The organism is Geothrix sp. (assembly GCF_049292215.1).
Classification (GTDB): domain Bacteria; phylum Acidobacteriota; class Holophagae; order Holophagales; family Holophagaceae; genus Geothrix.
On sequence record NZ_JBATQW010000077.1, the window covers coordinates 1 to 54,847 of the forward strand.

Sequence of the window (54,847 nt, forward strand, 5' to 3'; positions counted from 1 at the left end):
GGCGCCGGAGCCTCCTTGGCCTTCTCCGTGGGAGCCCGGTTGTGCGCGGCTGGCGGAGCCGACTGCGCTGCAGTTGGTGCCGCGACATCCTTGGCGGCAGGGGACTTGTCTGTCTCCTGGCGGAGCGAGGGCGGCGCCTGGCCAGGACTGCGCAGATAGGCGATGCCCGCGAGGGAGGCCACCAGCAGGCTGGCCGCCGCGCCCAGCACGCCCGTTCGGCGCCAGAAGGGCACGATCTTGGGCGCGGCCGCAGGGGCGAGGGCCTCCAGCAGTTGGGCCTTGGCCACGGGATCCGCCAGCAGCTCCCGCAGGGCCTCCTCGTCCATCAGGGCGTCGAAGACCTCCTGCTGCTCCAGGGCCGCGGCGAAGAGCGCCGCCCGCTCAGCCTCGGTAAGCGTGCCGGTGGCATGACCGCCCAGGAGCCTCTCGGCGTCGCGCTGCTTCATGGCGCCCCCCCTCTGGCGGCTTCCCAGCTCCCGCCCAGCAGGTCCAGCAGCTGCTTCCGGCAGCGGTGGTCCCAGGTGTAGACGGTGTTCAGAGTCGTGGCGCCCATGAGCCCCTGGATCTCGGCGAAGCTGCGCCCCTGTAGCTTGAGGCGGAACAGCTCGCGGCAGCGCTCACCCATGCGGGCGATGCCCCCCAGGAGCTTCGCCAGCAGCTCCTTGCGCTCCAGGACTGTGGCCGGGTCGGGTGCGTCCGATGCCGGCGGGAACTGGTCCACGTCCACCGCATCGAACTCGCCCCGGCGGGCGGCCTTGCGGCGGTGGGCCGCCAGCTTGAAGCGCAGGATCTGGAAGGCCAGGGGCAGCAGGTCCTCGCTCCGGTCCAGGTGGCCGTACTTTTCATGGAGCAGCATCAGCACCTCCTGCGCCAGGTCCTCCGCATGGGCGCCTGCGTACCGGGATGCCGCGAAGGCCACCATCCTTTCACGGAGCCGGGCCAGGATCGCGGCGCGACCGGACGGGGCCGCCGCCTCCCCGAGGGGGATGGGCAGGGCAGAGGGCATCGGGAGGTCGGCGTCCATGGAACCAGGAGGTGAATTCCATCCTGACAGCGAAGCCGGCCCGCACCCACGGGGTAGACTGGGGCATGTCCGAACGCCTGATCCTGCTCACGAACGACGATGGCCTCTGGTCCCCCGGCATCGCGGCCCTGGCCCGGGCCGCCGCGCGGTTCGGCAAGGTGGTCACCGTGGCCCCCGACCGCAACCGCTCGGCCATCTCCTCGGCGCTGAGCCTGCACAACATCCTGCGCCTGAACGAGGTGGGCCCTGACCGCTTCGCCTGCGACGGCACCCCGGTGGACTGCGTGCTGCTGGGGGTCTGCGAGGTGCTGAAGCAGAAGCCCGACTGGGTGCTGTCCGGCATCAACCACGGCTTCAACCTCGGCGAGGACGTTTTCTACTCCGGCACGGTGGGCGCCGCCTTTGAAGGCCGCCTGCAGGGCGCGCGGGCCGCCGCCTTCTCGAACCATCCCGGGGGCTCGCTGGAGCTGGTGGAACCCTGGATCGTCCGCTTCCTGGAGCGCTGGGAGACCATGGACCTGCCCGCCAACCGCATCTGGAACGTGAACTTCCCCAAGGGTGAGCCCAAGGGCTTCCACCTCACGGGCCAGGACAGCCGCGCCTACCACGACCTGGTGGAGCGCCGCACGGACCCCCGCAGCACCCCCTACTACTGGATCGGCGGCGACGCGGGCCCCACCTACGCCAAGGCCCCCGGCAGCGACGCCGAGGCGGTCTTCCACGGCTTCGCCAGCGTGACGCCCCTGCGGCTCGATCTGGGTTGCCCCGAGACCCTGGCGCGGCAGGCCGACTTCGACACGGCCTTCAACCGGTAGCGCCGTGGCCGTCGCCTTCCGCGTCCACGGGGGGGTCCAGGGGGTGGGCTACCGGCGCTTCGCCCAGCGCGAAGCCCAGGCCCTCGGCTTGGCGGGCTGGGTTCGGAACGACGCCGATGGTTCGGTCTGCGGCGAGGCCGAGGGCCCTGAGCCTGCGCTGGCGGCCTACCGTGCCCGGCTGGCTCAGGGGCCCGCCTTCGGGCAGGTCTCCCGACTGGACTGGGGGGCCCTGGATATGCGATCCTCCCTACCCTTTCCTTTCGAGATCCGCAGGTAGCCATGCCCACCACTTCGCCCCTCAGCTCCTTCGTCCGCGACGTCCCGGACTTCCCGAAAGCGGGGATCCTCTTCCGCGACATCACGCCCCTGCTGGCCAGCGCCGAGGCCTTTGGCGAGGCCGTGGCCGCCATGGCGCAGCCGGTCCTGGCCCTCCAGCCCACCCATGTGCTGGGCCTGGAGTCCCGCGGCTTCATCTTCGGCAGCGCCCTGGCCCAGAAGCTGGGGGTCGGCTTCGTGCCGGCCCGCAAGCCCGGCAAGCTGCCCATGGCCACCTACTCCGAGGCCTACGGCCTGGAGTACGGCTCGGACGCCCTGGAGATCCACACAGACGCCTTCAAGGCCGGGGACCGGGTACTCATCGTGGACGACGTCATGGCCACCGGCGGCACCGCCGCCGCCGCCCAGCGCCTCATTCAGCGCACCGGGGCCCAACCCCTGGCCCTCACCGTCTTCATCGAGCTGACCTCGCTGCCGGGCCGCGAGAAGGTCGAGGGCCTGCCGGTCTTCAGCGTCCTGCGCTACTAGGATTCCAGCCCATCTCCACCAGGCTGGCCCGGATGCCATCCTCGGGGTTCCAGTACCTCGGCGTCCAGCCCAGCTCCAGGGACCTGCGGCTCGTGACCAGGCGCGATTCCCGAAGGAAGCTCAGAATTCCTGGGCTCAGGACCGACTGCGCCTCGGCCCAGGAGACGCGGCGCGGCGCAGGCAGGCCCGCCAGATTCGCGACGCGCATGGTGAAGGCCGCCATGCTCTCGGGGGCCCCATCGGTCACGTTGAACACCCCGGAGACAGGCCGGCCCAGCGCCGCCGCGCAGGCCGCCGCCAGGTCATCCACATGGATGCGATTGCCAGGCCCCGAGTCCTCGTCTCGCAGCACGGGCTCCCCCCGTCGCAGCCGGTCCAGGGGCAGGCGGTGGGGGCCGTAGATGGCCGGCACGCGCAGGATCACCGACCGGACGCCCCGCTCCCCACACCAGCCGACGACCCGCCGTTCCGCATCCCAGCGCTGCTTCGAGCGATCCTCCTGCGGAGCCACCGGGCTGGCCTCGTCCACGGTGGCTCCGCGCGTATCCCCGTACACGCCCGTGGTGCTGACATACACGAACGCCTGCGGGCGGGCCGAACCCAGCGCCACGAGGAACCGGGCGAGCCGGAGGTCCTCCGTTCCCACCCCCGCGGGGGGGGCCAGATAGACCACGGAGGCGAGGTCCTTCGGCAGATCCAGGAGAGGGGGCGGCGCCTTCCGGTCGAGGTCCATCGCCGCTGCGGGGATGCCCTCGCCGAGGAGGGCCGCCGCGGAGGTCGCCCCCCGCACCAGTGCCAGCAAGGGGCCTGTGCCCAGCAGGCGCCTCGCCAACCGGGTCCCGGTGTAGCCGCAGCCCGCGATGAGGCACGCACCCTTCCCTTCGACGGGGTTCTCCATCCGGTCAGCATACGCGCCGCCGTGAGATGGTGGTGCGGGGCCCTGGCCCCGGTTCGGAGCCCACGTGTCCCCCCTCTTCAAGCTCGTGGTGCTGGCCTGGCTGGTGCTCGGCCCGCTGGGGCTCTGGCTGCGGAGGCGCCGCCGGGCCTGATCAACCCTTGCCGGCTGTCGGCAGGGTGAGGCTGAACCTGCTGCCGGGTGTCTGGGGCTGGTAGCGGGCATCGCCGCCGTGATCCTGGGCGATGCGGCGGACGATGGCCAGGCCGAGGCCCGTGCCCTTTCGCTTGGTGGAGAAGTAGGGCTCGAAGAGCCGCTCACGGTCGGTCTCCGGCACCCCGGCGCCGTCATCGGCCACGTCGAAGCGCAGGGAGCTGCCCTCCACCCCCAGGGAGAGGTGGACCACGCCCTTGCCCTCCACCGCGGCCACGGCGTTGTCCACGAAGTTGATGAGGGCCCGTTTCACCATGTCGCCGTCCCACAGGGCGGAGACCGGCTCCTCGGGCAGCGCCAGCTCCCAGCGGATGTCGGGGTGGTTGGGTCCGTAGAGGGCGGCCACCTGCCGCAACAGCTCGGCGGGATCGCAGGGGGAGAACTGGGGCACGGGCAGACGGGCGAAGCGGGTGAAGCTGTCCACCAGGCGCGAGAGGCTGGCCACCTCGGCCAGGATGGTCTCGGCGCCCTCCTGCACGGAGGCGGAGTCAAGCCGGCCTTCCCGGTTCTTCCGGAGGAGCCGCTGGGCGGTCAGCTGGATGGGCGTCAGGGGGTTCTTCACTTCGTGGGCCATGCGACGGGCCACCTCCTGCCAGGCCGCGCGCTTCTCGGCCTGGGCCAGCAGCGAGAGGTCCTCCAGCACCGCGAGCACGCCCCCGCCCTGCAGGGGCTCAAGGATGGCCCGCACGGGGCGACCCTCGCCCTCCCCACCCATGCGGAATTCCTCCTGCACGCCGCGCTTGGAGGCGCGCACCACCGCCAGCAGCTCGGGCAGGCGGCCCAGGCGTGGCAAGGACTCCACTGTCTCCCAGCGGGCCTCGGTGGGATCGAAGGACTCCAGGCCCAGCCAGGCGCGGGCGGCCGCATTGAAGGTGCGCAGCTCGCCGTCGGCGCGCCAGCTCATGACGCCCACGGGAAGGGCGGCCAACAGCTGGTCCAGGTAGGCCCGCTGCTGCTCCAGGCGACTGGCCTGGGCCTCGATGGCCGCGCGGTTGGTCTTGAGGTCGCGGGTCATGGCGTTGAAGGTGCGGGCCAGGAAGGCCAGCTCGTCCTCGCCCAGCTCCGGCAGCTGCACGTCGAGGTCGCCGCTGCCCACGCGCTGGGCGGCCTTGGCCAGGGCACGGATGGGCTCGCTGAGGGACTTCGCCAGGGCCAGGCCCGACCACACGGCGAAGAAGAGCGTCAGCAGCGTCAGGAAGAGGAAGGTGCTCTGGGGTAGGGTCTGGAGGGTATCCCGGTTGGCCCGGATCTGCTGGCTCTCCTTGAACCGCTGCTCCAGGGCCAGCACCCGGTCGAGGGTCTCCCGGGGCATGAAGATGCCCACCACCCAGGGCCCGTCTCCCCGCGACACTAGGCGCAGCATCCACAGGCCCTCGTGGGACTCCTGGGCGCTGTCCCCCGTCCCTGACTCCTGGAGGCCCGGCGGAGGCAGGCCCGGAGCGAGGTCCAGGGCCTTGATGCCCCCTTCGCCCCGGCTATTGAGCGCGGCCACCAGATCCAGGCCCGAGACAGCGCGAATGGCCTGGGGCTCCGCTGAGGCGGACACCAGCAACCGGCCCGCGCCGAACTCCAGCCGGGCCCGGGCCGCAGCCCGCAGGTCCTCGGCCATCTTCTGGCCGTCACGGATGGCCACTTCCGTCTCGGGGCTGAACCAGCGCTCCACGTTCTTGTTGATGAAGTTCCGGCCCACCACGAAGAGGATCAGGCTGGGCACGATGCCCACGATGAACAGCGTCAGCACCATGCGGGTGCGCAGCCGCGAGCCCAGGATGCCGCTCTTGCGCTCGAAGTAGAGCTTGGCGAGGCTGCGGGCCACGATGAACAGCAGCGTGCCGATGGCCAGCGCGTTGAGCACCCCCACGGCCACCAGGGCCCAGCGGGAGGGGGCGTCCAGCCCGCCCTCCGCCACCCGGTTCCCCACCGCCTTGTAGGCCAGGAAGATCATGAGGATCACGGCAACCAAACCCACCGCCACGTAGAGGCGCGTCAGCTCGGGGTGGCGTTTGGGAGCAGGGGAAGGCATTGCCCTCAGGCTATCCTGGTTGATTGCAGAAGGGCAGGCGGAAGCGGATGACGGCAGAGGACGTGGAGGCAGTGCAACGGGGCTTCCTTGCGGGCTTCGTCCCCGATCCGTCCATGCCCGACCAGGCCTGGGATGTGGTGGCGGCCGAGGGCGCGGCCTATCCCCGCCTAGCCGCGGAGCTCTGGACCTCGAAGCAGCGCCAGGCCGCGAACCTGCATGAGATCTCGTACCGGGCCTGCTACAAGCCCCAGTTGCCCCGGCACTTCATCGAGCGCCTGACCCAGCCCGGCGACCGGGTCTACGATCCTTTCAGCGGCCGCGGCACCACGGCCCTGGAGGCCGCCCTGCTGGGCCGGCGCGTGGCCGCCAATGACGTGAACCCCCTCTCGCGCATGCTGGCCGAGCCCCGGCTCACGCCGCCCGAACCCGCGGCCGTGGCCCAGCGGCTGGAGTTGATCCCCCGTGTGGGCACGACGGATGGCCTCGACCTCGACATGTTCTTCCACCCGGATACCGAGGCCGAGATCCGTGGCCTTCGAGACTGGTGCCTCGCCCGCGCGGCCAGTGGCGAACTGGACGAGCTGGACACCTGGATCCGCATGGTGGCCACCAACCGCCTCACGGGCCACAGCCCCGGCTTCTTCTCGGTGTACACCCTACCCCCCAACCAAGCCCTCACGGCGGAGAAGCAGCGGCAGATCAATGCCCAGCGTGGGCAGGTGCCCACCTACCGCGACACCCACGCCCTGATCCTCAAGAAGACGAAGCAGCTGCTGTCGGGCCTTGAGCCCGGCCAGCGGCAGAACCTCGCCATGGCGGCCCAGGACGCCCGCTTCCTCACGGCCGATGCCCGGGAGACCGGCACATTGATGGACGGGTGCATTGCCCTCACCGTCACCTCGCCGCCCTTCCTCGACGTGGTGGACTACAGCGGCGACAACTGGCTGCGCTGCTGGTTCGCCGGCCTGGATGCCGAGGCCATCGGCCGGGGCATCAGCACCCCCCGCACCCTGGAGGGCTGGTCGGACACCATGGCCGCGGTGTTCGCCGAGTTGCACCGACTCATCAGACGCGGCGGCTACGTGGCCTTCGAGGTGGGCGAGATCCGCCGCGGCAAGCTGCGCCTCGACGAGGTAGTGCTGCCCCTGGGCCTGCGCGCCGGCTTCAGGGCCCACGGCGTCCTCGTGAACCGCCAGACCTTCACCAAGACCGCCCACATCTGGGGCGTGGGCAACAACGACAAGGGCACCAACAGCAACCGCGTGGTGCTGTTACAACGCTGATCCAGAGTTTCGGGAGGCGCGCGCCTGCAGGTGGCGCAGCACTCAGGCCAGGGCTCCCTTCGGCGCGATACAACGGGCGGCTCCGCGCACCCGGCCAATCTCCTGCACACGCAGGTGGGCCGGCTGGTGGAGCTCACTGCGCTGGGCCAGGGCGTCGAAGCGCACGGAGGCCAGGTAGCCCTCCAGCACCTGGGTGGCCTCCACCCACACGGACTGCACAGGGCAGGCAGAAGCCAGGGGGCAGACTCGGCGGTCGCTCACGCAGTGGTTGAGGGCCACGCCGCCCTCCATGGCCTGGACCACCTCACCCAGGGAGATGTCCGCGGCGGGCCGGGCCAGCCTCACGCCGCCGCCCGAGCCCCGGGTGGTGGCCAGGACGCCTGCCTTCACCAGGTCGCCCACGATGCGCCGCACGAAGTCCAGGGGCAGCATGCGGTGCTTGGCGATGTCGGCGATGGGCACCTTGGCGCCGGGGGCCAGGCAGGCCAGGTGCAGCACCACGCGGGCCGCATAATCCGTCTGTCGCGAGATGCCGAGCATGGGTCACCGCCGGGGAGGCTCCAAATATGAGCGATCAGGTCCCATTGGTCAAGATGCCAAGGTCAACTATGGGCCCACCGGAACAGCAGGGCGTCCTCCCCATCCGGGTAGTAGCCGGCCCGGAGGCCGCAGCGCTCCCAGCCGCAGGCGCGGTAGAGGCGGATGGCCGGCAGGTTCGAGGCGCGCACCTCCAGGTGGAGGTCCTCCATGGCCTCCGCTGCCAGAGCGTCCTGGCAAGCCGTGAGCAGCCGCTGGCCCAGCCCCTCGCCCCGGTGGGCCGGATCCACGGCGATGCGGAGCAGCTCCGCCTCGCCTGCGGCGGGAATGCAGGCCCACCGGGCGAAGGCCACCTCGGGGAGGAGCCACAGCACCTCATGGGCGGCGGGAGCATTCCAGACCGCACCGAAGGCCGTGCGGTCCAGGCGGGTCACCCAGGAAGGCAGAGCCTCGCCGGCACTCAGCCGCTGGAGGCGGGGGCCGGTCATCGCGCCACCCCCCGGCGCAAGGCCTCCGACAGATGGGCGGCGGCGTGGGGGAAGTTCACCTCTGCGTCGGTCTCCCGCAGGTAGAAGGGCACCAGCGGCGCTTCCGGCGGTCCCTGGGCCACGCGGCGGGCCAGGGCCACCAGACCCGCCAGGGTGGCTTCGCCTTCATCCGCCAGGACGATCCGGCCCGTGGGCAGCAGGGCCTCGACCCTGGGCGCGAAGGCCTCGGGAGCCCACCAGGCCTCGGCGCCGATGCGCCCGGGCAGGGTGGTCAGCAGGTGCTTGGCCGCCGCTTCCGTGGGTCCGTCCTCCCAGCGCTGGTGGAAGGCCTCGCCGCGCTGCCCGTCCAGCAGGATCCAGCAGGGCCCGGCCACACCCGCCTGGCGCAGGGCCTCGGCCCGCAGGGCGAAGGCGGAGAAGCCCCAGGTGGGCAGGCCCGTGAGACCGAAGCCCTCGGCCGTGGCCACGCCGATGCGCAGGCTCGTGAAGCCGCCAGGGCCCAGACAGGCGGCCACGCCGCTCAGATCCATGGGCGCGGCGCCAGCCTCGGCCATCAGCTCTTCCAGGGTGGGGAGCAGCCGCTCACTATGGCCTCGTCCCACGCCCGAGGTCACGCGCCGCGTGAATACGCGGTCCCCCTGGATGAGCGCCAGGTGGAGGATCTCCGTGGTGGTGTCGAGGCCGAGCAGCATGGGGCCAGTGTAGCGGCCACCGGTCAGGCCTCGACGCCCCGGCTCTGCAGGAAGGCCCCCAGTGCCCTATCCGTGACCTGGATATGCTCCATCAGCCAGGTCCGCAGGAAGGCCAGCATGGCCTCCACGCCTGCCACGCGGCCCACGCGGAAGCCCGCGATGAAGTCGCTCACCTGCAGCACCAGATCCGCGTGCGCCGCGAAGTGAGCGGAGGCCCCCGGGTAGTTGTGTCGCAGCATCAGCGCCTCCTCCATGCTGAAGTGCGTCACCGTGTAGTCCCGCAGGAAGTTGAGGAGCTTGGCGACTTCGGCCTTGTCCTGGCCCTGGTCTGCAACCTCGTGCAACCGGTTCATGGCATCCAGAAGCGTGCGGTGCTCCTCGTCGATCTTGCCGTGGCCCACGGCATACTCGGGCTGCCAATCCAGATACGCCATGCACCAGCTCCTGCCGGATCGTACACCTTCTGGCACCGACACGTCCCTGCCTCGGAATGCACCGCCTGGGAGTGAAGGACTCCGGACCATGGAAAAGGCGGCCCCGGGGGCCGCCTTTTCGCCAAGCCTCAGGGACCTAGCAGGCCTTGAGGACCTTGCCCGCCTGGATGCAGGAAGTGCAGACCCGCATGCGCTTGGGGGCGCCGCCCACCAGGGCGCGGACGCGCTGGATGTTCGGGTTCCACCGGCGCTTGGTGATGTTGTTGGAGTGCGACACGTTGTTGCCGAACTGGGGCTTCTTGCCGCAAATTTCGCACTGACGGGACATGGGAACCTCACGAACCAAAGGTGAAAACAGCCAGAAGAACCAGTGTAGCCAAGCCCACGCATTGCGCAAGGGGAAAGGCCTTGCGCTGCGCCATTTGTCCCATCCAGGATAGCTGGATTCCATCTGACTCCCCCCCCTAGGAACCGCCGTGGACTTCCGCCTCTAGGCCCTCGAATTCACCATTCTGGATTGGACCGAGCGCCAGAAGGCCGAGTATTGGGCCGCCCTACAGGCCGGAGCAGCCCGGCACTGTCCCCGGAGCAGGCCCAGGCCCTGGCCGTCCTGGGGGCCGACCTGCCCCGCCGACACCAGGAAGCCACGGAGCGCGGTGCTCGTATGCTGTTGCCGGGTGACGAGGGGGTGGATGCCCTGCTGGCGCCCCTGCCCTACCCGGTGGCCCTCTGGGTGCGGGGGACCCTGCCACCGGTGGCCCCGCTCCTCTCCATCGTGGGCAGCCGCCAGGCCAGCACCCGCGGCCGGGCCCGCACCCGGGCATGGGCGAAGGCCCTCACGGAGGCGGGCGTGGCCGTGCTCTCAGGCCTGGCCCGGGGCATCGACGGGGCGGCCCATGCCGGGGCGCTGGAATCCGGCCCCACCTGGGGCGTCATGGGTTCGGGCCTCGACCACCCCTATCCACCGGAGCACCCGCCCCTCATGGACAGCATGGTCGCGGCCGGAGGTGGCGTGATCACCCCCTTCCCGCCCGAGGCCCCGCCCCGGAAGTGGCACTTCCCCCGGCGGAACTAGCTGCTGGCCGCCTGGACCGAAGGCGTCCTGGTGGTCGAGGCCCGGCTGAAGTCCCGCTCCCTGGTCGCCGCCCGCCTCGCCCTGGGCCTGGGCAAGGAGTTCTGGGTCTGCCCCGGCTCCCCCGAAGATCCATCTGCCGAAGGGCCCAATTCATTGCTAAGATAAGTTACTACAATATTTTGTATCTCCACCGCCGGACTGCTGGAGGACCTCGGCCCCATTCGGGTCACTTGACAAAGGGACGCCCTTAGGTTCCATCCTTAGGGGCCGTTCAGGGCTGACAGCGTTTTCTGGCAGGCCTGTGACGGCGCCTCATGCCGCTCCTATCGTTGAGACGGAATTGTGGTTCTGAGTCAGGCGGCGGTGGCCCCAAGGGAGATGTCTGTGACCAAGCTCGTGATCGTCGAAAGCCCATCGAAGGCGAAGACCATCACCAAGTATCTCGGCAAGGGATACAAGGTCATGGCTTCCGTGGGCCACATCCGGGACCTGCCGAAGAAGCTGGGCGTGGACATCGCGAACGGGTTCCAGGAGGAGTACGAGATCAGCCCGGCCAAGGAGAAGGTGGTCAAGGAACTCCGCGCCGCCGCCAAGACCGCTGACGAGTTGATCCTCGCGACGGACCCTGACCGCGAGGGGGAGGCCATCAGCTGGCACCTGCTGGAGGCCATCAAGCCGCCCAAGAGCCTGCCCGTGAGCCGCGTCCTCTTCAATGAGATCACCCCGGCGGGCATCGCCAAGGCCATGGCCGCGCCCACGGTCATTAATAAGAAGCTGGTGGACGCCCAGCGGGCCCGCCGCGTGCTGGACCGGCTGGTGGGCTACAAGGTCAGCCAGGTGCTCTGGGACAAGGTGCGCCGCGGCCTCTCCGCCGGCCGCGTGCAGAGCGTGGCCGTGCGCATCATCGTGGACCGCGAACTGGAGATCCAGGCCTTCAATCCCGTCGAGTACTGGGTGCTGAAGGGCAGGTTCGCCGCCAAGCTGCCGCCCTCCTTCTGGATGAAGCTCGTGAAGCTGGGGGGTCAGCCCCTGCAGCTGGGGAACAAGGAGACCAAGCGCAGGGTGGGCGACGCCGTCCAGGCCAAGGATCTGAAGGCGAAGCTGGAGAAGGCCGACTACAAGGTCACGGGCCTCGAAACCAAGGAGAAGAAGCGGAACCCTGCGGCCCCCTTCACCACCGCCAAGCTCCAGCAGGAAGCGGCCCAGAAGCTGAAGATGAGCGTGAGCCGCACCATGCAGAACGCCCAGCGCCTGTACGAAGGCGCGGACTTCGGCGAAGGCCCCGTGGGCCTCATCACCTACATGCGCACCGACTCGCCCCGCATGGCCCCCGAGGCCGTGGAGGCCACCCGCGAGTTCATCGCGGCGAAGTACGGCAAGGAGTTCCTGCCCGCCAAGGCCCGCGTGTACGCAGGCAAGGCCGGGGCGCAGGACGCCCACGAGGCCATCCGCCCCACGGACATCACACGCACACCTGAATCATTGCGTGGACATCTCGAACCAGACCAGTTCCGGCTCTACGCCCTGATCTGGCGCCGCACCATGGCCTCCCAGATGGAGGCCGCCCGCTTCGACGAGACCGTGGTGCAGACCGAGGCCGAGGTGGGCAAGGACACGGCCATGTTCGAGGCCAAGGGCGAGATCGAGCGCTTCGCGGGCTGGCTGGCCGTGTACCGCGCCGACAAGACTGAAGTGGAAGCCGAGGCCATCGCCGACGCCACCAAGGGGCCTGAAGAAGAAGACGAAGACGACGCCCTACTGCCCGCCATGAAGCTGGGGGAGGCGCTCAAGCTTGAGCAGCTCGACGCGGACCAGCAGTTCACCAAGCCCCCCGCCCGCTTCAACGAAGCCACCCTGGTGAAGGAGCTGGAAGAGGACGGCATCGGCCGGCCCTCGACCTACGCCAGCATTATCGCCACCATCCAGGACCGCGACTACGTCAAGAAGGTCGAGGGCCGCTTCAAGCCCACGGACCTGGGCATGACCGTCACCGAGCTGCTGCTGCAGGGGTTCCATGACCTCATGGATCCCAAATACACGTCGGGCATGGAGGGCAACCTCGACCGCATCGAGGAGGGCAAGCTCACCTTCAAGAAGGCCATGACGGACTTCTACGGACCCTTCGAGGCGTCGCTTGCCGCCGCCGGGCAGGACATGCAGAACCTCAAGGCGGGCGTGCCCACGGGCGAGGCCTGTCCCAAGTGCGGCACCCGCAAGAAGGGCGCCGGTAAGTTGCTCAAGCGCATCGGCCGCAACGGGCTCTTCGTGGGCTGCACCAACTACGGTGCCGAGGTCGAGAAGGACAAGTGCGACTACACGGCGGACCTGGAGAAGATGGAGGAGCCGGAGGACGCGCCGGAATGCCCGCTCTGCGGCACCACACCCATGAACCTGCGCAAGGGCCAGTGGGGCCCCTTCTGGGCCTGCCCCACCTACCCCAAGTGCAAGGGCATCGTGAAGGCCGATCCCAAGGGCATTCCCGTGCCGCCGGACGAGCCCACGGGCGAGAAGTGCCCCAACTGCGGCAAGGGCTTCGTGAAGCGGCACGGCCGCTACGGCGAGTTCGTCTGCTGCACCGACTATCCCGCCTGCAAGACCGTGAAGAAGGAGGTGCTGGGCCTGCCCTGCCCCAAGTGCGGCGGCGGCATCAGCCCCCGCAAGACGCGCTTCGGCAAGGTCTTCTACGGCTGCACCAACTACCCCAAGTGCGACTACACCGCCTGGGACAAGCCCGTACCCGTCACCTGCCCCGCGTGCAAGAACCCCACCATGGGCGAGAAGACCAAGAAACCCCGCGGGAAGGATCCTATTCAGGTACTCGTCTGCCCGAACTGCAAGCATGAAGAGCCGCTGGGCTGACGAATCAACACCCGCTGATGGACACCCATCAAGCCAAAGCATGAGCGAAGCAGCGGTTCCTGGGATACTCGCCCCATGCCCCCGCCCGAGGAACGCCCCCTGCTCGTCCTGCTGCCCGGCATGGACGGCACGGGCCGCATGTTCGAGCCCTTCGTGCATGCCGCGGGGGACCTGGAGACGCGGGTGGTTCGCTATCCACCTGAGCTGACCACCTACCCCGACTGCATCGCCTTCGCCCGCACGCAGCTGCCCACGGGCCGGCCCTTCCTGCTTTTGGGAGAGTCCTTCTCCGGCCCCGTGGCCATCGCCCTGGCGGCGGAGCAGCCGGAGGGCCTGCAGGGCGTAGTGCTCTGCAGCAGCTTCGCCCGGAACCCCCGCCCCGAGTGGCTCTGGCTGCGCCCCCTGCTGCGCCTGCTGCCGCCCCTGCAGCTGCCCCTGCCCCTTCTGCGCCGTCTGCTGCTGGGCAAGCGCGCCTCCGGGGCCCTGGTCCAGCTCACCACGGCCATGCTGCCCCACTTCCCCACGGCCACCATGAAGGGCCGCACCCTGGCCGTGGCTGCGGTGGACCACACCGCCTTGCTGGCTCAGATCCAGGTGCCGATTCTCAGCCTCCGGGCTGCGCAGGACCGCCTGGTGCCCTGGGCCGCCACGGCTTGGATCCGCGCCCACCGCACCCAGCTCGACATCACCACCCTGCAGGGCCCGCACTGGCTCCTGCAGACCCGACCCAGGGCCTGCCTGCAGGCCATCCAGGCCTTTGTGGACCTGCTGCCCTCCCAAACAGCAATCACCGGGGAACACCGGTAAAAGCTGAGCTATGCTCGGCCCGTGTCCACCTCTGCCTCCTCCCCCCGCCCCCGGGTCGCCCTCGCGGGCACCAGCGGCTTCATCGGGGCGGCGCTCTGCGAGGCGCTGGGCGACCGCTTCGACCTGCGCATCCTCACCCGCTCGCTGACCCGCACGCCGCCGCGCCCGCAGGACGAGGTGCGCAGCTGCGACCATTTCTCCCGTTTGGAGCTGGCCCGGGCCCTGGAGGGCGTGGACTACGCGGTGTACCTGGTGCACAACCGCGACCCCTCGGCGCGGCTGGACCAGGCCCAGTCCCGGGACATGGACCTGCTGGTGGCCGACAACTTCGCCTGGGCCGCGGCCCGCAATGGAGTGCGGCAGCTCCTCTGCCGGGCCCCCCTGATGGCCGCCTCGGAGCGGCCCACTGGCCGGGACGCCCTGGAGCGGGAAGAAGTGCTGGCTTCCCACGGCGTACCGCTCACTGTGCTGCGCACGGGCCTGGTGGTTGGGCCCGGCGGCGAGTTGGCCCGGCTGCTGGTGCACATGGTGCAAAGCCTGCCGCGGATCCCCCTGCCCCACCTGGCCACCAATGAGGTCCGTCCCCTGACCCTGGAGGCCCTGCTGAGGGCCTTCCAGCACTGCGTGGGCCGTCCGGACACCTTCGGCGGGAGCTTCGACATCTTCGGCCCCGAACCCACCAGCCTGAGGCGGATGCTGGAGGACACCGCCGAGCTGCTGGGCCATCCCATCCACTTCACCCCCTGGCAGGACCTGCCCCAGGGGGCCTTCGCAACCCTCCTGAAGCGCCTCAACCCCGAGCTCCATCCGGTCTTCCTCACCTACCTGCTGGACATGTTCTCGGCCGAGTCCCACGGCGAGGCGAACGCCGTGCAGCAGGCCGTGACCCGGGAGTGGACACCCCTGAAGCAGTGTCTTGAGCGTTCGCTGCAGCAATCCCTCCAGGCCGTCGAGGGGGAGGCCGCCGGCTCCCAGCGAACTCAGGACGACGAGACCATCCGCCAGCTGGGCCGGGTGCGCTCCATCCAGCGCCTGCGCCTGCCCCAGGGACGGAACGCGGAGTGGGTGGCAGAGCGCTACTTCCCCTGGCTGGGGGCGCTGATGAGCCTCTTCGTAACCACGGAGCGCGACCCTGACGGCTCCTGGACGGTGCGGATGCGGCTGACGCGGCTCCGCCTCCTGCGCCTGGACTTCAAGCCCACCCACAGCACTCCGGACCGCCGCATGTACTTCATCACCGGCGGCGCCCTAGCCCACATGCTGGGGGGACGCACAGCCCGCCTGGAGTTCCGCGACCTGCCGGGCGGCCGGTTCACCCTGTTCGCCATCCACGACTTCAACCCGGCCCTGCCCTGGTTCTTCTACCGGTACACCCAGGCCGTCATCCACGGCCTGGTCATGAAGGGCTTTCAGGGCCACATGGAACAGGCCGCCGAGGGCGGACCGATGCTCTAGGCCCGGCCCGCCCCCGACCTGTTGCCTACTTTGCGCCCTTGGGGGGTTTGACCGTCCAGAAGCCGGGGTCGCTGGCCACGACGAAGGGCGCGGGGAAGCTCAGCTTGGGGCTGAAGGCGAAGAGCTGGTTCTCCACCACGTTCACCGTGTCCGTGAAGACCTTCGCCATGGCCTTCTGGCCATCCTCGCCCAGGGCCTCCTGGAAGGCCTTCTCGGACGCTGCCATGCCGTCCATCTCCGCCAGGGACTTGAGCGGACGCAGCACCAGGTAGGTGGGCGAACCCGTGCCCGCGGCGATCTCGTAGAAGGCGAAGGAGGACGGGTAGGCGCTCTTGCTGTAGGCGGCGAGGGCCATCTTCACCCCCTCCTCGAAGGCCTTGCCCTGCCCCTGCTTCACGCGGAAGGTGCGGATGCGGAAGTAGCGCATCTTCCCGATCTCCACTCCCGGCCCGTAGCTCAGGTCCTTGCGCCAGGTGCCGAGCATGGTGCGGGTGCCGCTGAGGTGCTCACCATCCTGCTGCGAGATCTTGTCGATCTCGGCCTTGAGGGCCTCGTTCTTCTCGAACTCGTTCTGCTTGGACTCCCAGTCGGCATAGCTGGCGTAGCCCATGATGAACCAGGCCTCGGAGGGCCCCGTGAGGGCGCTCATTCCGATGTAGTGGTCTTTGGATTTGCCCTTGGTCAGGGCCCGCGTCCACGCGGACTCCGTGGCCGCGTGGCCCGCGCCGTGGCCGGGCTTGACCTCCTCGCGAACGAACAGCATCAGCGGGGGCGGCGGCATAGGGCCGCTTTGGGCGAGCAGGGCTGGCGCCAGGACGAACGCGAGCTTGGGGAGCAGGGACTTGAGGGTTGCATGGAACATGGCGGCCCACCTCCGGAGGGCGGTCCTGATGCTAGCCCTCCGGATTCAACCTGGATAGGAAATATCTTGTTGGAACATCATGTTCTGATCGGATTAATACTATTTTAGAGTTCAATTGCCAAGCCCTGCGGGGACTGCGCTCAACGCTGGTCGCCCGAGGCCTTGAAGCTCCGGTAGAGCAGCAGGTCGTAGAGGATCTTGAGGCCCCCCGCGATGAAGAAGGGCAGCCCGGCGAGGGCGGGGACGGCGAGCAGGGGGCCGGCCAGGACCGGCGAGATGGCCGCGCCGGTGGTGCGGGCGATGCCGGTGACGCCGGCGGCCGCGGAGCGCTCGTCGGGCGCCACCACGGCCATGGTGTAAGCTTGGCGCGTGGGCACGTCCATCTGCGAGATGCTGAAGCGCAACAGCAGCATGGCGACGGCCAGGGGCAGGCTGGGCATGAGCGGCACCAGGATCAGCAGCACGTTCGAGGGGATGTGGGTGTAGACCATGGTGCGGATGAGGCCGATGCGCCCCGCCAGCCGGACCGCGTAGAGGCTGGAGAGGCCCGCCAGCACGTTGGCCACGAAGAAGATGGAGCCCAGCGCGCCAGGGGCCACGCCGAACTTCTGGTGGAACCAGTAGGCCACGAGGCTCTGGATGACGAAGCCCCCGGCGAAGGCGTCCAGGGAGAACAGGGCCGACAGCTTCAACACCACGCCCTTCGAGGCGTGCAGTCCCCAGCGCCCGGCCGCGGCGGCCACCGGCGGCGCCTCCACGGCCCCGCTCAGCTTGGCGAAGAGTCCCGCCAGCAGCAGGCCCACTGCGGCGTAGGCGAAGACCAGCACTCGGTAGCTGGACACGGGGGCGAGACCGGACCCCTGCAGGGCCTGGGCCGTCCAGCCCCCGGCCAGGGCGCCCAGGGCGGTGGCGAAGGACCCCGTGAGGTTGTACCAGGCGAAGGCGCCGGTGCGGCGGTCCTCAGGCAGCACCTGAGACAGGGCCGCCTGCTCGATGGCCAGGAAGGGGCCCACCTCGTTCCCCGACGGGCTGATGACGCCGAAGGTGGCGGCCAGCACCAGCACCGTGAAGTCGCCGCTGAGGGCGAAGGGCACCCCCGCCAGCACCATGAGCGCCGCGCCCAGGGCGAGCATGCGCTTGCGACCCACCCGGTCCGCGTGGAGGGTGATCCAGAGGGAGATGAGCGTGTCGCCCACCAGGGTGAGGGTCAGCAGCAGGCCGATGCGCCCCTCGCTGAAGCCGAGGCCGGCCAGGTACAGCACCAGCACCACGGAGAGGAAGCCATACGAGAACATCCGCGCCGCCCGCGTCACGAAGAGCAGCCGGCCGTCGGGGCCGAGGGACGGGCGGGTTGCGGCGGCAGCGGTCATGGTGGCCCCATGGTATCCGCCGGGCCCACCCGGGGGCGGGTTCGGGGATACTCACTCCATGCCCCTCCTCTCCCGCCCCCTCTACCGCTGGCCCGCCCTCATCGGCCTCTGGGGCCTGGCGGTGGCGGTGGCTTGGATCACGACGGTGCAGGTCTTTCTCCTAGCCATGAACCCCTTCTGCCACCTGCAGCGCCCGGGGCTTTCTCGGCTAGAGGTGGTGAGCGTGGACCGCAACGCGGACAGCCAGATCACGGACTTCGTGACGGCGAAGCGAGGCGAGGAGACGCGGGTACTCACCCTCAGCAAGGCCGAGGCCGCGGAGCTGCGGGAGCACGATGAAGTGTGGATCCTGGATGCCTGGTATGCGGACAGCCTGCGCCCGACCCAGTTCCTCCTGACGCCCCAGCGCATCCTCCTGGAGTATCCCATCCTGCTGCTGCTGCCGGTGGCGCTGGGTCTCTGGCGTGTGCGCAAGGCCCGCCAGGCGGCCGAAGCGGAGCCGCCTCCCCCGGTGCGCCGCACCTTCACCGACGATTTCCACCTTCGCGCCCAGCGCTTCAGCAAGCCAGCGGCCGGAGACGACCCGGGAGCGAAGGCCCCTCCTAGCGACGAGCCTGGCCCGACCCCGCCTGACTCCGGGGCGTGAGCCAGCCGGCCATGTTTTCCGCGAACCTGCCAGCCCGCGAGATGGTCCCGGCTTCTGCGGCAAGGGCCCGGATGGCGGCCTCCTCCAACCCGATCGGCGGGGGAAGTCCGGCTGCATCCCAGTAGCCAGGACGGCTGGCGATCAGATCCGACGTCAACCCTTCGACCAGCTCCCGCGCCACCGCGTAGTCGGCCCGGGTCACCAGCCGGATCCAGTGGGAGGAGAGCCTTGGCGTGATGAAGGGGATCTTAAGCAGGACAGGTCTCCGGCCCATGACCGCAGCGAGGCGCAGGAGGATCTCCCGGCCGGAGAGGGCCTCTGGGCCCGGGATGTCCCACCAGGTGGATTCGGTCAGTTCGAGGTGGGCGCCCGCCTGGAGGGCGGCCAACACATCCGCCAAGGCCACGGGTTCGCTTTTGTGCGAGAGCCACGCTGGCAACACCATCGCCGGCAGGCGGGCGGCCAGATCCCGCACGATGGTCCAGGAGGCGCTGCCGGCACCGATGATCATCCCGGCGCGAAGCTCCAGCGTGGGCACCGCCCCGGCCCGGAGTACCGCCCCCGTGTTCAAGCGGGAAAGCAGGTGCTCCGAGGGTGGCCCCTGGGGCGCCACGCCCCCCAGGTAGATGATCCGGCCTACGCCCGCCAACTCCGCGGCCCGGGCGAAGTTTCCGGCCCAGCGCAGCTCCTCTTCGGCCCAGCCGGGTCGGTGGGACCCCATGCCGTGGACCAGGTAGTAGGCGATGTCACAGTCCTCCAGCGCCGCCGCAAGGGACTCGGGGGCGCCGAGGTCCCCTCCCACCCAGCACCGATCCGGCCAGAGACGATAGGCCTCCTCTGGCTTTCGCGTCAGGCAGCGGACCTCAAGACCCGCTTCTAGCAGTAGGCCATGAAGGTTTCTGCCAATGAAACCGGTGGCGCCGGTCAGGAGAACACGCTGGGGCATGCCCGATTTTACCCCGCTGGAATCGCGATCTCCTGGAAATCGCCACCTCCGCGGCTTGGCGCGCCTGTCGGTTCGTCGGCGCACGGTCCATCGTTTCGCCTCCCCGTCAACCGGGGGCACACTGGCTGGCAGCACAGACCCGGCGAGGCCCCCATGGACATCAAGCTCTCCCCCGACACCGAAAAGCGCCTGAGCGGCCCCATCCAGCGCTTCGTGGCGGAGGAATATGGCGAGAGCATCGGCGAGCTGGGCGCAGGCACCTTCCTGCGCTTCTGCCTGAAGGAGATCGGCCCCGCCATCTACAACCAGGCCATCAGCGATGCCCAGGGCTGCCTGCAGGAGCGGGTGACGGACCTGGAGAACATCTGCTTCGCGGAGGAGACCAGCTACTGGGGAACCGGGTCCAAGAAAGGGATCCAGCGCAAGCCCGAGCATCGGCGGTAGCATCCCGTACCACCTTACCTAGCGCACAGGCCCGCCATGCCCCATTGCATCCTTGAAGCCTCGGACAACCTCCTCGACCAGCCTGACTGGGCCAGCCTGCTGCGGGGGATCAACGGCACCCTGGCCGCCACGGGGTTGTTCACCACGGCGGACATCAAGAGCCGACTCCTCCGCCACCAGGTCTTCGCCATCGGGGATGGTAGTGCGGATCAGGCCTTCGTCACCCTGACTGTGCAGATCCTCGGCGGCCGGCCGGATGACGTGAAGGCCCAGCTCAGCGAGGCCCTGCTGCCCCTGCTGACCGACGCCTTTCCCCACACCCTCGCGAAGATGAAGTGCAGCCTCACGGTCCAGATCACGGACATCCACCGCCCCAGCTATCGCCGGCACATCACCACCTAAGGAGCCGTCATGGCCGAACCCATCACCGCCCGCCAGCTCACCATCCTCCAGGTGGTGGCCAAGCACCCGGACGTGGTGCGGGACCACCTGGTGAAGGCCGGTGCCACGGATGCCGATCTGGCCTACCTGGAGCGCCACGACCTCATCCGTGAGCGGGCCATCGGCCGCTACCGCGTGACCCACATGGGCCAGGAAGTGCTAAAGCGGAGCCTCTGAGCCCGCCCCACCTGACCCCGGAAGGAGGCCCCATGTCCCTGCTCACCCGCGCTGAAGCCACCCGCTACGAGGAGACCAGCCGCCACGCGGACGTGATGGCCTTCATCGCCGGCCTCCAGGCAAAGGGCGACAAGCGCCTGCATGTCACCGGCTTCGGCATGAGCCCCGAGGGCCGCGAGCTGCCCCTCCTCGTGCTTTCCGCCCACGGCGTGAAGACTCCCGAGGAAGCCCGGGCCCTGGACCGGCCCGTGGTGCTGGTCATCAGTGGCATCCACGCCGGCGAGGTGGAGGGCAAGGAGGGCTGCCTGATGCTCGTGCGCGACCTGCTGGAGGGCAGGCCTGGCCTGGATGCCGACGCCCTCCTCGCGGATCTCACGCTGGTGGTGGTGCCCCTCTTCAACCCGGATGGCAACGATGCCATTGACCCCGGCAACCGCAAGCTGCACCTGCCCAAGCTCGAAGGCCAACTGGGCCCCGACAGCGGCGTGGGCACCCGCGTGAACGCCGCCAAGATCAACCTGAACCGCGACTACCTGCGCATGCAGGGCGAGGAGATGCGCCTATTGCAGACCCGCGTCTGCCAGCCCTGGGCGCCGGACCTCACCATCGACAACCACGCCACGAACGGCTCGGTGCACCGCTTCTCTATGACCTACGACATCCCCCACACGGTGGAGAGCGGCCGGGGCGAGCCCATCGAGTTCATGCGCCAGCGCCTGCTGCCGCCGGTCACAGCCGCCCTGAAGGCCAACCATGGCCTGGACGCCGGCTGGTACGGCAACTTCGTGGAGGACGAGCGGGCGCTGGATTCGGGCGCGGACGCCCAGCCCGGCGCCACCGTGCGCGAGGGCTGGATGACCTACCCGCACCACCCGCGCTTCGGCAGCAATTACCGGGGCCTGACCAGCCGCATGGACCTGCTGCTGGAGTGCTACTCATACATCAGCTTCGCCGAGCGCGTGCGCACGGCCTACGCCTTCATGCTGGAGACGCTCAAATACGTGGCGGCCCACCGGGATGAGGTGGTGCAGACCGTGGCGGCGAGTCGCACGCCCCGGGAGCGCATCGCCATCCGCTATGGCCTGGAGCGCTTCGCCACACCCATCGAGATCCTCACCCGCACGCCGCGCACCCTGGAGGGCGCGCCCACCCGCGTGACCCTGCCCCACCTGGGCCGCTTCGTGGGCAGGACCGTGGTGGAGCGCCCGGAGGCCTACCTGGTGCCCGCGCCCATGGCCGCCCACCTGCGCCTGCATGGCCTCAGCCTCCAGGAGGCCGTGGGCACATTTGAGGTAGAGGTCCCCGTCACCGAGGGCCTGGGCTCCGAGGGGGGCCGCGCCATCCTGGAGGCCGCTGCCGTGGGCGAGATGTCCGTCTCCTGGCGTCGGGGTCCCCGGGCCGTACCGCCGGGCTGGGCCCTGGTGCCCACCGAGCAGCCCCTGGGCGCCATCGCCGTCTACCTCTGCGAGCCCGAGAGCGACGACGGTGCCGTGGAGAACGGCCTGCTGCCCGTGCCTGCCCTGGGCGAGGAGTTGGCCCTCTGGCGGGTGCCGGCCCTGGGCTGAGCCACGGTTCACCGACCGGACCCCATCGTTCACCGGTACGCCCCCGCCTGGAACCAAAGCGCCCCGTAGCCTGGGACAGCCCCGGAGGTTCCATGTCTCTACTTCCCGTATCCCACCCAGGCTTCTTCGAGGCGCTGGCCCAGCGTCGGACCTACACCACCCTGCTCTACCTGCTGCTGTCCATGGCCACAGGCATCCTGGCCTTCACCTACACGGTGACGGGCCTCTCTCTGAGCCTGGGCTTGGCCATCCTCATCATCGGCATCCCCGTGGCACTGACCTTCCTGGCGGGTGCGCGCCTGCTCTCCGTGGCCGAGGTGCACCTGCTTAAAGTGCTGGTTGGCGGCGCGGATTCCGCTGGCCCGGCCCTGTTGCCGGGCGGCGAAGGCTTCCTGGGCCGGCTGAAGGGACTCCTGAAGGATCGCCGCACCTGGACCAGCCTCCTCTACCTGCTGCTCCTGATGCCCCTGGGCATCGCCTACTTCACCACCCTGGTCAGCCTGCTCTCCGTGGGTCTGGGCCTTCTGGCGGTGCCCGCCGCGCGCCTCTTCCAGGCCACCGGGACCCTCAGCCTCGACCTGGGCGGCACGGGCTGGGCCCTGGCCCACCCGAACCTGATGGCCCTGGGCTGCGGCCTGGCGGGCCTGGCCCTCCTCCCCCTAACCTTCCACCTGGCGCTGCTGCTGGGCCGCTTCCAGGTCTGGCTGGCCAAGCACCTGCTGGTGAACGCCTAATCCTCTACCAACCCATTCGAACAGGAGCCTCCGATGACCACCGACACCACTCAGGACCGCACCCGCACCGAGGAGTTCAAGCTCGAAGGCGGCAAAGTACTCGACAAGATCAAGGACCTCATCCACCAGGGGAACATCCGCCGCATCATCCTGAAGAACGAGGCCGGGAAGACGCTCATCGAGATCCCGCTCACCCTGGGCCTGGTGGGGGCCGCCCTCCTGCCCGTCTTCGCCGCCGTGGGCGCCCTGGCCGCCGTGGCCACCCGCATGGTGATCGTGGTCGAGAAGACCGAATCCGAGTGAGTGTTTGACATTCATTAAATGACCCATCTATCTCCTTGACACCTCCAGGCCAGAGTGGAAGCATGACTCGCCAATCACTGGCACTCCTGGAGGCTGTTATGAAAAAAGCCACGCTTGCACTCGTGTTCCTGATGGGGGCCCCCCTGTTAGCCCAGAAATGGGAAGTGGGGTTGTTCGTCGGCCAGCAGTCCTACAAGAGCATCTCCGAGTCAGGCATGACTTTCGAGCCGGAGAAGAAGACGGTCGCGAGCGTGCGCTTCGGCTACAGCGTTGTCGACGTCGGCCCTGCCCTGTTCCAACTCACCGCCGGTTACCAGCCCCAGGCCAATACCAGTGGGCAGGTGAATGGGACCAGCATCCCGGACTTCTCCTATAACCAGAAGCACTGGTCCGTCGGCGCCATGTTCAACTTCAAGGCAGTGGTGGCAGTGGGCGCCGGCATCGAATACCGCTCTGAAACACTGGGAGTAAGCGGCAGCAGCAGCACCAACGTCTCCACCACCTATGGCCGCCCCTGGGCACGCCTGAACGCCGGGTATGCCATCCCCTCACCCCTTGTGAAACCCTTCTTCGGCCTAGAGGTGGCTTTGCCGCTGGTGAGTAAGAGCTACGATCCGACTGGCACTTCAGAGGACATGCTCAAATCGATCGCCCCCAAGATGCAGATCGGCCTCTACGCCGGCATCCGCTTCTAAACCAGTTGCAGCACGGGTGGGTGCGACGTTCCGTCGCACCCACCCGTGATCCCCGTCGCTTGCGGATCCGGCAGGCTTCGATGGACCATGGGCCATGCTCGAAAGCTGGCTCAACCACCCCCACGCCGCGCCCTGGCTGGTGGTGATGTGGATCGCGGGGTTGCTGGGTTCCCTGGGGCACTGCGCGGGGATGTGCGGGCCCATCGTGGCCGCCTTCGGGCTCTCCCAGGCCAAGCACGGCGGCCGCACCTGGACGCGGCACCTGCGCTTCCAACTGGGCCGCATCACCACCTACGCCATCCTCGGCGGCCTCATCGGCTTCCTGGGCGGCTTCGCCCGCCTGCAGACCGTGCAGGACATGCACGCCTGCTGCAAACCCGAGGGTGCAGCGCTCATCGTGGCCCAGGCCTGGCCCTGGCAGCTTTGGGTGAAGCTGGCCGTGGGCGTGCTCATGCTGCTCATGGGCCTGGTGATGGCTCTGGGCGGTCGCGCGGACGCGCTCATGGAGTTCCGGCTGCCCGCACCGCTGCAGAAGCTCCTGGGCAAGGGCCTCGCCCTGGGCAGCCTGCCCTACGCGCTGGGCCTGCTGTGGGGCCTGATCCCCTGCGGCCTCGTCTACATGATGCTGCTGCGGGCCCTGGACGGCGGCGACTGGAAGATGGGCGCCGCGGGCATGGCCGCCTTCGGCCTGGGCAACGCGCCCCTGCTGCTGGGGTTGGGCCTCGCCAGCACACGCCTCAGCCAGGCCTGGAAGGCCGCGCTGCTGCGCGTGGGTGGTGTCCTGGTGGCCACCATGGGTGGCTACATCCTCTGGCAGGCCGTGATGCTGCTGCGAATCCAGGGTCAGGGCTAGGCCCGGTCCCGCCCCAGCCGCATGGAATTGCCGATGACCGAGAGGCTGGACAGCACCATGGCGGCGGCGGCGAGGATGGGATTGAGCACGCCGGTCATGGCCAGGGAGATGCCCGCGGTGTTGTAGAAGAAGGCCCAGAAGAGGTTCTGCTTCAGCACCCGCAGGGTGAGCGTAGCCAGGTGGAAGACGCCGGTGAGGCGGGTGAGCGAGTCACGCATGAGCACCACGGGCGCCGCGTGCATGGCCAGGTCCGCGCCTGAACCCATGGCGATGCCCAGGTCCGCCGCGGCCAGGGCCGGGGCGTCATTGATGCCGTCCCCCACCATGGCCACCACCTTGCCCTGGGCCTGGAAGCGCCGCACCGCCTCGGCTTTCTCCGCGGGCGACACCTCGCCCAGGAACTCGTCCACGCCCACGGCCAGGGCGATGCGTTCCGTGGTGGCCCGGGCATCGCCCGAGAGCAGCACCGTGCGCACGCCGCGGGCCCGGAGCTCGGCAATGACTGCGGCCGCCTCGGCCCGGGGCCGGTCCCCGAAGGCCAGGGCACCGGTGAGGAAGCCATCCACCGCGGCGAAGGCCACGGTCAGGCCCTCGGCCTCCCAGGCGCTGGCCTTGGCTTCGAGTTCGACCGAGAGGGCGAGCCCCTGCTCGGCCAGCAGCCTGCGGTTGCCCACCGCCACCCGCTTACCCGCCACCGTGCCTAGCAGGCCCCGGCCTGCTTTGATCTCGATGCCGGAGGCATCGAGCCGTTCGAGGCCCTGGGCCGCGGCGTACCGCTTCACTGCATGGGCCAGGGGATGCTCGGAATAGGACTCCAGGGCCGCCACCAGGTCGAGGTGGTCCAGCTCGGCGTGGCGCACCCGGAAGTCCCCCTCGGTCACGGTGCCGGTCTTGTCGAGGATGAGCAGGTCCACCTTGCGGAAGGTCTCCAGCACCCGCACATCGCGAATGATGATGCCCTGGCGCGAAGCCGCGCCGATGGCGGCGGTGGTGGCCAGGGGCGTGGCGATGCCCAGGGCGCAGGGGCAGGCGATGACCAGCACGGCGATGCCCCGCAGCATGGCCTCGGTGCCGGTCAATCCGCGCCCCAGGCAGACGACGACCGTCAGCGCCGCCAGGACGAGCACGGCCGGGATGAACAGCCGCGAGACGCGATCCACCAGGCGCTCGAGGGGGCTCTTGCTGGCCAGCGCGGATTGCACGGATTTCACGATCTGGGCCAGGGTGGAGTCCTCGCCGCAGCGGGTGACGCGGAGCTCCAGCACCCCGGCCGTGTTCAGGCTGCCACAGATGACGGCATCGCCCGGAGCCTTGGCACGGGGATCGGACTCGCCGGTCACCACCGACTCGTCCACGGCGGACTGGCCTTCCACCACGACACCGTCTGCCGGGATGCGCTCGCCCGGCTTCACCAGGATCAGGGTGCCGGGCTCTAGGGCCTCGATGGCCACGAAGCGCTCCTGGCCATCGATGCGCAGCCGGGCCTTCTTCGGCAAGAGGCGGTGGAGCATGGCGATGGCGCGGGCGCTGCGGTCCTTGGCGTTGCGCTCCAGGGCCTTGCCCGTGAGCACCAGGGTGACGATGGCGCAGGCGGTGTCGAAGTAGTAGTGCTGGCCCCCGAGGAAGGCCTGGGCCGCGCTGTAGGTGAAGGCGGCCAGGACGCCCGTGGAGATGAGCGCCTCCATGCGGAGATGTCCCGCCTTGAGACCGAACCAGGCGATGCGGTGGATGGGCCAGGCCGAGTAGACCACCACCGGCAGGGTCAGGAGCATGAGGATGAACGGCACCGCGCGCTGCGCCCAGCCGGCGATGCCTTCGAAATAGCTGGCATAGATCACCAGGCTGAACAGCATCACGTTCATCCAGAGGCCGCCGGCAATGCCAAGGCGCAGCAGCATGTCCTGCCAGTCGCGGCGGTCCCCATCCTGCTCGGTGCCGAATTCGGCCGCCCGGTAGCCGAGGGCCTTCACGCGGTCGGCCACAGTGCCAGGGGGTACCAGCTGGGGACAGTAGCTGACCTTGAGGAGATCCGAGGTGAACAGGACCTCGGCTGAGGCGATGCCGCGCTCCCGCCGGAGGCCGTGTTCCACCACCCAGCCGCAGGCAGCGCACCACATGCCGGACATCTGGTAGAGGGCCTCCTTGACCTCGGCACCCTCGGGAAGGGCGAAATCCGGCTCGGAATCCACCTGGTTCAGCAATCCCAGGCGGAGACTCTCCTGGAACAGCTCCGTCGCGCGGAGGTCGACTCCCGCCTCGATGGCCCCGCTCTCCGAGAGGATGGCGTAGACATTCAGGCACCCAGTGCAGCAGAACCGCTTCTCCTGCTCCCCGTAGATCTGGACCTGGGGATGCTTCGTGGCGGAAGCGCCGCAGAGGTCGCAGGTGGAACTGACGATCATGAACGGGACGTCGGCTGGGGCCGCCCCTGGTCGTCGAGCATGACGGGGTTGGCCCTCCTGGAGATCTGGAATACCACCACCATGATGCTGATGAAGAGCAGGCCGATAAGGCCGAACACCGCGAGGTAGAAGCCGCCGCCCCGTTTGTGGTCAGTCATGGATCACTTCCTCTTGAGCGGCGTGATGAAGGTCAGTTCCTCGGCGTCGGCCTTCCGGGCAGCATCGGCCTGGGCGAGGATGCGGATGTGGTGGACATCCTGCCCATCCTGCACGAAAGGCGCGCGAAGTTCCACCGTCCGCTCGAAGGTCTCCCCCGGCTGCAGCAGCACTGGATTGGCCGGCAGGGCGAGTTCCGCGCCGGCGAGTCCCTCCACCCAGAGGCGGACCTGGGTGGCCTTGCCGGTCCGGTTGGCGAGCTTGAGGCGGATCAGGTTCGCGATGCGGCCGTCGTCGAGCACCTTGAACATGGTGGAGCGATCCGGGTTGATCTCCACCAGCACAGGCCGGCGCAGGGACAGGGCCATGGCAAGGCCGCCCAGGTAGAAGGTCATGATGAGGAGGATCACCACCCGCTTGGCATCCCGGAAGCCCCAGCGCTTGTACCAGGGCTCCAGAGCCGCCACCGCCTTGGGGGTCTCGCCCCAGGCGTAGTGGATCAGTCCGGGCTTGCCGACCTTGCGGAGGATGTCCTCGCAGGCGTCGATGCAGTCGCCACAGTGGACGCACTCGATCTGGTAGGGCGACTCGCGGATGTCGATGCCCATCTCGCAGACCCGCACACACTTCTTGCATTCGATGCAGTCCTTGGCCTCGCCCACGCCATCTTGGTAGCTCACCAGCAGCGTGTGCTTGTCCTGGAGCATCCCCTGGATGTAGCCATAGGGGCAGACCGTGGTGCAGAACTTCTGCCGCACCAAGGTGAAGTCCAGGAAGGTGATCACGGTGACCGTGGCGCCGGTGATACCGCCCACCGTCACGAGGTCGAAGTGGAAGAGGCGGCCCAGCAGGTCCCTCGGTTCCACGAAATAGGAGGTGAACACGAAGGACAGGAAGACCGATGCCACCAGGAGGATTGAATAGAAGAGAGCCTTGGCGGCCAGGCCCTTCGTCTGCGGGCTGAGGGTCTTCACCTTCTGGAAGATGCGCTTGGACCAGGCTTCCACCCCCTGGCTCCACTCGCTGAAGATCATCTGGGGGCAGGCATAGCTGCAGTAGATGCGACCGTGGATGATGGCCGAGGCGGCGATCACGAACATCAGCAGCATCATCGCAAAGAAGATGATGGCGAACTCGCTGATCCACAACTCGAAGCCCGCGAAGTAGAACCGCTGCCGGGGGATGTCGAAGCGCATCAGGTTCGTGAAAGGCGCCGCCACGAAGGCCAGGAAGAAGGCCAGGTGGAACCGCTTCCGGATGGGCCGGTACACGGTTTCCTGGGGCGGCAAAGGCGGTAGCCGCTCGATTTTCGGCTTGGGGGCAGCCTCGGTCTGTATGCTCATTCAGTTATTATACAGGATCTTTGGATTGGGCGACGGAATCGACACGCATTCCGTGCTGTGGTCGAAGCGCTTCATCAGGATGGCATGGGTCGGGCAGCGCGAGGCGCACATGGCGCAACGGATGCAGGTGCTCTCATCCTTCAGCATGACGCCGCCCAGCTCGTCCTTGTCTTGGGAAGCCAGGGCCTGGTACTCCGCCAGGCTGATCTCCGCTCCCGCCGCCACCAGGCGCTCGTGGGCGTCGTAGTCGGAAAGAGTGCTGATCCCCACCAGCTTGATGAGGTCTTCGGGACACACGTCCACGCAGCCGTTGCAGGCAATGCAGTGGTCCGTCTCGAAGATGGTGTTGACGTTGCAGCGCAGGCAGCGCGAGCCCTGGCGGCGGGCCATCTCCTCGGGGAAGCTCAGTTCCACGATTTCCACCGAGGTGGCGCGGATCTCGCTCTCCAGCACCGGCGCGTTGCAGCGCTCCTCGCGGTGCCAGCCCTCGGCCATGGTGTAGGCGGCAGGCAACCAGCGCTTGCGCACTACCACGTCGGTGCGCGTGCCCCGCAGAAAGTCATGCATGGAGCGCGCGGCGGTGTGCGCCGAGGCGATGGCGTCGATGAAGAGCCTGGCGCCGTGGGCCACGTCGCCGCAGGCGAAGATGTCCGGGGCCGTGGTCTGGTAGGTGGCGGGATCCACCTTCACTAGGCCGCGGTTGGTCTCCACGCCGTCCTCGGGCTTCAGGAAGCTCAGGTCGGAAGTCTGGCCGATGGCGAAGACCACGGAATCCGCGTGAATGTCAGTGAGGTCGGCCTCATCGAAGGTGGGATTGAAGCGGCGCTCCCCGTCGAAGACCGAGAGGCACCTCACCACCCGCAGGCCCTTGCACTTGCCGTTCTCGACGATGATCTCCTTGGGGCCCACCCGGTTGTGGAGGTGGATGCCCTCCTCCTCGCCTTCGTGGATCTCCACCTTGTCGGCGGGCATCTCCTCGAGGGACTCGAGGCAGACCACGTGGATCTCCTTGTCGCCGCTCATGCGCAGGGCGGAGCGCGCCACGTCGTAGGCCACCTTCTCGCCATGCCCCATCTCCTGGAGGGCGTCCTCCTGGTTGAGGGCCTCGAAGGGACGCAGGGCGGAGCGCGCCACGTCGTAGGCCACGTTGCCGCCGCCCACCACCACCACGCGCCGGCCCAGGGGCAGCGGCTTGCCTTCGTTGAAGGCCTTGAGGAACTCCATGCCGTCGTAGACGCCCTCGGCCTCGCCGCCGGGCAGCGAGAGTTTGCGGCCGTTGGGCAGGCCCACGCCCAGGAAGATGGCCTTGTAGCCCTGGGCCCGCAGGTCCGCGATGCTGAAGTCCCGGCCCAGCTTCATGTTGCATTTCAGGTCAACGCCCAGGGACACGATGGCATTGATCTCGTGGCGCACCAGCTCGCGGGGGAGCCGGAACACCGGCACGCCAGCGGTGAGCATGCCGCCGGGTTCGGCATTGGCCTCGAAGACGGTGACCTTGTAGCCGATCTGGACCAGGTCGTGGGCCACGGTCATGCCGGCGACGCCGCCGCCGATGACCGCCACCTTCTCGTAGTCGCCCCGGTTGGGGGGCAGCATCTTCTGGTTGGCGCCGTTCCGGTAGGCGGCGTAGTCGCCGGTCTCGGGACCGAACTTGTCCGTGACAAACCGCTTGAGGGCACGGATCGCCACGGGCTCGTCCAGGGAACCACGACGGCAGTTGGCTTCACAGGGCGCGCCGCAGACCCGTCCGCAGATGGACGCGAAGGGGTTGGTGGCGCGGGCGATCGCATACGCCTGCTCGTATCGCCCCTCGGCGATGGCCGTCACGTACCCGCACGCGTCCGTATGCACGGGACAGGCGTGCTGGCACTTGACCATCTCGACCCAATACTGCGAGTCGTCGGGAACCCTGAACTGCCAGCTGGCGTTATCCACAGCTTTAATCCTCGTGGGGCTTGCGGAAGGCGAAGATCGCGACGGTGACCACGTAGACCAAGGCCAGCAAGGCCACGGTGTAGCTGAGCACCGGGCTCGTCTTGGACACCAGGTTGAACTGCTGGACGAGGGATCCGCGCGTGGCGTGGTTCACATCGCCGTACATCTGCACCACCAGGTAGGCGGTGCACCCAAGACCGATAATCGGGATGACCAGCTTGAGAAAGCCAGGCGCATCGGTGCCCTTGCGCTCTGTCATCCAGCCATCGGCGTATTCCTTCAGTTCTTCACTGCCTTTCTTTTCGTCAGTCATGGCGTGCTCCTGGGGGTCTCGTCCTCATCGAACATCTGAAACTTGGCTTCTTCGCCCTTCTCACCCCAATACCCGTCCCGCCGCGACTTGAAGAAGAAAAAAACGGCCAGGAAGAACATCAAGGCGAAGAACAGGTAGGCGAAATACACGCTCGGGTAGGTGTAGTCCGTGGGGGCCATGACCTACTTCTCGTAGTCGTTGGCCGGACGCCAGTCCTTGCCGCGGCCCAGGCTCTGGAGGTAGGCCACCATGGCCTTGAACTCCTCGGGGTTGTTCACGATCCAGGGGTAGGGCGGCATGATGGAGCCCTTCACGAGGTCCCGGGGATTCCGGAAGTGGGTGCGGTGCCACTGCTCGTCGTATTTGCCGCCGATGCGGGCGAGGTCTGGACCCGTTCGCTTGGTGCCGAACATGTGGGGATCGTCGTAGACGAACTCGTCCGGAGTCGAGATGGGGGCATCCACGCCACGCCAGCCGTAGCGCTTGGTGTCGGCGAGCAAGGTGCGGACCTGCTGGGTGTGGCAATACCAGCAGCCTTCGCGGACGTAGATGTCGCGGCCCTTCTTCTGCAGGTCCGTGAGGGGAAGCACCTTGCCGGTCATGCCCTTGGCAGGGTCCTGGTTCGCGAAGGGCTTGGCCCAGCTGGTGTCCACGAGGGGCGGAACCACGGTGGTGAGGATGCCGCCGATGAAGAACAGCACGAGGGAGATTCCGATGGCCCAAAGGGCGTTGTTGTCAGCTTTTTTGAACATGGTCGCTCTCCTTTCCGCGGCCTAAACGGCCGCCTCCTGCTGGTCGCCAAGGGCGGTGGCCAAGATGTTGTAGGCGAACATCACGATGCCGATGAACATCAGGATTCCCGACACGAACCGGACGATCCAGATGGGCTTCAGGGCGATGACGGTGTCGATGAAGGGGATGCTCCAGTTGTTCCACTGCCAGCCCTGCCAGAAGCCGCCCAGCCAGAGGGTGGTGAAGAAGCCCAGGCCGCCGATCATCAGCATCCAGTAGCTCCAGTTGGCCAGGGACTGCGAGTGAAGGGGCTTGCCCCAGAGCTTGGGCACGGTGAAGTAGGTGCCGGCGATGGCGAAGAAGCTGAAGCAGCCCAGCACTGCCATGTGCGCGTGGCCGGGGATCCAGTCGGTCTTGGAGACGATGGCATTCACCGTGCGCAGGCTGTGCATGGGGCCCTGGAAGCAGGTGAGCAGGTAGAAGACCACGCCGGACATGAGGAACTTGAGGGGCACGCTCTCACGGAGCTGGTGCCACTGGCCCTTCATGGTGGCGAAGAGGTTGTAGACCACGGCCCACACGGGGATGAGCAGCATCAGCGAGAAGGCGATGGCGATGGTCTGCAGCCACTGGGAGATGGGCCCGTGGATCATGTGGTGGGCACCGGTCCAGACGTAGACAAATGCCAGGGACCAGAACCCGACCATGGACAGCTTGTGGCTGTGCAGAGGCGTGTTCGAGGCACGGGGGATGAAGTAGTAGGCGATGGCCAGTCCGATGGGCGTGAAGATGAGGCCCACGGCGTTGTGGACGTACATCCAGTTGAGGTTCGCCTGGTTGGTGCCCGTGGTGAACAGGGTCGCGAAGTTGCCGGTCAGGTAGACGAAGGCGGTCCAGAGGATGCAGCCCATGGTGTACCAGATGGTCACGTACATGGCCTGGTGCTTCCTGGAGGCCACGGTCATGAGCACGTTCAGGCCGAACATGATCCAGGCCACCACCACGAGGATGTCGAGATACCAGGGCAGCTCTGCGTATTCCCAGCCCTGGTTCTTCCCGGCGAGAAGCGTGACCACAGCGCCGAGGATGATGACGTTCCAGAGGATGGCCGTGGCCAGGCCCAGCTTCTCGCTCCAGAGCTTCACGCCGCAGAGGCGGGGAATGACGTAATAGGCCAGGCCCATATCGGCGGCCAGCAGCCAGCCGAAGAGCATGCCGTTCACATGCAGGGGCCGCAGCCGCCCGTAGGTCAGCCAGGACATGGTGCCCATCAGGTCGGGCCACACGAACTTGGCAGCGATGATGACGGCGATGATGCCCACGATGAAGAAGTAGGCCACCGAGCTCACCAGGAACCACTTGGCGGTCGAGTCGTCGTGGACGAGGGCCCCTTCGGGCTTCGTCGCCACTTCGGCCTTACTGAATTGCGGCTGCATGCTGGCCTCCCTTCGGCTTCTGGTTGATGCTTCGGATGAAATTGACGAGGTCGCCCACGTCGTTGTTCGTCAGGCCGTAGTCGATCCAGGGGGGCATGGCTGTTCCCTGGACACCGTACTGGATGGACTCGAAGAGGCGCCGGTCATCGACGCTATCCACAAAGAAGGCGTTCCGGAGGTTGCGCGGCTTGGGCAGGATGTCCAGGGAGTTGGGCCCCTTGCCATCGCCCTTCTTGCCGTGGCAGCCAGCACAGCGCTCCACGAAGATGCCTTCGCCACGCGCCACGGATTCCTTGCTCATGGCCACGGGGTTCTTCTCCGGGACGGCACGCACCTTGAGTTCCCGACGGGGCTCCTTGGTGAAGGTGGTCTGGATGTGGCCCAGCACCGCCTTGGCCTGTTCCTCGTTGAGGAGCTTGCCCCAGGCCGGCATGGAGGTGCCAGCCACGCCGTTTCGGATGGAGGCCACCAGACGGGCCTCGGGCTTCGAGTTCATGAAGCCGGCCTTGGTGAGGTCGCGGGGATAGGGATCCAGGTGCTCGGCGATGGGGCCTACGCCGTCACCCTTCTCGCCGTGACAGCGGAGGCAGAGGGCCTTGTAGACCGCCTCCCCGTTGCCAGTGGGCGTGGTGCCCTTGAGGGTGAGGAGGTAGGCCGTCATGGCCTTGAACTCATCATCAGTGAACCGGAAGGCCGGCATGATCGAGTCGGGCATGGTGGACTTCGGGTTCTTGAAATGCTCGTAGATCCAGGGGCCATCCTTCAGTAGACCCTCGAAGCTCAGGTCGGGGGCGATTCCGCCATCCCGGTCGCCCAGCTTGTGGCACGCGGTGCAGGCGCGGTCGAGCACCAGCTTCTCGCCCTGCTTCACCATCTCGGCCGGGTTGATCTGCACGGGCTTGATGGTGGCCTGGACCAGTTCGGCGCCGCCCGTGAGCTTCACCTTGAAGCGCTGAATCTCGGTCTCGGCGAAGTTGCGTCCCTTCCGGCTCTTGAGGAAGACCACCAGGGCCTTGATGTCCTCTTCCTTCAGGTTGAACTTCGGCATGATCGAGGTGGCCAGGATGAACTTGGGATCGGCGATGCGGCCCCAGAGGTAGTCGAGCTTCCACTTCTTGCCCACATCGGAGAGGTCGGGGCCGATGGTGCCGTCCGAAAGCCCTTCGATGCGGTGGCAGCCGTAGCAGTTGGAGCTGAAGAACAGCTCGCGGCCCTTGGCGACCAGCGGGGTTCCGGGGAAGGCGATCTCCGTGTGGCACTGGGCGCAGTTGGCCTGCATGTATTCCTTGCCCTTGAGCTTGGGCGCGAAGTCCTTCCGCCAGTGTTCCTGGGTGGTGTAGCCCAGCAGGGGATCGGGCCAGTACTCGTCCCTGCCGTGACTGTATTCCGGATCCAGGCCCCGGCCCTGGCCGTCGTGGCAGACCGTGCAGCCGAACTCGGAGAACTTGTGACGCCGCTCCCACTTCCCGTTCTTCTGGGTGTCGCCCATGACGGGGGAATAGGGATGGGCCTTCAGGGGCTCGGCATAGGTGGCGAAGCGGGGATCGTCGGAGGCGATGTGGCAGGTGGTGCAGCGGTCCACCCGGGTCTCCCCGAAGTTGCTCACCACGATCTGCTCGATGCGCGGCTTACGGGCAGCCAGGGCGTTGCGCTCCACGTCGGTCTTGGCCAGCACGCGGGCCTGGTCGAAGTAGGCGTGCTGGTTCCGCTCCCACTGGTGGAAGAACTGGTTGTAGAAGACCACCCCGTGGATCACGAGGATGAAGAAGGTGCCGATGGCGAGTGCCAGTCTCATGTCGCGCTCCTCACCAGGGGGTCACGAAGGCCCAGTTGGCCCCGCGGAAGAAGGTCCCGATGATCACGAAGATGATGTTCGCCACCACGAAGGTGATGAAGATCGTGTTCGCCAGCAGCCGGTCCCGGGAGAACCACTTGCCCACGCCCTTGGGGCCGCGGTCGAGGTATGGCGTTCCCAGCAGCAGCAGCACGAAGATGCCGGGCACGCCGATGCCGCCCCAGAAGGCCGAGTAGCTGACCATCTCCTGCAGGCCGAGGAAGTACCAGGGCGCCTTGGCGGGATTGGGCGGATGCAGGGCATTGACGGGCTCCTCCAGCGGCGCGTTGAAGAGCAGCGAGAGGACGAGGATCGCGGACAGGGTGACCACGAAGGTGAAGAGCTCGGCCAGGAAGAGATTCGGCCAGGAGAAGACGGTGTTGTCCGGGATCTGCCCGACCTTGGTCAGGGGTCCGCGCACCAGGCCCTGGAACCCGTAAAGCTTCTTGGGTTCCGGCACCGAGCCCTTGGGAGTCACGGCGTTCTCCATGGCCTCCAGGGAGACCTTGGGATCGGCGTCCTCGGGGCGGGAGAGGCCACCGTCCTTGCGGATGCGCCAGAAGTGGATGGCGATCATCAGGGTGAGGATGGCCGGCAGCACAGCCACGTGCAGCACGTAGAAGCGCAGCAGGGCCTCCTGGCCCACGCTGGTGCCGCCCATGAGCAGGAACTGGATGTCCTTGCCGATGATGGGAGCGTAGCCGGCGATGGCCGTGCCCACGGTGATGGCCCAGAAGGCCAGCTGATCCCAGGGCAGCAGGTAGCCCGTGAAGCTCATGAAGAGGGTGAGCAGGAAGAGGATGACGCCCACCACCCAGTTGAACTCGCGGGGCTTCTTGTACGAGCCCGTGAGGAAGACGCGGCAGAGGTGCAGGAAGACGATGGCGACCATGCCGTGGGCGGACCAGCGGTGCATGTTGCGGAGGAGGGTGCCGAAGGCCACCGAACCGCGCAGGTCCAGCATCCGGTCGTAGGCCTGCTGGGTGGAGGGCACGTAGTAGAACATCAGCAGGATGCCCGACACGGTCAGGATCAAGAACAGGAAGAAGGAGATCAGGCCGAGGCCGAACGTGTAGGTGGGCCGCAGCGAGTTCTTGTGCACCTTCACGGGATGGATGTGCAGGAAGAAGTTCGTGAAGCTGGTGGCCGACCGCTCCAGGTCGTTGGACGGGAGCGGGTTGCGGAAGATGGAACTCCAGACGTTTTTCGGGAGATCCATCAGCGTGGTGAGGAAGGTGGCTTTGGGCGGAGTTGGGCGGCTCATAGGGTCAGGTAGCTCCCAGGTGCGATTTCAATGTCCTTGTCCACTTCGATCTCGCCATTGGGCGCGAGGGTGATCTGGAACCAGGGCAGCGGGCGCGGCGCGGGGCCCCCGGTCACATTGCCATCCTGGTCGAAGCGGGATCCGTGGCAGGGGCAGGCGAACCCCGTGTCGGCAGCCCCCACCGTGCACCCGAGGTGCGTGCAGGTGATGGAGATGGCGGCCAGCTTCGACCCCTCGCGGACGATGCAGATGCCGCGGGGCGCCAGGATCGCGCGGGTGCCCGAAGGGAAGTCCTCGGGCTTGCCCACGCTGAAGCGCTGGGGCTGGCCGTAGGTGGCCCGGGGCTTGATGAACACGAAGTTCGACACGGCGCTGAGCCCTGCGGAACCGAAGAGGCCCGCGCCGGTCAGCCACCCGAGCATCCTCCGCCGGGAGGTCTTCCCGCCATCGGAATCCTCCCCGCTACTTCGCTTTAGATTGACTGCCATCAGCCTTCTCCTGAGAGGGGTTCACGGGTGGGGTGTCCTGCCGATCCGACCAGAAGACCTGGTACTTCGCGTCCTCGATGTTCTTCATCCAGTCCCGCTTGACGGCGTAGATGAATAGGAACGCTGCCCCCGAGCCCATCGCCAGGCTGGCTGCGATCGAGATCCACGTCAGTTCCAAGGAATGGCCTTTCGAAAACGGAGCAGGTGCGGCCGTAGGGAGAGGATCGAGTTTGGCGCCGGAAATGGAGCCTTGAGGATCAAGTGGTCGCGTTTCAATGATCCCGATTTATCAGCAGGATCCATGTGACAAGGGACACAAAATTTAACTGCCATATAAATCAATAATTAAAATTTTTGATACATCCCCAGACGCCCACATTCCTCCTTTTAAAATAAACATTTGAAAATCATAAATTAAATCAAATATCATTTAAGATAATCAGTTAAGGGAATAATTGCGATGACACATTCAACAATGAGATAAAAAATGATCATTTATTAATTACTGTCTAGACATTTTTTGTATTTGATATTTTCATTGATTATATAAACCAATATAATCAACAGATTTGAATTCCGATTCTAGGTTCACCTGTCCTGGCTCCGGGTAGGCAGGGCTCGGTCCTACACTGGCCTGACCCTCCCGGAGCCTCCGTGTCCTACCCCCACCTGCTGGCCCCTCTCGACCTTGGCTTCACCCGCCTTAACAACCGGGTGCTCATGGGTTCCATGCACACGAATCTCGAAGAGGCCAAAGGGGGCTTTGCCAAGCTGGCGGCCTTCTACGCCGAGCGCGCCCGGGGCGGAGTCGGGCTCATCGTGACCGGCGGCATCGCGCCCAACCTGCGGGGCCGCCTGACCCCCTTCGGCTCCCAGCTCTCCTGGCCTTGGCAGGTCGCCAAGCACCGAAAGGTGACTTCGGCCGTCCACCACGCAGGGGGGAAGATCGCCCTGCAGATCCTCCACGGCGGCCGCTACAGCTACCATCCCCTCAGCGTGGGCCCCTCCGCGGTCAAGAGCCCCATCACGCCCTTCAAGCCGCGGGAGCTTAGCGCCCGGGCGGTGAATGCCACGATCCGGGACTACGCCCGCTGCGCGGTCCTGGCCCAGCGGGCCGGCTACGACGGCGTCGAGATCATGGGCAGCGAGGGCTACCTCATCAACCAGTTCATCGCCGCCCGGACCAACCGCCGCACGGACGCCTGGGGGGGGAGCTACGAGAACCGCATGCGTTTCCCGGTGGAGATCGTGAAGGCAGTGCGGGCAGCGGTCGGGCCAGAGTTCATCATCATCTTCCGCCTCTCCATGCTGGACCTGGTGCCGGACGGCAGCACCTGGGAGGAGGTGGTGCAGCTGGCCAAGGCCCTGGAGGCAGCTGGCGCGACCATCCTCAACACCGGCATCGGCTGGCACGAGGCCCGGGTGCCCACCATCGGCGCTATGGTGCCCCGGGGCGCCTACGCCTGGGTGACCAAGAGGCTGAAGGGCGAGGTGGGCATCCCTCTCATCACCACCAACCGCATCAACACACCAGAAGTGGCCGAGGAGCTCCTTGCCGGGGGCTGTGCGGACATGGTGAGCATGGCGCGGCCCCTGCTGGCGGATCCCGAGTTCGTGAAGAAGGCCGCCGAGGGCCGGTCCGATGACATCAACACCTGCATCGCCTGCAACCAGGCCTGCCTCGACCACGTCTTCCAGCAGAAGCGCGCCACCTGCCTCGTCAATCCGAGGGCCTGCTTCGAGACCGAGCTGGTCTTCGAGCCCGTCATCGCGCCCAAGCGCCTCGCCGTGGTGGGGGGCGGCGCCGCGGGACTGAGCTTCGCCTGCCATGCCGCCGAGCGCGGCCACCTGGTTAGCCTCTTCGAGGCCGCTCCCGAGCTGGGGGGCCAGCTCAACCTCGCCAAGCGGGTGCCGGGCAAGGAGGAGTTCTTCGAGACCCTCCGCTATTTCGGGCGGCGCCTGGCCACGGCCGGGGTGACACTGCACCTGGGCGAGCGGGCCACCCCCGAAGCACTGGCCCCCTTCGACGAGGTCATCCTCGCCACCGGCGTTCAGTCCCGCACCCCGGACATCCCGGGCGTGGACCATCCCAGAGTCATCAGCTACCCGGACCTGCTCTCAGGTCGGAAAGTGGCTGGGGCGACCGTCGCCATCATCGGGGCCGGGGGCATCGGCTTCGATGTGGCTGAGTTCCTGGTGCAGGCCAACCATGCACCCGACGTGGAGCGCTACCTGGCCGACTGGGGCGTGGACGCAGCCCAAGCTCAGCGTGGGGGCCTGCTGCCCGCACCCCGCCCCTCAGAACCCGCGCGGAAGGTGTTTCTGCTCCAGCGCAGGACCGATCGCATGGGCGCGGACCTGGGCAAGACCACGGGCTGGATCCACCGCGCCACCCTCAAGGCCATGAAGGTGAAGATGCAGGGCGGCATCCACTATGAGCGCATCGACGACGAGGGGCTCTGGATCCGCGACGGCAAGGATGCCGGAGCGAAGTGCCTGGCCGTGGACAGCATCATCCTGTGCGCGGGCCAGGTCTCCGAACGCAGCCTCCTGGTCCCCCTGCAGACGGCGGGCAAGCCCGTCCACCTCATCGGCGGTGCCGACCTGGCCGCGGAACTCGATGCCCAGCGCGCCATCCGGCAGGGGGCCGAACTGGCGGCGAAGATCTGAGAGGCCTCGACCCACAGATTTCATTTAGGACTAAGTTTCGATGATGCCTCTCATTCCCACCGCCTCTGCCAAGCGCCTATTCCTCGGTGCCCAGGGGCTACTGGCCGACCCCGGGAAGCGTGTGACCACCGTCGCGCTGCAGGCCCTCGTCGAGCGTCTGGGCTTCGTGCAGGTGGACACCATCAACGTGCTGGCCAGGGCCCACGACCTCACCCTGTTCAGCCGCCTGGATGGCTACCGGCCCGAGCAGCTGCGGAAGCTGCTGGAGGACAAGCGGACGCTGTTTGAAGCCTTCACCCATGACGCCTCCGCCATTCCCACGGCCTGGTTCCCCCACTGGCAGCCCCGGTTCCGGCGCGACCAGGCGCGCATGCAGGCCCACGCCTGGTGGCAGTACCACTTCCGCGGCACCGACGGCGCACAGGTGGTCGCTGACGTGAAGGCCCGCATCACCCGGGAGGGTGCCCTCAAGTCCTCGCACTTCGAGCATCCCGAGAAGCGCGGCCCCTGGTGGGGCTGGAAGCCGCAGAAGGCCGCCCTGGATTTTCTCTGGCGCAGCGGAGAGCTGATGATCCCTCGCCGGGAGGGCTTCCAGAAGGTCTACGACCTCACGGAGCGCGTGTTGCCGGAACACCACGCCCTGCCCTGCCCCGGGCCCGCCGAGCACCTGGCCTGGGCCTGCGACACCGCGGCTGAGCGCCTCTGGGTGTTCACGCCGAAGGAGCTGGCCGACTTCTGGAACAGCATCGAGCCCGTGGAGGCCAAGGCCTGGTGCGCGGTCGCCGAGAAGGAAGGCCGCATCGTGGCCGTGCAGGTCGAGTCCGCGGATGGCGAGGTCCGCCCCGCCTTTGCCTTGGCGGACTGGGAGGCTCGGCTGGCCGGACTTCCCGAGCCCCCGACACGCACCCGCCTGCTCTGCCCCTTCGACCCGATCCTCCGGGACCGGGCCCGCGCCCAGCGCCGCTTCGGCTTCGACTACCGCTTCGAGGCCTTCGTGCCGGAACCCAAGCGGCAGTACGGCTACTTCGTCATGCCCATCCTGGAGGGTGCCCGCCTCGTGGGGCGGCTCGATCCCAAGCTCCACCGCGACCGGGGCCTCCTCGAGATCAGGGGCCTGTGGTGGGAACCTGGCATCCGGGTCACGAAAGCCCGCCGGCGCGGGCTGGACGAGGCTCTGGAGCGCATGGCGGCCTTCGTCGGAGCCGAGCAGATCCAGGCCTCTTTTTGACCGCGCTATCCTTGGTTCCATGTCTGCGACGAAGAATCCCCTGCTGAACCGGCTGCACAGTGCGCAGGGGTTATCCCCCAGCCAGAGGCAGATCGCCGACTGCCTCATCGCCAACATGAACGAGGCCCCCCTCTGGGGCGTCGAGGAGCTGGCCCGGAAGTCCCAGACCTGCGTGGCCACTGTGGTGAGGTTCGCCAAGAAGCTGGAGTATTCCGGATACCTGGAGATGCGGAAGGCCCTGGTCACCGCCGCCAAGAAGCACTACGGCCGGGGCGAGCAGCTCCTGCAGGCGCCCGTGCGGGCCTCGGCCACGCTCCTCGAGGTGGCCCGTCGGGACATCCGGAACCTCGAGACCCTGGTCCAGAACGTCAACGAGGACCTCCTCAAGAAGGTGGTGCAGCTCATAAAATCTAGCCGCATGCGCCTGGCCATCGGGGATGGCGTGTCGGCGCTGATGACCCGGCAGCTGGCCTACCTTCTCATCAACACGGGACTGCCCGTGATCGAAGGGAATCCGGCCGACTTCGCCACCCAGGTGGGCATGCTGGATTCCAAGGACTTGGTGATCGCCATCGCCATTACCCCCTACACCCAGGAGACCCTGGATGCCGCCGCCTACGCCCGCAAGCGGGGCATCCCGGTGCTGGCCTTCACGGACACCCTGAACTCCCCGCTGGCCAAGTCCGCCAACCTGACCCTGCCCATCCCCGGCGAGAACCTGCTCTTCTCCCACAGCGTGACCACCTTCGGCGTGCTGGTCCACGCCATCGCCACCGCCATTGCCAGCCAGGACCCCCAGCTGGCCCTCAAGAAACTGCGAGAGGTGGAGCGGGTGGCCCTGCCGAAATTCGCCAAGTCCTGAGAGCGTCTCTCAAGACCGGCAACCGCCTCTGCAGCATTGGCAGCAGGTGCGCGCACTTCCGGGACAGGTGAAAAAAAACTTGACTCACCTCCAGCCAAAGCATTACTTTTTGGTCACCAATCCCCATCTTTCAACCTTCGGAGGCGTGATGGCTAGAAACCCTGGCTTTTCCAGATTCAGTGCGCTCGTGCTGGCGCTCGTGGCGTGCCCCGCTGCGCTCCTGGCGCAGAGCACCACCACTGCCGGACTCTCCGGCACAGTCCGGGATCCCGGGGGTAGGCCCTTGGCCGAGGCCAAGATCAGCGTCACTTCGGACAGTTTGATCGGGGGAGCCCGGGTCACGCTCAGTGGTCCGCAGGGGGCCTTCCGCCTCTCGGCGCTCCCCCCAGGCAACTACGTGGTCACCATCGAGGCCAAGGGCTATTCCACCCTGAAACAAAACGTCCAACTCAGCCTGGGTTCCACATCCAACCTGCCCATCCAGATGCAGTCTCAGGCCTCAGCAGTGGTGGAAGTCATCGAACGCGCCAGCACCGTGGAGCCCACGCCCGCCGGGCTCGGTAAGGCCTACTCGCTCGATGAGCTCGAGAACCTGCCTTACAAGCGCGACCTGACCTCCATCGCAGACCTCACACCCGGCGTGAACGGCGGGGTCGCCTGGGGCGGTGACCGGCGCAATGCCAATGCCTACATGCTGGACGGCATGAACGTGGGCGATCCCGGCCTGGGCACGCCCTGGATCTATGCGAATCCCGAGTGGTTCCAGGAAGTCCAGGTAGGCGGCATCGGTGCGCCGGCTGAGTATGGGGGCTTCACGGGTGGCTTCATCAACGCCATCATCAAGCGGGGTGGAAACAAGACTGAGGGCGTCTTCAACGCCTATTACAGCACCTCCGACTGGCAGGCCAAGACCAGCAATCGCGCCCCCGGCATTGACCGGACCGTACAGAAGGCCTACAGCTCCGACCTGTCGCTGAGCATCGGCGGTCCCATCATCAAGGACAAGCTGTGGTACTTCGTGTCAGCCGAAAACATTATCGATCAGCAGACGCCCATCGGCGCACCGGTGCCCGTAGAGCTCACCAACCCACGATACCTCCTGAAGTTCACCTGGCAGGTCACCCAGAACGGAACCCTGGAAGCCTTTGCCGAATACGACAAGGTGGGACGCGAGCACCGCGGCATCGACAACGAGACCTCTATCGAAGCTTCCCGCAAGCAGGTTGCGCCGAACCACGCCTACGGCTTGACCTGGACCCAGATGCTCGGCTCTTCCGCCGTGTTGACGCTTCGTGCCACGGGCTTCGGCGGGCGGGATGACTACAAGTCCTATACGGGTGAGACGCCTTCGGTCTACATCGACAATGGTTATAACCCGAACGATCCAGCTAGTACGAGCGGATTGATTTATACCTTCAACAACGCCTACACGCTGGAGAGCAACTATAAGTCCCGAGCCAGCCTCTCTGCGGCCCTGGACCTCTTCAAGTCGGGCCTCTTCAGCGCTTCAGATTCTCACGCCTTCCGCCTGGGCATCGAGCGTGAGCAGTCTGGGGACGAGGAGGAGTCGCGGTTCCCGAGTGGCATTAGCTACAACGGGTACCGTAGGTCCTCTGGCTTACTCGAAACCTGGTACGTCCAGCAAGGTGGTGGCTACGACATTCGCGCCAGGATGGACCGCACGGCCGCCTTCGTCCAGGACACCTGGACAGTTAACAACCGCCTGACCCTGCGCCCCGGCCTCCGCTTCGAGCAGTTCAAGGGCCGGCCTTACGGCACTTCCTCCTCGGTGTGGAACACGACCACTCTCGCCCCGCGCCTCGGTGCGACCTTTGCCCTTACCTCAGACCAGAAGAGCCTGCTCAAGGCCAGCTGGGGCCGGTACTACGATGGGTTGACCGTGGCCTTCTTCGATCGCGCCATTCCCGGTGCCTACAAGGTCGAGACACGCCACGATTGGGGTTATGACCCGGACACGGGTGATTACGCCCTCTTCAACTTGAACAATCCGCAGGCTGTAGCCTTTGATCCGGTGCCTTACACCTCCATCAATGACGTCAGTACCCTTGATCCGAATGTGAAGCATCCGTACATCGACGAGGCGACCCTCTCCTACGAGCAGAAGGTCGGGGACCTCTGGTCATTCACCTTCACGGCCGTCCACCGGAAGTCCAAGGACCTGCTCGTCCGCACCAATCGCGCCCTCCAGGAGGACACGGACCCGGCCTATGCGCTGAATGCCTACAACCTCCTGACTGGTCAGCTCATGCACCTCTTCAATGCGCTGAATGACAACCAGGATTACTACATCTCCAACAGCTCAGCCGCCAAGCGGGCCTACCAAGCCCTAAGCTTCAGTGCCGATCGCCGCTTCGCGAACCACTGGACCATGTTTGCCAGCTACACGCGTGCCCTGCGGCACGGCAACCTGAACCGCTCGAATGGATACGATGACGCCTTTGTGAACCCCAACTCCCAGATCAACTTCGATGGCCGCCTGCCGGGCTACAACGACGATGAGTTCAAGGCGCGGTTCTCCTACGAGACCCCCTGGAAGATGCGCCTTAGCGCCAACTTCACCTACCTGGCTGGCGAGCGCTGGACCCCCACGATTTCAAGTTTTGGGGACAACAACGGCAACCGCTGGAACATCCTCGCCCAGCCGCGCGGTTCCGAGAAATACCCGGCCCGGCGCCTGCTGGATCTCCGAGTAAGCCAGATGATTGTGAAGAACAAGAGTCTCAGTGCCGAGGCTTTCCTGGATGTATTCAACGCCTTGAACTCTGGCTCGGCCCTCAGCTGGACTACACGCGTGAATGAGTACCGAATTGATGATCCGGCCGATCCTGATGCCAACACGGTCAACACCGACTACAAGCGGCCCACCTCTGCGGAAACGCCGCGCAACCTGCGGCTGGGCGTGAGGATCACCTTCTAACCCGACCACACATGGACTTCCCCACGGGCCGGTCTTCCGGCCCGTGGGTGTGCCGATCCAGCACCGGAAGGACCCGTCATGTACCGAAGTTTTCTAGGATTCGCCTTCGTTCTTGCCACGACCCTGGTAGCGGCCACCCCACCCCCCAAGGGCACCCTGGTCATCGTCGGCGGGGGCGGGATGCCGCAGCCGATCCTGGATGCCTTCCTGAGTGCCTCCGGCGGCAAGGGCGGCGTGGTGGGCATCATCCCCACCTCCACCAGCGATCCGGACGGGGCCCTCAAGGAGTGGAAGGAAGATCTCGAAAAGGCGGGCCTGGTCTTCGTCGCCCTGGACGTGCGGGCCCGGGAGCAGGCCTCCCAGCCCGAGCTGCTGGAGCGGGCGAAGCGCTGCACAGGGTTCTGGTTCTCGGGGGGGGACCAGAACCGTGTGGGTGACTGCATCGTGGGTACCCCGCTCCAGTGGGTCATCCTCGAACGCTACGCCGCGGGGGCCGCCATCGGCGGCACCAGCGCCGGGGCCGCCATCATGTCGAAGGTCATGCTCACGGGCGATGACCGGCATGGAAAGAACGAGTGGGCCGAGTTCGGGCCTGGGGCCTACCGCACACGGGAAGGCATGGGCTTCCTCCCGGAGGGCGTGCTGGTGGACCAGCACTTCCTCCGGCGGAGTCGGCAGAACCGCCTCTTCAGCCTGATCATGGAGCGCCCCGACCACCTGGGGCTCGGCATCGACGAGGCCACCGCCCTGGTGGTGAAGGAGGGGAAGGCGACCGTGGTGGGCAACCGCTCCGTGATGGTCTTCGATCCCGCCGGCATGACCGTGAACGGCGGGGCCCTGCGCGACCTCCGGGTCCATGTGCTGCGAACTGGGCAGTCCATCGACCTGACCACTCGCAAGGTCGCCCCTTGAGCCGCACCGCCCGCTTGCTCCGCGCCGCCGGGCTGCTCCTGGCATTTGGAATCACTGGCACCGCCGCTCTGCCCCCAGCGCCCTTTCCGGTGGACCACCGCGCCATGCGCCGGACCGTGTCCTACGAGGAGATGCTCACTTTCCTCAAAGGCGTGGCGAAACCCGGCTTCATCACCATCACCGAGGAGGCCAGGAGCATCGAAGGCCGAAAGGTCCTCCTGGTGCGCCTCAACCGCGGCGGGGTCAAGGCCCGCTTCAAGGTGCTCTACTACGCCCAGCAACACGGGGACGAGGTGGCGGGCAAGGACGCCCTGCTCACCCTGATCCGCGACATCGCCGAGCGGCCCGCACAGCTACCCGAGGATGTGGATCTCTACCTCATGCCCATGCTCAACCCGGACGGCGCCGAGGCCCACCGTCGCGTCAACGGCGCCGGTGCGGACCTGAACCGCGACCACCTGCTGCTCGCCCAGCCCGAGACCCGGGCCCTGCATCGGGTGGCCCGCCGCATCCGCCCACACCTGGCCGTGGATAGCCACGAATTCGGCCGGGATAACGAGGACTACGCAAAGCGCGGCTGGGAGGCCTGGCCGATCATCACCATGGACGGCTGCAACCATCCGCTGATCCCTGACTACCTCAAGGGCGCGGCCCTGGAGGCCGTGACCACGGCTGCGCCCATGCAGCAGAGGGCCGGCCACGCCTACCGCCGCTATATGGTGGGCGGCCCCCCGCCGGACGAGGAGATCAGGCCCTCCACCTCGGAGGTGGATGATGGCCGCAACGGCATGGGCACCCTGGGCGCCCTCTCGTTCATCATCGAGGCCGGGGTCCGCCACCGCGCCCCTGACCCCCAGGCGGATCTGGGCGCGAGGGTGGACGGCTACCGCATCCTCTACCGGCACCTGCTGGGGGATCGCGTTTGGCGCGACCGGGTCCTGAAGCTGGCAGAGCGCGCCCGCCGGGAGCCGCTGCCCCCCTTCATCGCCACCAACACCTTCTGGGCCAACGCCGGTGGCAGGGTCAGCGCAGTGAAGGTGCGCGAGCTGGGCACGGGCCGCACCCTCGAGGTGCCCACGGCCATGGTCATGACCGACCTGGTGGTGAAGGGCAGCGTGCCCACCCCCCTGGCCTATGCCATCGAACCCTCCGCCGCCACGCGCTTCCTCCCCGTGCTGGAGGCCCAGGGCCTGCGCTTCGAGACCCTGGCCTCGCCCCGCCGCGCCAAGGTCGAGCGCGTCCAGTTCCTCCGCCTCGAAGCGCCATACGACGACCTGTACCAGCGCTACAAGGACCGCCAGATCGTCGCGCGCCAGCCCCAGGCCGACGTCGACCTGCCCGCCGGGACGCTCATCGTCCCCCTGGATCAAGACCTGGCCCGCCGCGCCATCCAGGTGCTCGAGCCCTGCCTGCTCTATGGGCTCTACGGCTACCCCGGCTTCCGCGAGCTCGCCAAGCCCGGCGCGGACCTGCCCGTCTCCCGAATCTTCTGAACCCGCTCCGGGCCCTGGGCCCGGAAGGAGTCCCCATGCTGCTATTGATCAAGAATGCCGACATCTACGCCCCGGAACCGGGTGGGCGCTGCGACCTGCTGCTTGGCGGAGGCAAGATCCTCCGCATGGAAGCCGACATCCGAATCCCCCGCAAGTACTGCGAGGTGATCGACGCCCGGAACCTCCGCGCCGTCCCCGGCTTCATCGATGGCCACGTGCACATCATGGGCGGCGGCGGCGAGGGCGGCTTCGCCACCCGGACGCCAGACCTGCCTCTCACCGATGCCATCCAGGGGGGCGTCACCACCGTGGTGGGCTGCCTGGGCACGGACGGCTACACCCGGACCATGGCGGGCCTGCTGGCCAAAGCCAAGGGCCTGGACGAGGAGGGCATCAGCACGTTCGTGTACTCCGGCTCCTACGGCGTGCCTCTACGCACCCTGATGCCCACCCTTGAGGAGGACCTGCTCTTCATCGAGAAGGTGATCGGCGCCGGTGAGGTGGCCCTGTCGGACCACCGCTCCAGCCAGCCCACCTTCGAGGCCTTCGCCCAGGTGGTGGCCATGGCGCGGCGGGGCGGCATGCTGGCGGGCAAGGCGGGCATCGTGAACGTGCACCTGGGCGATGGGGCCCGGGGCCTGGACTTTCTGCGCAGGATCTTGGCCGAGACCGAGCTGTCCGCCACCCAGATGCTGCCCACGCACATCAACCGCAACCCGCACCTCTTCGAGGAGGGCATCGCCTACGCCAAGGCCGGCGGGTTCGTGGACTTCACCACCTCCACCCTGCCCTCCTACCTCGAAGGCGGGGAGATCCCCTGCGCCAAGGCCCTGCGCCGCATGCTCGAGGCCGGCGTGGATCCCGGCCACATCACCTTCACATCCGATGGCCAGGGCAGCCTGCCGGACTGGGACCTGAACGGGAAGCTGCAGGACATCTCCGTGGGCCGAGTCACCTCGCTCTTCCCCGCCGTTCGCCAAGCGGTGCTGGAGGAAGGCGTGCCCTTCGAGACCGCCCTGCGGGTCATCACCGCCAACCCCGCGCGCATCCTCAAGCTGCGCAACAAGGGCCGGCTGGCGCCGGGCCTGGATGCAGACCTGGTCCTCCTGGACCCGCAGAACCTGGAATTCCTTACGGTGGTGGCCAAGGGCCGCCTGCTCATGAAATCAGGCAAGCTGTTGGCGAAGGGGATGTTCCAGTGACCGACCAAGGTTCCAACCCGGCAGCGCAGCCCGCGGCGCCCTCTACGGGCCTGAAGATGCCCCACACCCTCGTCATCGTGGGGGCCCTCATCGTGCTGGTGCTGATCCTCTCCTGGCTGGTGCCCTCGGGCGAGTTCCAGCGCATCGAGAAGCTGCTGCCGGACGGCAGCCGCCTGAAGGTCCCCGTGGACGGCACCTTCCAGCAGCTGCCCAAGACCTACCTGGGACTCCAGACCCTCTTCCTGGCCCCCATCAAGGGCTTCCTGGATGGGGCGGGCCTCATCTCGTTCCTGCTGATCATCGGTGGCAGCTTCGGAATCTTCCAGGAGACCGGCGCCGTGGAGCAGGGCATCAAGCGGCTCACGGTCCATGTGCGCCGCCATCGCATTCTTGAACTGCTCTTCATCCCGGTGCTGATGACCGTGTTCTCCCTGGCCGGGGCCGTGTTCGGCATGGCGGAGGAGCTGATCCCCCTGGTCATGATCTTCATCGCCCTGTCGCGGGCGCTCGGCTACGACTCCATCGTGGGCACCGCCATCCCCTTCCTGGGCGCGGCGGCGGGCTTCGCCTGCGCCTTCTTCAACCCCTTCACCGTGGGCGTGGCCCAGGGCATCGCCGGCGTCCCCATCTACACGGGCCTGGGCTACCGGGTCTGCGCCTGGGTGGTGGCCACCACCGTGGTCATCGCCTACGTGATGGTCTACGCCGCCAAGGTCAAGAAGAACCCCGAGCTGAGCCCCGTCCGCGACCTGGACCTGGCCCGGGAGACCCCCAGCTCGGCGGGTGCCGGCGAGGACTGGAACGCCTCCCACATCCTCGCCCTGCTCACCTTCCTGGGCGCGCTCATCCTGCTGGTCTGGGGCGTGCTGAAGCACCACTGGTACCTGGAGCCCATCGCAGCGCTGTTCCTGGGCATGGGCATCCTCATCGGGCTCATCAGCCGGATGGGACCAAGCACAATCGCCAAGCACTTCGTGGCCGGGGCCAAGGACATGGTGGGCGTGGTGTTCATCGTGGCCTGCGCCCGGGCCCTCCTCGTCATCGCCAACGACGCCAAGATCATGGACACCCTGCTGCTCTACGGCTCCAACGCCATCCGCGTGCTGCCCCATGCCATGACGGCCCAGGTGATGTTCCTGGTGCAGTGCGTCATCAACTTCTTCATCCACTCGGGCACCTCGCAGGCAGCGCTCACCATGCCCGTCATGGCGCCTCTCTCGGACCTGGTGGGCATCACTCGCCAGACCTGCGTCTACAGCTTCGCCCTCTCCGAGCTCATCAACCCCATCCTGCCCACCAGCGCCGTCACCATGGGCATCCTGGGTGCCGCCAAGATCCCCTGGGAGCGCTGGGCCCGATGGTTCCTGCCCCTCATGCTCATCCTCGTGGTGCTGGCCTTCCTGCTGCTGGTGCCGCCGACCCTCTTCTTCCACTGGGGCCCGGTGTGAGGCGGGTGGGCACCCTCGCCCTCCCCTTCCTGCTGGTCGGCTGCCTCCTGGCCCAAGGGTCGAGTGGCGACTTCGTACGCGCCAAGGAACCCGAGACCAGGTCCGGACCGATGAGCACCGCCCTGGAGAGCCTCGATGCTGCCCGCCTCGCCCGCCACATGGCCTGGCTCGCCGATCCCCGGCGCGAGGGGCGGGGCCTGGGCACCCGGGGCCTGAATGCCACGGTGCACCATCTCAAGGACCAGCTGCAGGCCATGGGCGTCCCGCCCCTGGGCACCTCTCCGCTCCAGGCGGTGCCCCTGCGCGAGGTCCGGCCCGGCAAGGGCTCCATCCGCCTCCGCACCACCTCGCACCTGTTCACCTTCCACGCCGGACAGGACGCGGTCCTCCCCGCCATTGAACCTGGCGTCCTGTCCGGGCCAGTGGTCTTTGTGGGTCACGGAATCCAGGAACCCACGCTGGGCCACGATGACTTCCGCGGCCTCGAAGTCCGGGGCCGGATCGTGGCCTTCCTGGACGGCCTTCCCCCGGGTGAACCCTGGAAGAAGCCGGAGCTGATCGAACGCTACGCCTCGCCTCGCCCCGCGGACCGCTACGACCAACGGCTGGCCCTGCTGGAGAAGCTGGGGGCCAGGGGGGCCATCGCCCTGGAGACTGGGCTCGACCAGCGCATCCGCGAGGGCAAGGAGCCCGCCCTGCCCTATTTCCTCGCAGCCAGAGGCCTCCCCCGCAGCGGAGAGCCACCCCTGGCCCGCGTGGCCTTGACGGCGGAGCTGCGGCAGGCCCTCGAGACAGGACAGGTTGAGACAGCCACCCTCAGCATCCGTGGCCGCGAAAAGGATCTGCTCGGCTTCAACGTGCTCGGCCGGCTGGAGGGATCGGATCCGTCCCTGCGCCAGGAGGCCATCCTCATCGGCGCCCACATGGACCACCTTGGCAAGCCGAACGGCGTGGTGCATCCGGGGGCCGATGACAACGCCTCCGGCGTGGCGGCGCTGCTGGAGATCGCCCGTTCCTTCGCCGGGACTCCCATCCGCCCCAAGCGCACGATCCTCTTCGCCTTCTGGACGGGCGAGGAGGAGGGCAAGTTCGGCTCGGGCCACTACACCCGCCATCCCCGCTGGCCCCTGGCCACCACCAGGGCCTACCTGAACCTCGACATGATCGGTCATCCATGGACTCCGGCGGATCTCCAGGCCCTGGCAGCGGAAGCCAAGGCGCCCGCGGCCTTCCTCGACGGCCTCGATCCCGCCCGCTTTGCCGAACCCGGCCTCTCCTCGGCCCATCGTGACCTCGGCCCCATCCTCCGGCAGGCGGGCCTGGGCACGGGCATGTCCCTGCACCTGGACTGGACGGATGGCCGCAATGGCGGCAGTGACTACCGCGACTTCGCGCGGCTCGGCCTGCCCTTCGTGCGCTTCTTCGGCAGCTACTTCCCTGAGTACCACAAGCCCGGCGACACCCTGGACAAGCTGGATCCCGAGCAGGTGAAGCGCATGGCGAGGCTCGTCCTCGCCACCGCGTGGCTGCTGGCAGATAGATGAGGCTCCTGTAACCAAGGGCTGTGAGGTCTCACCTACCGTCGATCTGTTCTCACTTTTCTTGATCGGGGTGCGTCGGTGGCTGGTCCCTCCATTGAAGAGGCAGGTCAGGGAAGCACCACTTCTGCGTACCAGCCCTTGCTCACGATCTTGGTGCCATAAGGTTCTGACAGTTTCTGCATGCGCGCGAGGATCTCGGCGCCGCGCTTCGTGCCGGCCAGCTTCGGCACGCCGTAGAGGGGACCCTCGTCGTCGATGGTGATGGGTAGCAGCTGGATGCGCTTGAGCTTGCCCTGGTTCGTGACCATGCGAACCATCACGGACTCCAGCACCTCGCGGGACTCGCGGCGGTCCCACACGGAGACGTTGAGGGGCCTGGGCATCTCGATGTCGCGCTGGTGCAGGATGTCCGCGGGGATCCGGTCCGGGGTCCGGTACTGGTAGATGAAGTCGCCCAGGCTATAGAAGATGGGCCGCCCCTTGTAGAGCTCGATGCCGCGCAGCACGTGGGGGCCGGTGCCCAGCACTATGTCAGCTCCAGCCTCGACGGCGCGGCGGAACATGATCTCCTCGTTGGGCGGCGTCTTGTCCTGGATGCCGAAGGCGCGGTGATGGGTCACGTCGTGGTTGTGGATGGACACCAGAAGCAGGTCTGTCTTGCGCCGGGCCAGGAGGATGTCGTCCTCCATGACTTCCACGTCGGCGGCCAGAGGGCCTTCCACCTTCTCCGCCTTGCCATCCTTCGCCACCAGGATCACGGCGGGGTCGATGGTGGAGAGCGAGGGCGCGTTCGCATCCTTGGCGCGATACTTGGCGGTCCAGTAGCGCATGTAGGCGAGGAGTCCCACCGTGGTCCTGTGGCCCGCCAGTTCGGTCTTCCCCAAGGCGTGGGCCTCGGCCAGGGTGGCGCCGGCGCCGGCGTGGGTGATGTTGGCCTGATCCAGGGCCTGCAGGCACTCCTTCAGGCCCTCGGGGCCGAAGTCCAGGGCGTGGTTGTTGGCCTGACTCACCAGGTTGATGCCGGTGCGGGCCAGCTCCCAGCGGAAGTCCCGCGGTGCGCGGAAGTTGTAGAAGGGGCGCTGGAGCTCGGGCCGGTCATTGAGGGAGAATTCCATGTTCCCGTAGGCCACGTCGGCTTCCTGCATGATGCGGAAGAGGCCAGCCCGGTCGGGATCCGGAAGCTGGGTGATGGGCTGGTTGAAGATCATGTCGCCCACGGCGGTGAGGGTCAGGTCGCCCGGCTCCTCCTTCAGGAGCTCCGTGATGCGCCCGGCCCAGTCGATGCGCTCGGCGGGCTCGGGAGGATGGACACGCCGCAGGTGGATGGCGCGGGCATCGTCCTTGCCCAGGCCGGTGGCGGCTTGGGCCTGGGCCGGCACCGCCAAGAGGGCCAGCAGGGCCGCGCCCAGCGGCAGGCTGCAAAGGCTTCGGTGCCTCATGCTCATGGGGTGCTCCTGTCTCTGCATTGTAGATTTGCACAATTTTGTTTCATTTTTTGGCCATGCGCAAAGTTATTCGCGCAAATTCCCGGACGACATGCAGGGCCCTATCCTGGAGCGATGACAACCCATCCCGACTACTGGAACCAGCTCTACCGGGACGAGGGCCGGCCCGGCTGGGACATGGACGGGGCCACGCCCCTCGTGCGCGAGTTGCTGGGCCTAGCCCAGCCCCTGGGGCTGCAGGCCGGCTGTGACCTGGTGGTGCCCGGCTGCGGCTACGGCCACGATGCCGCGGAACTGGATTCCGTGGGCTTTTCCGTTACGGGCCTGGATTTCGCACCCCTGGCCATCCAGGGCGCCCGGTCGCGGTACGGGGACCGGGTGGCCTGGTCCCAGGCGGACTGGTTCACCACAGAACTGGGCCCCTGGGACGCCATCTTCGACCACACCTGCTTCGTGGCCATGGACCCGGCCCGGCGCCCCGCCTATGTGGAAGCCTGCGGCCGCCATCTGCGGCCCGCTGGTCTGTGGCTGGCCGCCTTCTTCCACGATGTGAACGGCCGGCCCGGGCCGCCCCACGCCATTCCCATGGCGGACCTGCGGGGGCTGGTCGGGCCCCACTTCGAGGTCCTGCACCTGGCGGCAGCGACGACCAGCCATCCGCGCCGCGCGGGCCGGGAATACCTGATGGTGGCCCGCAAGCGGACCTGAGCTCAGCCGTCGGGGCGTCCCCTCCGAATCGGGCACGGTTCGTTCTACAATCGGGGAAACCCCGGAGCGACCATGCGCACGAAGACCATCCTTGCCCTGCTCTGCCTTTCTTTGTCCGCGCTGCCGGCACAGGACCTGGTGCGCCTCGGCAACCTGAAGTTCGCCCACTATGGTGCCGTGTCCTACATGAAGGAGCTGGCGCCCAAGTACAAGCTCAAGATCGAGGAACGCATGTTCGCGAAGGGCATCGACATCAGCCCGGCCATCGTGGCCGGCGAGATCGATGCCAGCGCCTCGGCGCTGGACGCGGCCGCCGCGGGCCGGGCCGCAGGGGTGCCCATCTACGTGGTGGCGGGCTTCGCCAAGGGCGGGGCCCGCATCGTGGTCAGCGCCGGTTCGGGCATCAGTTCCCTGAGGGACCTGAAGGGGAAGAAGGTGGGCGTGGCCCGGGGCGGCGCCCAGGAGCTGCTACTCCTCGCGGAGCTGGCCCAGGCGGGCCTCACCTGGTCTGACAAGCCCGGGAAGGACGTGCTGGTGATGTACCTGCCCTTCGCCGACCTGAACCAGGCCCTCATGGCCAAGAACATCGACGCGATGTGCCAGAGCGAGCCTTACAGCTCCCAGGCCATCAATCGGAAATTCGGCGTCGAGCTCATGAAGCCCTACGACACACCCCTCGGCGAGCCCATCCGCGCCCTGGTCATCACGGAGAAGCTCTACAAGGAACGGCGTGACGTGGCCCAACGGTTCCTCCTCTGCTTCGTGGAGGCCACCAAGAAGTTCATCGATGAACCGGCCTTCGCTGAGAAGTACGTCCGCGAGGCCATGTTCAAGAACCAGATCACCTCCGACGACTACCAGGACGCCATCGGCAACTCCCCCTTCAGCTACGACATGAGCCTGGAACACGCCCAGATCACCGTGGACCTCATGGCCAAATATGGCGTCGGCAAGATGGCCAACCCACCGAAGGCCGCCGACTGGGTCAAGCTGGACCTCCTGGCCGAGGCGAAGAAGCAGCTGAACATTGATCAGCCCAAGCCTGCGGTCCCCGAAAAGGGCAAGAAGGCCCCGAAGGGCAAGAAAGGATGAAGCGCATCAAGAGCGCCGCCTCCGGCATCCTCGTCCCCCTGGCGGCGCTGGCCCTCTGGCAGCTGCTGTCTTCCATGGGCTGGGTGAATGCCGTCATCCTGCCTTCCCCCATGCAGGTGCTCACCAAGTGGTGGGCCTACCTGCGGCCCCTGGAAGCCTTCGATCCCACCCAAGGCTCGTACCTCCGGTGGTGCTTCACCGGGGAGCTTATCCAGGATGCGCTCGGCAGCCTGTACCGCGTGCTGGTGGGGTTCCTCATCGGCGGCGGCCTGGCGCTGCCCCTGGGGCTCGCCATGGGCTACAGCAAGCTGGTCTATGGCCTGTTCAATCCGCTCATCCAGGTGCTGAGGCCCATCCCGCCCATCGCCTACATCCCGCTTTCCATCCTCTGGTTCGGCCTCGGCAACCCACCGGCAATCTTCCTCATCAGCATCGGGGCCTTCTTCCCGGTGCTCATGAATACCGTGGCGGGCGTGCAGAACGTGGACAGCATCTACCTGCGAGTGGGCCGCAACCTGGGCGCCTCGCGGCTCACCCAGTTCACCCGCATCATCCTGCCTGCCGCCACACCCTACATCTTCACCGGGGCCCGCATCGGCATGGGCACGGCCTTCATCGTCGTGATCGTGTCCGAGATGATCGCGGTGAACAACGGCCTGGGCTACCGCATCCTCGAGGCCCGGGAATATCTCTGGTCCGACAAGATCATCGCCGGCATGTTCACCATCGGCCTGCTGGGCCTTGGCATCGACACCCTCATGAGCCGCCTCAGCTCGCATCTGCTCAAGTGGCACCGCGGCCTGGAGCAGTCATGAGCGGTGCCAGCCACATCTCCGTCCAGGGCGTGCACAAGGTCTTCCAGAGCGGGGGCCAGGAGGTCCACGCCCTGAAGGCCATCGACCTGGAGATTCCCCGGGGCGAGTTCGTCTGCCTGCTGGGACCCTCGGGCTGCGGCAAGTCCACCC

At 67.3% G+C, this 54,847-nt stretch carries 53 protein-coding genes and 2 pseudogenes (1 of these 55 cut by a window edge); 30 read left to right on the forward strand and 25 right to left on the reverse strand.

The window, feature by feature from the left end; all coding sequences use genetic code 11:
- Both WAS25_RS13525 and WAS25_RS13530 read right to left on the reverse strand, forming a co-directional pair.
- Nucleotides 1-446, reverse strand: a pseudogene (locus tag WAS25_RS13525) (hypothetical protein); the annotation flags it as partial.
- Entirely contained in the window at nt 443-1,024 is a 582-nt protein-coding gene (locus WAS25_RS13530) for an RNA polymerase sigma factor (protein ID WP_422312977.1), read from the reverse strand. The pseudogene WAS25_RS13525 and the gene WAS25_RS13530, both read right to left, overlap by 4 nt.
- An 11-nt stretch (nt 1,025-1,035) precedes the next feature.
- On the opposite strand from WAS25_RS13530, the gene surE reads away from it, so the two are divergent.
- From surE to WAS25_RS13545, 3 genes are read left to right on the forward strand one after another with little or no spacing between them, the layout of a single operon-like run.
- The gene (gene surE / locus WAS25_RS13535) at nt 1,036-1,839 is read left to right on the forward strand and encodes a 5'/3'-nucleotidase SurE (RefSeq protein WP_422312979.1); all 804 of its coding nucleotides are present in this window, start codon (nt 1,036-1,038) and stop codon (nt 1,837-1,839) included.
- 4 nt (nt 1,840-1,843) lie between these two features.
- Nucleotides 1,844-2,116, forward strand: coding sequence for an acylphosphatase (locus tag WAS25_RS13540; protein ID WP_422312981.1), 273 nt, complete (start codon nt 1,844-1,846; stop codon nt 2,114-2,116).
- 2 nt (nt 2,117-2,118) lie between these two features.
- On the forward strand, nt 2,119-2,643 hold the full coding sequence (locus tag WAS25_RS13545) for an adenine phosphoribosyltransferase (RefSeq protein ID WP_422312983.1): 525 nt from the start codon (nt 2,119-2,121) through the stop codon (nt 2,641-2,643).
- Here the strand turns inward: WAS25_RS13545 and WAS25_RS13550 are convergent.
- Both WAS25_RS13550 and WAS25_RS13555 read right to left on the reverse strand, forming a co-directional pair.
- Nucleotides 2,624-3,541 carry an NAD-dependent epimerase/dehydratase family protein gene (locus WAS25_RS13550; protein ID WP_422312985.1) on the reverse strand — a complete coding sequence of 306 codons (918 nt, stop codon included), beginning with the start codon at nt 3,539-3,541 and terminating at the stop codon, nt 2,624-2,626. The two genes, WAS25_RS13545 and WAS25_RS13550, sit on opposite strands and share 20 nt — an antisense overlap.
- 151 nt (nt 3,542-3,692) lie before the next feature.
- On the reverse strand, nt 3,693-5,774 hold the full coding sequence (locus WAS25_RS13555) for an ATP-binding protein (RefSeq protein ID WP_422312987.1): 2,082 nt from the start codon (nt 5,772-5,774) through the stop codon (nt 3,693-3,695).
- Nucleotides 5,775-5,821: 47 nt separating this feature from the next.
- Here WAS25_RS13555 and WAS25_RS13560 point away from each other — a divergent pair, with 47 nt between their 5' ends.
- Nucleotides 5,822-7,057 carry a DNA methyltransferase gene (locus WAS25_RS13560; protein WP_422312989.1) on the forward strand — a complete coding sequence of 412 codons (1,236 nt, stop codon included), beginning with the start codon at nt 5,822-5,824 and terminating at the stop codon, nt 7,055-7,057.
- 42 nt (nt 7,058-7,099) lie between these two features.
- On the opposite strand, the gene WAS25_RS13565 is transcribed toward WAS25_RS13560, so the two are convergent.
- The 5 genes from WAS25_RS13565 to rpmB form a co-directional block, all read right to left on the reverse strand.
- Complete coding sequence (locus tag WAS25_RS13565) at nt 7,100-7,597, reverse strand: RrF2 family transcriptional regulator (RefSeq protein WP_422312991.1); 498 nt, start codon at nt 7,595-7,597, stop codon at nt 7,100-7,102.
- A 62-nt stretch (nt 7,598-7,659) separates the two neighbouring features.
- Nucleotides 7,660-8,082 carry a GNAT family N-acetyltransferase gene (locus WAS25_RS13570; RefSeq protein ID WP_422312993.1) on the reverse strand — a complete coding sequence of 141 codons (423 nt, stop codon included), beginning with the start codon at nt 8,080-8,082 and terminating at the stop codon, nt 7,660-7,662.
- The gene (gene tsaB / locus WAS25_RS13575; RefSeq protein ID WP_422312995.1) at nt 8,079-8,774 is read right to left on the reverse strand and encodes a tRNA (adenosine(37)-N6)-threonylcarbamoyltransferase complex dimerization subunit type 1 TsaB; all 696 of its coding nucleotides are present in this window, start codon (nt 8,772-8,774) and stop codon (nt 8,079-8,081) included. Before tsaB ends, WAS25_RS13570 begins: the two co-directional genes overlap by 4 nt.
- Before the next feature lie 23 nt (nt 8,775-8,797).
- A complete protein-coding gene (locus tag WAS25_RS13580) occupies nt 8,798-9,208 on the reverse strand; it encodes a bacteriohemerythrin (RefSeq protein WP_422312997.1) in 411 nt (136 codons plus the stop codon).
- A gap of 136 nt (nt 9,209-9,344) precedes the next feature.
- Entirely contained in the window at nt 9,345-9,536 is a 192-nt protein-coding gene (rpmB, locus tag WAS25_RS13585; protein ID WP_422312999.1) for a 50S ribosomal protein L28, read from the reverse strand.
- Nucleotides 9,537-9,872: 336 nt separating this feature from the next.
- Here rpmB and WAS25_RS13590 point away from each other — a divergent pair.
- From WAS25_RS13590 to WAS25_RS13605, 4 genes and pseudogenes are all read left to right on the forward strand, one after another.
- A pseudogene (locus tag WAS25_RS13590) lies at nt 9,873-10,448 on the forward strand (DNA-processing protein DprA).
- Between the two features lie 213 nt (nt 10,449-10,661).
- Nucleotides 10,662-13,142 (forward strand): type I DNA topoisomerase, encoded by a 2,481-nt coding sequence (gene topA, locus WAS25_RS13595; protein WP_422313001.1) that lies wholly within the window; start codon nt 10,662-10,664, stop codon nt 13,140-13,142.
- A gap of 75 nt (nt 13,143-13,217) precedes the next feature.
- Nucleotides 13,218-13,949 (forward strand): alpha/beta fold hydrolase, encoded by a 732-nt coding sequence (locus WAS25_RS13600; protein WP_422313003.1) that lies wholly within the window; start codon nt 13,218-13,220, stop codon nt 13,947-13,949.
- Nucleotides 13,950-13,970: 21 nt separating this feature from the next.
- Nucleotides 13,971-15,404, forward strand: coding sequence for an NAD(P)H-binding protein (locus WAS25_RS13605; protein ID WP_422313005.1), 1,434 nt, complete (start codon nt 13,971-13,973; stop codon nt 15,402-15,404).
- A 25-nt stretch (nt 15,405-15,429) separates the two neighbouring features.
- Here WAS25_RS13605 and WAS25_RS13610 read toward each other — a convergent pair whose 3' ends face one another.
- Complete coding sequence (locus tag WAS25_RS13610; RefSeq protein WP_422313007.1) at nt 15,430-16,266, reverse strand: hypothetical protein; 837 nt, start codon at nt 16,264-16,266, stop codon at nt 15,430-15,432.
- A gap of 140 nt (nt 16,267-16,406) precedes the next feature.
- Entirely contained in the window at nt 16,407-17,636 is a 1,230-nt protein-coding gene (locus WAS25_RS13615) for an MFS transporter (protein ID WP_422313009.1), read from the reverse strand.
- Nucleotides 17,637-17,694: 58 nt separating this feature from the next.
- Between WAS25_RS13615 and WAS25_RS13620 the strand changes: the two genes are divergently transcribed.
- Nucleotides 17,695-18,282, forward strand: coding sequence for a hypothetical protein (locus WAS25_RS13620; protein ID WP_422313011.1), 588 nt, complete (start codon nt 17,695-17,697; stop codon nt 18,280-18,282).
- Here the strand turns inward: WAS25_RS13620 and WAS25_RS13625 are convergent.
- Nucleotides 18,239-19,228 carry an NAD(P)H-binding protein gene (locus WAS25_RS13625; protein WP_422313013.1) on the reverse strand — a complete coding sequence of 330 codons (990 nt, stop codon included), beginning with the start codon at nt 19,226-19,228 and terminating at the stop codon, nt 18,239-18,241. The genes WAS25_RS13620 and WAS25_RS13625 overlap by 44 nt on opposite strands.
- Before the next feature lie 153 nt (nt 19,229-19,381).
- On the opposite strand from WAS25_RS13625, the gene WAS25_RS13630 reads away from it, so the two are divergent.
- The 8 genes from WAS25_RS13630 to WAS25_RS13665 all read left to right on the forward strand — a co-directional run bounded on the left by WAS25_RS13630 (nt 19,382) and on the right by WAS25_RS13665 (nt 24,440).
- Nucleotides 19,382-19,672, forward strand: a complete 291-nt coding sequence (locus tag WAS25_RS13630; RefSeq protein ID WP_422313015.1) for a DUF2164 domain-containing protein — start codon at nt 19,382-19,384, stop codon at nt 19,670-19,672.
- 36 nt (nt 19,673-19,708) lie between these two features.
- Nucleotides 19,709-20,074: a 5-carboxymethyl-2-hydroxymuconate Delta-isomerase gene (locus tag WAS25_RS13635; RefSeq protein ID WP_422313017.1), complete on the forward strand. Its 366-nt coding sequence runs from the start codon at nt 19,709-19,711 to the stop codon at nt 20,072-20,074.
- 9 nt (nt 20,075-20,083) lie between these two features.
- Nucleotides 20,084-20,290: a hypothetical protein gene (locus WAS25_RS13640; protein WP_291205654.1), complete on the forward strand. Its 207-nt coding sequence runs from the start codon at nt 20,084-20,086 to the stop codon at nt 20,288-20,290.
- A gap of 32 nt (nt 20,291-20,322) precedes the next feature.
- Nucleotides 20,323-21,855 carry a M14 family metallopeptidase gene (locus WAS25_RS13645; protein WP_422313020.1) on the forward strand — a complete coding sequence of 511 codons (1,533 nt, stop codon included), beginning with the start codon at nt 20,323-20,325 and terminating at the stop codon, nt 21,853-21,855.
- A 92-nt stretch (nt 21,856-21,947) separates the two neighbouring features.
- Nucleotides 21,948-22,589 (forward strand): sensor domain-containing protein, encoded by a 642-nt coding sequence (locus WAS25_RS13650; RefSeq protein WP_422313022.1) that lies wholly within the window; start codon nt 21,948-21,950, stop codon nt 22,587-22,589.
- Nucleotides 22,590-22,622: 33 nt separating this feature from the next.
- Nucleotides 22,623-22,892 (forward strand): DUF4342 domain-containing protein, encoded by a 270-nt coding sequence (locus WAS25_RS13655; RefSeq protein ID WP_422313024.1) that lies wholly within the window; start codon nt 22,623-22,625, stop codon nt 22,890-22,892.
- Nucleotides 22,893-22,990: 98 nt separating this feature from the next.
- Nucleotides 22,991-23,587 (forward strand): hypothetical protein, encoded by a 597-nt coding sequence (locus WAS25_RS13660; RefSeq protein ID WP_422313026.1) that lies wholly within the window; start codon nt 22,991-22,993, stop codon nt 23,585-23,587.
- A 94-nt stretch (nt 23,588-23,681) separates the two neighbouring features.
- Nucleotides 23,682-24,440, forward strand: coding sequence for a sulfite exporter TauE/SafE family protein (locus WAS25_RS13665; RefSeq protein WP_422313028.1), 759 nt, complete (start codon nt 23,682-23,684; stop codon nt 24,438-24,440).
- Here the strand turns inward: WAS25_RS13665 and WAS25_RS13670 are convergent.
- Genes WAS25_RS13670 through WAS25_RS13725 form a run of 12 tightly spaced genes read right to left on the reverse strand, consistent with a single transcriptional unit; the run spans nt 24,437 to nt 36,521 of the window.
- On the reverse strand, nt 24,437-26,842 hold the full coding sequence (locus tag WAS25_RS13670) for a heavy metal translocating P-type ATPase (protein ID WP_422313030.1): 2,406 nt from the start codon (nt 26,840-26,842) through the stop codon (nt 24,437-24,439). The two genes, WAS25_RS13665 and WAS25_RS13670, sit on opposite strands and share 4 nt — an antisense overlap.
- Nucleotides 26,839-27,000: a hypothetical protein gene (locus tag WAS25_RS13675; protein ID WP_422313032.1), complete on the reverse strand. Its 162-nt coding sequence runs from the start codon at nt 26,998-27,000 to the stop codon at nt 26,839-26,841. The genes WAS25_RS13670 and WAS25_RS13675 overlap by 4 nt, the downstream gene beginning before the upstream one ends.
- A gap of 3 nt (nt 27,001-27,003) precedes the next feature.
- Nucleotides 27,004-28,341: a 4Fe-4S dicluster domain-containing protein gene (locus tag WAS25_RS13680; RefSeq protein ID WP_422313034.1), complete on the reverse strand. Its 1,338-nt coding sequence runs from the start codon at nt 28,339-28,341 to the stop codon at nt 27,004-27,006.
- The gene (locus WAS25_RS13685) at nt 28,342-30,276 is read right to left on the reverse strand and encodes an FAD-dependent oxidoreductase (RefSeq protein WP_422313036.1); all 1,935 of its coding nucleotides are present in this window, start codon (nt 30,274-30,276) and stop codon (nt 28,342-28,344) included.
- 4 nt (nt 30,277-30,280) lie between these two features.
- Nucleotides 30,281-30,589 (reverse strand): hypothetical protein, encoded by a 309-nt coding sequence (locus WAS25_RS13690; RefSeq protein ID WP_422313038.1) that lies wholly within the window; start codon nt 30,587-30,589, stop codon nt 30,281-30,283.
- On the reverse strand, nt 30,586-30,768 hold the full coding sequence (locus tag WAS25_RS13695; protein ID WP_422313040.1) for a hypothetical protein: 183 nt from the start codon (nt 30,766-30,768) through the stop codon (nt 30,586-30,588). The genes WAS25_RS13690 and WAS25_RS13695 overlap by 4 nt, the downstream gene beginning before the upstream one ends.
- 3 nt (nt 30,769-30,771) lie before the next feature.
- Nucleotides 30,772-31,341 carry a cbb3-type cytochrome c oxidase subunit II gene (locus WAS25_RS13700; protein ID WP_422313042.1) on the reverse strand — a complete coding sequence of 190 codons (570 nt, stop codon included), beginning with the start codon at nt 31,339-31,341 and terminating at the stop codon, nt 30,772-30,774.
- Nucleotides 31,342-31,362: 21 nt separating this feature from the next.
- The gene (locus WAS25_RS13705) at nt 31,363-32,757 is read right to left on the reverse strand and encodes a cbb3-type cytochrome c oxidase subunit I (protein WP_422313044.1); all 1,395 of its coding nucleotides are present in this window, start codon (nt 32,755-32,757) and stop codon (nt 31,363-31,365) included.
- Nucleotides 32,738-34,552 carry a c-type cytochrome gene (locus WAS25_RS13710; RefSeq protein ID WP_422313046.1) on the reverse strand — a complete coding sequence of 605 codons (1,815 nt, stop codon included), beginning with the start codon at nt 34,550-34,552 and terminating at the stop codon, nt 32,738-32,740. Before WAS25_RS13710 ends, WAS25_RS13705 begins: the two co-directional genes overlap by 20 nt.
- Nucleotides 34,553-34,562: 10 nt before the next feature.
- Complete coding sequence (locus WAS25_RS13715) at nt 34,563-35,855, reverse strand: cytochrome b N-terminal domain-containing protein (RefSeq protein ID WP_422313048.1); 1,293 nt, start codon at nt 35,853-35,855, stop codon at nt 34,563-34,565.
- A complete protein-coding gene (locus tag WAS25_RS13720; RefSeq protein WP_422313050.1) occupies nt 35,852-36,277 on the reverse strand; it encodes a ubiquinol-cytochrome c reductase iron-sulfur subunit in 426 nt (141 codons plus the stop codon). The genes WAS25_RS13715 and WAS25_RS13720 overlap by 4 nt, the downstream gene beginning before the upstream one ends.
- Before the next feature lie 40 nt (nt 36,278-36,317).
- Entirely contained in the window at nt 36,318-36,521 is a 204-nt protein-coding gene (locus WAS25_RS13725) for a hypothetical protein (RefSeq protein ID WP_422313052.1), read from the reverse strand.
- A gap of 476 nt (nt 36,522-36,997) precedes the next feature.
- Here WAS25_RS13725 and WAS25_RS13730 point away from each other — a divergent pair, with 476 nt between their 5' ends.
- The 9 genes from WAS25_RS13730 (at nt 36,998) to WAS25_RS13770 (ending at nt 50,640) form a co-directional block, all read left to right on the forward strand.
- Nucleotides 36,998-39,013, forward strand: a complete 2,016-nt coding sequence (locus WAS25_RS13730; RefSeq protein WP_422313054.1) for an FAD-dependent oxidoreductase — start codon at nt 36,998-37,000, stop codon at nt 39,011-39,013.
- 43 nt (nt 39,014-39,056) lie between these two features.
- Nucleotides 39,057-40,241, forward strand: coding sequence for a winged helix-turn-helix domain-containing protein (locus tag WAS25_RS13735; RefSeq protein ID WP_422313056.1), 1,185 nt, complete (start codon nt 39,057-39,059; stop codon nt 40,239-40,241).
- A 19-nt stretch (nt 40,242-40,260) separates the two neighbouring features.
- Nucleotides 40,261-41,103 (forward strand): MurR/RpiR family transcriptional regulator, encoded by an 843-nt coding sequence (locus WAS25_RS13740; RefSeq protein ID WP_422313058.1) that lies wholly within the window; start codon nt 40,261-40,263, stop codon nt 41,101-41,103.
- Nucleotides 41,104-41,251: 148 nt separating this feature from the next.
- A complete protein-coding gene (locus WAS25_RS13745) occupies nt 41,252-44,041 on the forward strand; it encodes a TonB-dependent receptor (RefSeq protein ID WP_422313060.1) in 2,790 nt (929 codons plus the stop codon).
- A gap of 78 nt (nt 44,042-44,119) precedes the next feature.
- Nucleotides 44,120-44,953: a cyanophycinase gene (locus WAS25_RS13750; protein ID WP_422313062.1), complete on the forward strand. Its 834-nt coding sequence runs from the start codon at nt 44,120-44,122 to the stop codon at nt 44,951-44,953.
- On the forward strand, nt 44,950-46,446 hold the full coding sequence (locus WAS25_RS13755) for a M14 family zinc carboxypeptidase (RefSeq protein ID WP_422313064.1): 1,497 nt from the start codon (nt 44,950-44,952) through the stop codon (nt 46,444-46,446). Before WAS25_RS13750 ends, WAS25_RS13755 begins: the two co-directional genes overlap by 4 nt.
- A gap of 35 nt (nt 46,447-46,481) precedes the next feature.
- Nucleotides 46,482-47,648, forward strand: coding sequence for a beta-aspartyl-peptidase (gene iadA / locus WAS25_RS13760; RefSeq protein WP_422313066.1), 1,167 nt, complete (start codon nt 46,482-46,484; stop codon nt 47,646-47,648).
- Nucleotides 47,645-49,096: a YfcC family protein gene (locus WAS25_RS13765; RefSeq protein WP_422313068.1), complete on the forward strand. Its 1,452-nt coding sequence runs from the start codon at nt 47,645-47,647 to the stop codon at nt 49,094-49,096. The genes iadA and WAS25_RS13765 overlap by 4 nt, the downstream gene beginning before the upstream one ends.
- A complete protein-coding gene (locus tag WAS25_RS13770; protein WP_422313070.1) occupies nt 49,093-50,640 on the forward strand; it encodes a M20/M25/M40 family metallo-hydrolase in 1,548 nt (515 codons plus the stop codon). Before WAS25_RS13765 ends, WAS25_RS13770 begins: the two co-directional genes overlap by 4 nt.
- Nucleotides 50,641-50,744: 104 nt before the next feature.
- Here WAS25_RS13770 and WAS25_RS13775 read toward each other — a convergent pair whose 3' ends face one another.
- Entirely contained in the window at nt 50,745-52,082 is a 1,338-nt protein-coding gene (locus WAS25_RS13775) for a CapA family protein (RefSeq protein WP_422313072.1), read from the reverse strand.
- A gap of 114 nt (nt 52,083-52,196) precedes the next feature.
- Between WAS25_RS13775 and WAS25_RS13780 the strand changes: the two genes are divergently transcribed.
- The 4 genes from WAS25_RS13780 to WAS25_RS13795 all read left to right on the forward strand — a co-directional run.
- Nucleotides 52,197-52,790 (forward strand): methyltransferase domain-containing protein, encoded by a 594-nt coding sequence (locus tag WAS25_RS13780; RefSeq protein ID WP_422313074.1) that lies wholly within the window; start codon nt 52,197-52,199, stop codon nt 52,788-52,790.
- Between the two features lie 72 nt (nt 52,791-52,862).
- Nucleotides 52,863-53,882, forward strand: a complete 1,020-nt coding sequence (locus tag WAS25_RS13785; RefSeq protein WP_422313076.1) for an ABC transporter substrate-binding protein — start codon at nt 52,863-52,865, stop codon at nt 53,880-53,882.
- On the forward strand, nt 53,879-54,697 hold the full coding sequence (locus WAS25_RS13790) for an ABC transporter permease (RefSeq protein ID WP_422313078.1): 819 nt from the start codon (nt 53,879-53,881) through the stop codon (nt 54,695-54,697). The genes WAS25_RS13785 and WAS25_RS13790 overlap by 4 nt, the downstream gene beginning before the upstream one ends.
- A protein-coding gene (locus tag WAS25_RS13795; protein ID WP_422313080.1) for an ABC transporter ATP-binding protein crosses the window boundary here: on the forward strand, nt 54,694-54,847 show its start. The gene runs 647 nt beyond the window's last position; only the first 154 of its 801 coding nucleotides appear in the window; its start codon is at nt 54,694-54,696; its stop codon lies beyond the right edge, outside the window. The genes WAS25_RS13790 and WAS25_RS13795 overlap by 4 nt, the downstream gene beginning before the upstream one ends.

Excerpts from the sequence above, each read along its gene's own strand:
- WAS25_RS13555 (WP_422312987.1), bottom strand. The coding sequence starts at position 5,774 with ATGCCTTCCCCTGCTCCCAAACGCCACCCCGAGCTGACGCGCCTCTAC.
- WAS25_RS13715 (WP_422313048.1), bottom strand. The coding sequence starts at position 35,855 with ATGAGCCGCCCAACTCCGCCCAAAGCCACCTTCCTCACCACGCTGATG.
- WAS25_RS13655 (WP_422313024.1), top strand. The coding sequence starts at position 22,623 with ATGACCACCGACACCACTCAGGACCGCACCCGCACCGAGGAGTTCAAG.
- WAS25_RS13665 (WP_422313028.1), top strand. The coding sequence starts at position 23,682 with ATGCTCGAAAGCTGGCTCAACCACCCCCACGCCGCGCCCTGGCTGGTG.
- WAS25_RS13630 (WP_422313015.1), top strand. The coding sequence starts at position 19,382 with ATGGACATCAAGCTCTCCCCCGACACCGAAAAGCGCCTGAGCGGCCCC.
- iadA (WP_422313066.1), top strand. The coding sequence starts at position 46,482 with ATGCTGCTATTGATCAAGAATGCCGACATCTACGCCCCGGAACCGGGT.
- WAS25_RS13620 (WP_422313011.1), top strand. The coding sequence starts at position 17,695 with ATGCCCCTCCTCTCCCGCCCCCTCTACCGCTGGCCCGCCCTCATCGGC.
- WAS25_RS13720 (WP_422313050.1), bottom strand. The coding sequence starts at position 36,277 with ATGCTCGGGTGGCTGACCGGCGCGGGCCTCTTCGGTTCCGCAGGGCTC.
- WAS25_RS13645 (WP_422313020.1), top strand. The coding sequence starts at position 20,323 with ATGTCCCTGCTCACCCGCGCTGAAGCCACCCGCTACGAGGAGACCAGC.
- WAS25_RS13695 (WP_422313040.1), bottom strand. The coding sequence starts at position 30,768 with ATGGCCCCCACGGACTACACCTACCCGAGCGTGTATTTCGCCTACCTG.
- WAS25_RS13680 (WP_422313034.1), bottom strand. The coding sequence starts at position 28,341 with ATGAGCATACAGACCGAGGCTGCCCCCAAGCCGAAAATCGAGCGGCTA.
- topA (WP_422313001.1), top strand. The coding sequence starts at position 10,662 with ATGTCTGTGACCAAGCTCGTGATCGTCGAAAGCCCATCGAAGGCGAAG.
- WAS25_RS13550 (WP_422312985.1), bottom strand. The coding sequence starts at position 3,541 with ATGGAGAACCCCGTCGAAGGGAAGGGTGCGTGCCTCATCGCGGGCTGC.
- WAS25_RS13635 (WP_422313017.1), top strand. The coding sequence starts at position 19,709 with ATGCCCCATTGCATCCTTGAAGCCTCGGACAACCTCCTCGACCAGCCT.
- WAS25_RS13580 (WP_422312997.1), bottom strand. The coding sequence starts at position 9,208 with ATGGCGTATCTGGATTGGCAGCCCGAGTATGCCGTGGGCCACGGCAAG.
- WAS25_RS13735 (WP_422313056.1), top strand. The coding sequence starts at position 39,057 with ATGCCTCTCATTCCCACCGCCTCTGCCAAGCGCCTATTCCTCGGTGCC.
- WAS25_RS13745 (WP_422313060.1), top strand. The coding sequence starts at position 41,252 with ATGGCTAGAAACCCTGGCTTTTCCAGATTCAGTGCGCTCGTGCTGGCG.
- WAS25_RS13530 (WP_422312977.1), bottom strand. The coding sequence starts at position 1,024 with ATGGACGCCGACCTCCCGATGCCCTCTGCCCTGCCCATCCCCCTCGGG.
- WAS25_RS13615 (WP_422313009.1), bottom strand. The coding sequence starts at position 17,636 with ATGACCGCTGCCGCCGCAACCCGCCCGTCCCTCGGCCCCGACGGCCGG.
- WAS25_RS13785 (WP_422313076.1), top strand. The coding sequence starts at position 52,863 with ATGCGCACGAAGACCATCCTTGCCCTGCTCTGCCTTTCTTTGTCCGCG.
- WAS25_RS13560 (WP_422312989.1), top strand. The coding sequence starts at position 5,822 with ATGACGGCAGAGGACGTGGAGGCAGTGCAACGGGGCTTCCTTGCGGGC.
- WAS25_RS13705 (WP_422313044.1), bottom strand. The coding sequence starts at position 32,757 with ATGCAGCCGCAATTCAGTAAGGCCGAAGTGGCGACGAAGCCCGAAGGG.
- tsaB (WP_422312995.1), bottom strand. The coding sequence starts at position 8,774 with ATGCTGCTCGGCCTCGACACCACCACGGAGATCCTCCACCTGGCGCTC.
- WAS25_RS13650 (WP_422313022.1), top strand. The coding sequence starts at position 21,948 with ATGTCTCTACTTCCCGTATCCCACCCAGGCTTCTTCGAGGCGCTGGCC.
- WAS25_RS13600 (WP_422313003.1), top strand. The coding sequence starts at position 13,218 with ATGCCCCCGCCCGAGGAACGCCCCCTGCTCGTCCTGCTGCCCGGCATG.
- WAS25_RS13625 (WP_422313013.1), bottom strand. The coding sequence starts at position 19,228 with ATGCCCCAGCGTGTTCTCCTGACCGGCGCCACCGGTTTCATTGGCAGA.
- WAS25_RS13750 (WP_422313062.1), top strand. The coding sequence starts at position 44,120 with ATGTACCGAAGTTTTCTAGGATTCGCCTTCGTTCTTGCCACGACCCTG.
- WAS25_RS13780 (WP_422313074.1), top strand. The coding sequence starts at position 52,197 with ATGACAACCCATCCCGACTACTGGAACCAGCTCTACCGGGACGAGGGC.
- WAS25_RS13790 (WP_422313078.1), top strand. The coding sequence starts at position 53,879 with ATGAAGCGCATCAAGAGCGCCGCCTCCGGCATCCTCGTCCCCCTGGCG.
- WAS25_RS13710 (WP_422313046.1), bottom strand. The coding sequence starts at position 34,552 with ATGAGACTGGCACTCGCCATCGGCACCTTCTTCATCCTCGTGATCCAC.
- WAS25_RS13670 (WP_422313030.1), bottom strand. The coding sequence starts at position 26,842 with ATGATCGTCAGTTCCACCTGCGACCTCTGCGGCGCTTCCGCCACGAAG.
- WAS25_RS13660 (WP_422313026.1), top strand. The coding sequence starts at position 22,991 with ATGAAAAAAGCCACGCTTGCACTCGTGTTCCTGATGGGGGCCCCCCTG.
- WAS25_RS13610 (WP_422313007.1), bottom strand. The coding sequence starts at position 16,266 with ATGTTCCATGCAACCCTCAAGTCCCTGCTCCCCAAGCTCGCGTTCGTC.
- WAS25_RS13700 (WP_422313042.1), bottom strand. The coding sequence starts at position 31,341 with ATGTTCAAAAAAGCTGACAACAACGCCCTTTGGGCCATCGGAATCTCC.
- WAS25_RS13640 (WP_291205654.1), top strand. The coding sequence starts at position 20,084 with ATGGCCGAACCCATCACCGCCCGCCAGCTCACCATCCTCCAGGTGGTG.
- WAS25_RS13775 (WP_422313072.1), bottom strand. The coding sequence starts at position 52,082 with ATGAGCATGAGGCACCGAAGCCTTTGCAGCCTGCCGCTGGGCGCGGCC.
- WAS25_RS13740 (WP_422313058.1), top strand. The coding sequence starts at position 40,261 with ATGTCTGCGACGAAGAATCCCCTGCTGAACCGGCTGCACAGTGCGCAG.
- WAS25_RS13675 (WP_422313032.1), bottom strand. The coding sequence starts at position 27,000 with ATGACTGACCACAAACGGGGCGGCGGCTTCTACCTCGCGGTGTTCGGC.
- WAS25_RS13570 (WP_422312993.1), bottom strand. The coding sequence starts at position 8,082 with ATGACCGGCCCCCGCCTCCAGCGGCTGAGTGCCGGCGAGGCTCTGCCT.
- rpmB (WP_422312999.1), bottom strand. The coding sequence starts at position 9,536 with ATGTCCCGTCAGTGCGAAATTTGCGGCAAGAAGCCCCAGTTCGGCAAC.
- WAS25_RS13690 (WP_422313038.1), bottom strand. The coding sequence starts at position 30,589 with ATGACTGACGAAAAGAAAGGCAGTGAAGAACTGAAGGAATACGCCGAT.
- WAS25_RS13565 (WP_422312991.1), bottom strand. The coding sequence starts at position 7,597 with ATGCTCGGCATCTCGCGACAGACGGATTATGCGGCCCGCGTGGTGCTG.
- WAS25_RS13545 (WP_422312983.1), top strand. The coding sequence starts at position 2,119 with ATGCCCACCACTTCGCCCCTCAGCTCCTTCGTCCGCGACGTCCCGGAC.